26 protein-coding genes (1 of these 26 cut by a window edge) are annotated in these 57,671 nt (G+C 73.1%); 10 read left to right on the forward strand and 16 right to left on the reverse strand.

Translation table 11 applies throughout. The features are described 5' to 3' along the window. The 5 genes from EKH77_RS02260 to EKH77_RS02280 all read right to left on the reverse strand — a co-directional run. Positions 1-1,182 carry the start of an SDR family NAD(P)-dependent oxidoreductase gene (locus EKH77_RS02260; RefSeq protein WP_430981022.1) on the reverse strand. Its footprint begins 9,300 nt before the window's first position, so the window shows 1,182 of its 10,482 coding nt (coding positions 1-1,182); it begins with the start codon at positions 1,180-1,182; its stop codon lies off the left edge, out of view. Beyond that, on the reverse strand, positions 1,179-29,714 hold the full coding sequence (locus EKH77_RS02265) for a type I polyketide synthase (protein WP_126912758.1): 28,536 nt from the start codon (positions 29,712-29,714) through the stop codon (positions 1,179-1,181). The genes EKH77_RS02260 and EKH77_RS02265 overlap by 4 nt, the downstream gene beginning before the upstream one ends. Before the next feature lie 262 nt (positions 29,715-29,976). Then, positions 29,977-31,014 carry a GDP-mannose 4,6-dehydratase gene (locus EKH77_RS02270; RefSeq protein ID WP_126912759.1) on the reverse strand — a complete coding sequence of 346 codons (1,038 nt, stop codon included), beginning with the start codon at positions 31,012-31,014 and terminating at the stop codon, positions 29,977-29,979. Positions 31,015-31,190: 176 nt separating this feature from the next. Beyond that, on the reverse strand, positions 31,191-31,595 hold the full coding sequence (locus tag EKH77_RS02275; RefSeq protein WP_229820038.1) for a septal ring lytic transglycosylase RlpA family protein: 405 nt from the start codon (positions 31,593-31,595) through the stop codon (positions 31,191-31,193). 68 nt (positions 31,596-31,663) lie between these two features. Next, complete coding sequence (locus EKH77_RS02280; protein ID WP_164737699.1) at positions 31,664-32,371, reverse strand: polysaccharide deacetylase family protein; 708 nt, start codon at positions 32,369-32,371, stop codon at positions 31,664-31,666. 265 nt (positions 32,372-32,636) lie between these two features. Between EKH77_RS02280 and EKH77_RS02285 the strand changes: the two genes are divergently transcribed. Next, positions 32,637-33,362, forward strand: a complete 726-nt coding sequence (locus tag EKH77_RS02285) for a TGBp1 family protein (protein WP_240667181.1) — start codon at positions 32,637-32,639, stop codon at positions 33,360-33,362. Between the two features lie 7 nt (positions 33,363-33,369). Here EKH77_RS02285 and pqqB read toward each other — a convergent pair whose 3' ends face one another. The 7 genes from pqqB to EKH77_RS32865 all read right to left on the reverse strand — a co-directional run bounded on the left by pqqB (position 33,370) and on the right by EKH77_RS32865 (position 37,718). Further along, positions 33,370-34,269 (reverse strand): pyrroloquinoline quinone biosynthesis protein PqqB, encoded by a 900-nt coding sequence (gene pqqB / locus EKH77_RS02290; RefSeq protein WP_126912763.1) that lies wholly within the window; start codon positions 34,267-34,269, stop codon positions 33,370-33,372. After that, positions 34,266-35,333, reverse strand: a complete 1,068-nt coding sequence (gene pqqE / locus EKH77_RS02295) for a pyrroloquinoline quinone biosynthesis protein PqqE (protein ID WP_240667182.1) — start codon at positions 35,331-35,333, stop codon at positions 34,266-34,268. The genes pqqB and pqqE overlap by 4 nt, the downstream gene beginning before the upstream one ends. Further along, complete coding sequence (gene pqqD / locus EKH77_RS02300) at positions 35,330-35,590, reverse strand: pyrroloquinoline quinone biosynthesis peptide chaperone PqqD (protein ID WP_126912764.1); 261 nt, start codon at positions 35,588-35,590, stop codon at positions 35,330-35,332. The genes pqqE and pqqD overlap by 4 nt, the downstream gene beginning before the upstream one ends. After that, entirely contained in the window at positions 35,587-36,291 is a 705-nt protein-coding gene (pqqC, locus tag EKH77_RS02305) for a pyrroloquinoline-quinone synthase PqqC (RefSeq protein WP_126912765.1), read from the reverse strand. The genes pqqD and pqqC overlap by 4 nt, the downstream gene beginning before the upstream one ends. Positions 36,292-36,297: 6 nt before the next feature. Beyond that, positions 36,298-36,468: a pyrroloquinoline quinone precursor peptide PqqA gene (gene pqqA / locus EKH77_RS34250; protein ID WP_126912766.1), complete on the reverse strand. Its 171-nt coding sequence runs from the start codon at positions 36,466-36,468 to the stop codon at positions 36,298-36,300. Between the two features lie 149 nt (positions 36,469-36,617). Next, entirely contained in the window at positions 36,618-37,226 is a 609-nt protein-coding gene (locus EKH77_RS02315; RefSeq protein WP_164737700.1) for a dienelactone hydrolase family protein, read from the reverse strand. An 84-nt stretch (positions 37,227-37,310) separates the two neighbouring features. Further along, positions 37,311-37,718 (reverse strand): hypothetical protein, encoded by a 408-nt coding sequence (locus EKH77_RS32865; RefSeq protein ID WP_164737701.1) that lies wholly within the window; start codon positions 37,716-37,718, stop codon positions 37,311-37,313. 74 nt (positions 37,719-37,792) lie between these two features. Here EKH77_RS32865 and EKH77_RS33310 point away from each other — a divergent pair, with 74 nt between their 5' ends. From EKH77_RS33310 to EKH77_RS02350, 5 genes are all read left to right on the forward strand, one after another. Continuing rightward, the gene (locus EKH77_RS33310; RefSeq protein ID WP_240667183.1) at positions 37,793-38,338 is read left to right on the forward strand and encodes a TetR/AcrR family transcriptional regulator; all 546 of its coding nucleotides are present in this window, start codon (positions 37,793-37,795) and stop codon (positions 38,336-38,338) included. A gap of 450 nt (positions 38,339-38,788) precedes the next feature. Beyond that, complete coding sequence (locus EKH77_RS02335; protein WP_126917837.1) at positions 38,789-39,325, forward strand: hypothetical protein; 537 nt, start codon at positions 38,789-38,791, stop codon at positions 39,323-39,325. Between the two features lie 437 nt (positions 39,326-39,762). Next, positions 39,763-41,556 (forward strand): asparagine synthase-related protein, encoded by a 1,794-nt coding sequence (locus EKH77_RS02340; RefSeq protein WP_164737702.1) that lies wholly within the window; start codon positions 39,763-39,765, stop codon positions 41,554-41,556. After that, positions 41,553-41,819: a lasso peptide biosynthesis PqqD family chaperone gene (locus EKH77_RS02345; protein ID WP_126912771.1), complete on the forward strand. Its 267-nt coding sequence runs from the start codon at positions 41,553-41,555 to the stop codon at positions 41,817-41,819. Before EKH77_RS02340 ends, EKH77_RS02345 begins: the two co-directional genes overlap by 4 nt. Next, positions 41,816-42,232, forward strand: a complete 417-nt coding sequence (locus EKH77_RS02350; RefSeq protein WP_126912772.1) for a lasso peptide biosynthesis B2 protein — start codon at positions 41,816-41,818, stop codon at positions 42,230-42,232. Before EKH77_RS02345 ends, EKH77_RS02350 begins: the two co-directional genes overlap by 4 nt. Before the next feature lie 749 nt (positions 42,233-42,981). Here EKH77_RS02350 and EKH77_RS02355 read toward each other — a convergent pair. Together EKH77_RS02355 and EKH77_RS02360 are read right to left on the reverse strand one after the other, a co-directional pair. Further along, positions 42,982-47,484: a peptidoglycan-binding domain-containing protein gene (locus tag EKH77_RS02355; protein WP_126912773.1), complete on the reverse strand. Its 4,503-nt coding sequence runs from the start codon at positions 47,482-47,484 to the stop codon at positions 42,982-42,984. Positions 47,485-47,500: 16 nt separating this feature from the next. After that, a complete protein-coding gene (locus tag EKH77_RS02360) occupies positions 47,501-50,581 on the reverse strand; it encodes a hypothetical protein (protein WP_126912774.1) in 3,081 nt (1,026 codons plus the stop codon). 309 nt (positions 50,582-50,890) lie between these two features. On the opposite strand from EKH77_RS02360, the gene EKH77_RS02365 reads away from it, so the two are divergent. Then, positions 50,891-52,249 carry a peptidoglycan-binding domain-containing protein gene (locus EKH77_RS02365; RefSeq protein WP_126912775.1) on the forward strand — a complete coding sequence of 453 codons (1,359 nt, stop codon included), beginning with the start codon at positions 50,891-50,893 and terminating at the stop codon, positions 52,247-52,249. A gap of 432 nt (positions 52,250-52,681) precedes the next feature. Here EKH77_RS02365 and EKH77_RS02370 read toward each other — a convergent pair whose 3' ends face one another. Next, on the reverse strand, positions 52,682-53,422 hold the full coding sequence (locus EKH77_RS02370; protein ID WP_126912776.1) for an alpha/beta hydrolase: 741 nt from the start codon (positions 53,420-53,422) through the stop codon (positions 52,682-52,684). A gap of 296 nt (positions 53,423-53,718) precedes the next feature. Continuing rightward, entirely contained in the window at positions 53,719-54,384 is a 666-nt protein-coding gene (locus EKH77_RS02375) for a TetR/AcrR family transcriptional regulator (protein WP_126912777.1), read from the reverse strand. A 57-nt stretch (positions 54,385-54,441) separates the two neighbouring features. Here EKH77_RS02375 and EKH77_RS02380 point away from each other — a divergent pair, with 57 nt between their 5' ends. The 3 genes from EKH77_RS02380 (at position 54,442) to EKH77_RS02390 (ending at position 57,625) form a co-directional block, all read left to right on the forward strand. Continuing rightward, positions 54,442-55,890 carry an MFS transporter gene (locus EKH77_RS02380; RefSeq protein ID WP_126912778.1) on the forward strand — a complete coding sequence of 483 codons (1,449 nt, stop codon included), beginning with the start codon at positions 54,442-54,444 and terminating at the stop codon, positions 55,888-55,890. After that, complete coding sequence (locus tag EKH77_RS02385) at positions 55,887-56,282, forward strand: cupin domain-containing protein (protein WP_126912779.1); 396 nt, start codon at positions 55,887-55,889, stop codon at positions 56,280-56,282. The genes EKH77_RS02380 and EKH77_RS02385 overlap by 4 nt, the downstream gene beginning before the upstream one ends. Positions 56,283-56,890: 608 nt before the next feature. Continuing rightward, on the forward strand, positions 56,891-57,625 hold the full coding sequence (locus EKH77_RS02390; RefSeq protein ID WP_126912780.1) for a hypothetical protein: 735 nt from the start codon (positions 56,891-56,893) through the stop codon (positions 57,623-57,625). Positions 57,626-57,671 lie beyond the last annotated feature (46 nt).

A 57,671-nucleotide genomic window follows, 5' to 3' on the forward strand; every position in this document is an offset into this window, starting at 1 on the left:
GACGCCCGCCGCCGCCTGCGCGTGGCCGATGTTGGACTTCACCGAGCCGAGCAGCAGCGGCCGTTCGGCCGGGCGGCCCTGGCCGTAGGTGGCCAGCAGGGCCTGGGCCTCGATGGGGTCGCCGAGCGGCGTGCCCGTCCCGTGGCCCTCGACCGCGTCGACGTCCGCCGCCTTCAGCCCGGCGCCGGCCAGGGCCTGGCGGATGACGCGCTGCTGGGCGGGGCCGCTGGGGGCGGTGAAGCCGTTGGACGCGCCGTCCTGGTTGACGGCCGAACCCCGCACCACCGCCAGCACCGGGTGGCCGTTGCGGCGCGCGTCGGAGAGGCGTTCGACGAGGAGCATGCCGACGCCCTCGGACCAGCCGGTGCCGTCGGCGGTGTCGGCGTAGGCCTTGCAGCGGCCGTCGGCGGCCAGGCCGCCCTGGCGGCTGAACTCCATCAGGGAGCCCGGCGACGACATGACGTTGACGCCGCCGACGAGGGCCATGGAGCACTCGCCGGCCCGCAGGGCGTGGATGGCGGAGTGGAGGGCCACGAGGGAGGAGGAGCAGGCCGTGTCGACGGTGACCGCCGGTCCTTCGAGGCCGAGCGTGTAGGAGAGCCGGCCGGAGGTGGCGCTGGCGGCGATGCCGGTGCCGATGTCGCCGGTGGCGTCGGCGAGGGAGCGGACGAGGAGGTAGGCGTAGTCCTGGCCGTTGGTGCCGACGAACACGCCGGTGCGGCTGCCGCGCAGGGTGGCCGGGTCGATGCCGGCGCGTTCGATCGCCTCCCAGGACGTCTCCAGCAGCAGGCGCTGCTGGGGGTCCATCGTCACGGCCTCGCGCGGCGAGATGCCGAAGAAGTCGGCGTCGAAGTCGGCCGCGCAGTCGAGGAAGCCGCCTTCCTGGCTGACGCTGTTGCCGCGCTTGTCGACTCCGGCGTCGCGCAGGGCCGCGAGGTCCCAGCCCCGGTCGGTGGGGAAGCCGGAGATGGCGTCCCCACCGGTGGCGACGAGGTCCCAGAGGTCCTCCGGGGTGTGGACGCCGCCCGGGTAGCGGCAGCTCATCGCGACGATGGCGACGGGCTCGGCGGCGGCGGCCGCCAGGGCGCGGTTCTGCCGGCGCAGGTGCTCGGTCTCCTTGAGGGAGGCCCGGAGAGCTTCGACTACTTTTTCGCTGGGCGTGGTCATGTTCCGCTCTCTCAGCCTTCGTCGTCGTTGGAGCCGGTGGAGCCAGTGGTGCCGGGAGTGCCGGGGGTGCCGTCCAGCGCCGCCCGGACGAGGGCGTCGACGTCCATCTCGTCGATCGAGTCGGCGTAGCCGCCGTCAGGGTCCGCCGTCCGCCCGGTGGTGGCGTCGTCGGCCGTGGCCGTGGTGGCGGCGAGCCTCAGCAGGGGTTCCAGCACGCCGATCTCGCGCAGTTGGGCCACGGAGACGGAGGCGAGCAGGGCCCGGATGCCGGCCTGGTCGATCTCCTCACCCTCCCCAGCAGTGCCCTGTCCGGCGCCGGGCAGCAGCTCGCGCAGGACGTGGGCGGCCAGGTCGACGGGTGTGGGGTGGTCGAAGACGAGCGTGGCGGCCAGGGTCAGCCCGGTCGCGGCCGTGAGCTGGTTGCGCAGTTCGACGGCGGCGAGCGAGTCGAAGCCGAGGTCCCGGAAGGCCCGGTCGGCGCCGACGGCGTCGGCGTCGGTGTGGCCGAGGACGGCGGCGGCCCGGTTCCGTACGAGGTTCAGGACGGTCTCGGTGCGCTGTGCCGCGCTCTGGCCCGCGAGCTTCTCGCGCAGGGCCGCGCCGTCCGCTCCGGGCGCGGTGTCGCCGCCGGTCCCGGCCTGGGCCGGGTCGTCGGCGGGGGCGAGCTCCGCGAGGAGGGGGCTGGTGCGGACGGCGGTGAAGGCGCGGACGAACCGGGCGGGTTCGACCTCGGCGACGACCTCCGTCGGCCCGTTCTCCATGACGGCCCGGCGCAGCGCGGTGACCGCGAGGCGCGGGTCCAGCGGCCGGATGCCGGTGCGCTGGGCGGCGGCGGTGGCGCGGGCGTCGGCGGCCATGCCGCCGCCGGCCCAGGCGCCCCAGGAGATGGAGGTGGCGGCCAGGCCCTCGGCGCGGCGCCGCTCGGCGAGGGCGTCGAGGAGGGCGTTGGCGGCGGCGTAGTTGGCCTGCCCGGGGTTGCCGACGGTGGCGGACGCCGAGGAGAACAGGGCGAACACCGTGAGGCCGAGGTCCCGGGTCAGGTCGTGGAGGGCCAGGGCCGAGGCGGCCTTGGCGCGGTGGACGGCCGCGAACCGCTCGGGGGTCAGGCCGTCGATCACGCCGTCGTCGAGGACGCCCGCCGCGTGGACGACTCCCGTCAGGGGCGTCCCGTCGGGGATGTCCGCGAGGAGGGCCGCGAGCGCGGCGCGGTCGGCGACGTCGCAGGCGGCGAGGGTGACCTCGGCGCCCAGCGCGGCCAGTTCGGTCCGCAGGTCCTCGGCGCCGGGCGCCTCGGCGCCCCGGCGGCTGACGAGCAGCAGGTGTGCCGCGCCGGCTTCGGCGAGGCCGCGTGCCACGTGGGCGCCGAGGGCGCCGGTGCCGCCGGTGATCAGGACGGTGCCGGTGGGCCGCCACTCCCGTACGGGCCCGTCGGCCGGAACGGGCACGAGCCGGCGGCCGAAGACGGCGGAGGGCCGGACGGCGAGCTGGTCCTCGCCGCCGGAGTCGGCGAGAAGTCCGGCGAACCGGTCCGCCGACCGCTCGTCGAGGGTCTCCGGCAGATCGATCAGGCCGCCCCAGCGGCGCGGGTGCTCGAGCGCGGCGACGCGTCCCAGGCCCCAGACGCCGGCCTGGGCGAGGCCCGGTACCGGCTCGGCGGGCGAGACGGCGACCGCGCCGCGGGTGACGCACCACAGGGGCGCGTCGATCCCGGCGTCGCCGAGCGCCTGGACGAGGGCGGCGGTGCGCAGGGTGCCCTCGGGGACGCCGTCGGTGTCGCCCGGAGTGGCGAGGGCGAGCAGGGACAGGACTCCGGTGAACTCACGCCTCTCGGCGGCCTGTTCCTTCAGCAGTGCGGCCAGGGCGTCCCGGTCGGTTCCGGTGGTGACATCCAGGCGTACAGCCCCGTCGCCGAGGCGGGCGAGGACGCCGGTGGCCCAGGGGTCGTCGGCCTGTCCGGCGGGTACGACGGCGAGCCAGGTGCCGGCCGGGCGGCCGGTGGGCGCGGTGGCGGTCAGGGGCTTCCAGACGACGCGCTGGCGCCAGCCGTCCACGGTGGACCGCTCGGCGCGGCGGCGGCGCCAGTCGGCGAGCGCGGGCAGGACCTTGGCCAGCGCGTCGCCGTCGACGTCCAGCTCCGACTCCAGCGCGGTGAAGTCCTCGCCGCGCACGGCGGACCAGAACGCCTCGTCCTCGCCCCCGGTCGTGCCGGCGGCGGTGGCGGGCCGGTTCTCGGGCCAGAACCGCTGGTGCTGGAACGGGTAGGTGGGCAGGTCCACGCGCGCCGCCGGGTCGGCGGCGCCGAGGACGGACGTCCAGCGCGGGCTCAGGCCATCGGCGTGGAGCCGGGCCAGGGCGGTGAGCACGGACGTCTCCTCGTCGCGGCCCTTGCGCAGCGCCGGTACGGTCATCGCCCGGGAGGAGGCGGCGTCCAGGGTGTCCTGGGCCATGGCGGTCAGGACACCGTCGGGGCCGATCTCCAGGAAGCGGGTGACGCCGCGCCCGGTGAGGGCGGTGACGCCGTCGCCGAACCGTACGGCCTCGCGGACGTGCCGCACCCAGTACTCGGGCGAGCACAGCTCTTCCCCGGTGGCGAGGTCGCCGGTGAGGCAGGACACGAGCGGAAGCGCCGGCGCGGCGTACGTCACGCCGCGGGCGGCCCGTCGGAAGTCCTCGAGTACGGCGTCCATGTGCAGGGAGTGAAACGCATGGCTGACCAGCAAACGCCTAGTCTTGCGGCCGTCGGCGGCGAACTTCTCCGCGACGGCGAGCACGGCGGCCTCGTCGCCCGACAGGACGACCGCCCGCGGGCCGTTGACGGCGGCGACGGACACGCCGTCGACCAGCCGCCCCACGATCTCGTCCTCGGTGGCCTGGACGGCGACCATGGCGCCGCCGGAAGGCAGCGCGTTCATCAACCGGGCACGGGCCGCGACGAGGGAACACGCGTCCTGAAGGGAGAAGACGCCCGCGATGTGCGCGGCGGCGATCTCACCGATGGAGTGACCGGCCACGTAGTCCGGCCGCACTCCCCACGACTCCACCAGCCGGAACAGCGCGACCTCGAGGGCGAAGAGCGCGGGCTGGGTGAAGCCGGTGTCGTTCAGCGCGGTGCCGTCCTCGGCGAACATCACGTCGCGCAGGGACCGGTCCAGCACGCCGTCGAAGTGGGCGGTCACCGCGTCCAGCGCCTCGGCGAAGACCGGGAACCGCTCGTACAGCTCGCGGCCCATGCCCGGGCGCTGCGAGCCCTGGCCGGAGAAGAGGAAGGCGAGCTTCCCGGCGCGTCCCGCCGTGCGGCCCTGGACGACGCGCGGGTCGGCCTGGCCGTCGGCGAGGGCCGCCAGGGCCTCCAGCAGCTCGTCGCGGCTCGCGGCCAGGACGGTGGCCCGGTGTTCGAAGGACGACCGGGTCGTGGCCAGGGCCCGGGCCAGGCCGGCGACGGTCAGTTCCGGACGGCTCGTCAGATGGGCGGCCAGACGGGCGGCCTGGGCCGCCAGCGCCTCGGGGGCGGCCGCCGAGACGGGGACGGGCAGCATGCCCGGCCCGTCGTCCTCGGGCGCGCTCGCACCAGCGGGCTCCGCGACCGGCTCCGGCCTTTCGACCGGCTCCGGCTGTTCGATGATGACGTGCGAGTTGGTGCCGCTGGCGCCGAAGGCCGAGATGCCGGCCCGGCGCACGCGGCCCGTCTCCGGCCAGTCGGCGCGCTCGGTGAGCAGCTCGACCGCGCCGGCCGTCCAGTCCACATGGGTGGACGGCTCGTCGATGTGGAGGGTGCGGGGCAGGACGCCGTGGCGCATGGCCATGACCATCTTGATGACGCCCGCGACACCGGCGGCGGCCTGGGTGTGGCCGATGTTGGACTTCACCGAGCCGAGGAGCAGCGGCCGGTCCTCCGGCCGGTCCTGGCCGTAGGTGGCCAGCAGCGCCTGGGCCTCGATGGGGTCGCCGAGGGTGGTGCCCGTGCCGTGTGCCTCCACCGCGTCCACGTCGGCGGCCGTCAGCCCGGCGTTCGCGAGGGCGCGGCGGATGACGCGGCGCTGGGAGGGGCCGTTGGGGGCGGTCAGGCCGTTGGAGGCGCCGTCCTGGTTGATGGCGGAGCCGCGCAGGACGGCCAGCACCTCGTGACCGTTGCGGCGGGCGTCGGAGAGCCGCTCCAGGACGAGGACGCCCACGCCCTCGGACCAGCCGGTGCCGCCCGCCGACGCCGCGAAGGCGCGGCAGCGGCCGTCGCCCGACAGGGCGCCCATCTCGCCGAACTCGATGAAGTTCACGGGGGTGGACATGACCGTCACGCCGCCCGCGAGGGCGAGCGGGCACTCGCCGTTGCGCAGCGACTGGGCGGCCAGGTGCAGGGCGACCAGGGACGAGGAGCAGGCCGTGTCGACGCTGACCGACGGGCCCTCCAGGCCGAAGGTGTAGGACAGCCGGCCGGAGAGCAGGCTGGCCGACTGGGCGGTCTGCGCGTGGCCGAGCTGGCCCGCCTCGGGGCGGTAGTCGCCGGTGCCGCCGCCGATGAAGACGCCGGTGTCGCCGCCGCGCAGCGCGGCCGGGTCGATGCCGGTGCGCTCCAGGGCCTCCCAGGAGGCCTCCAGCACGAGGCGCTGCTGCGGGTCCATGACCATGGCCTCGCGCGGCGAGATGCCGAAGAAGCCCGGGTCGAAGTCGGCGACGTCGTAGAGGAAGCCGCCCTCGCGGGTGACGCTGCGGCCCCGGCCGTCCCGGTCGCCGTGGACCATGCGGTCGAGGTCCCAGCCACGGTCGTCGGGGAAGCCGCCGATGGCGTCGACCTCTCCGGCGACGAGCTTCCACAGGTCCTCGGGCGAGCGGACGCCGCCCGGGTAGCGGCAGCTCATGCCGACGATCACGATCGGGTCGTCGTCGGCGGCCGTCGTGGCCGGCACGGCGGCCCGGCGCTCCTCCTCGCCGTCCCCGCCGAGGAGTTCGGCGAGCAGGTGGGCGGCGAGGGTCTCGGCCGTCGGGTAGTCGAAGACCAGGGTGGCGGGCAGGGTGAGCCCGGTGGCCGTGGCGAGCTGGTTGCGGAGGTCGACGGCGGTCAGCGAGTCGAAGCCCAGGTCCCGGAAGGCCTGTGCGGCCGGCACGTCCGCCGGGTCGGCGAAGCCGAGCACCGCGGCGACCTCGGTCCGGACCAGGCTGAGCAGCGTCTCTGCCCGGTCGCCCTCGGCGAGGACGGCCAGTTCGGCGCGCAGGCCGGTCGCGGCGCCCTGCTCGTCGCCCTTGGTGGGCGTCAGGGCCGCGCGGGCCTCGGACAGTTCGGCGAAGAGGGCGGTGGGCCGGGAGCGGCCGAAGGCCGGGGCGAACCGGTCCCAGGCCACGTCGGCGACGGTCACCGCGGCGTCCTCGTCCGCCATGGAGTCGGCCGTGGAGCGGTCCATGGAGCCGCCCGTGGAGCCGGCCAGGGACAGGGCGAGCGCGGCGAGCGCGCGCCCGGGGTCCATGGCGGGCAGGCCGTTGGCGCGCAGGTGGGCGGCCAGGCCGTCGGGCGTGGTGTCGGCCCAGGCGCCCCAGGACACCGACAGGCCGTGCAGGCCGCTCGTCCGGCGGCGCCGGGCCACCGTGTCGAGGTAGGCGCTCGCGGCGGCCCCGGCGCCTTGGCCGCTGACGCCCCAGACGCCGGCGATGGAGGCGAAGAGGACGAACGCCACGTCCGCCGCGCCGTCACCGGCGGCCGCGTCGACGGCGGCTTCCAGGCCCGCGACGTCCGCGCGGAGCGCGGCGAGGTACGCGGCCGGGTCCGGGTCGGGGCCGGTGTCCCTGCCCGTGTGGACGACGGCGGTCAGCGGGTGGTCGGCGGGCGTCGCGGCGAGCGCGGCCGCCACGGCCTCGCCGTCGGCGAGGGAGCCGGTCGCGACCGTCAGCCCGGCGCCCAGCCCGGCGAGTTCGGCCTCCAGGGCCGCCACGGCGGAGGCGTCCGGTGCCGTGTCACCGACGAGCAGCACGTGCCGGGCCCCGCGTTCGGCGAGCCAGCGGGCGGTGTGGCCGCCGAAGCCGGCCGGGCCGCCGGTGACCAGCGCCGTGCCCGAGGTCCGCCACGCGTCCGGCGCGGTGTGGGCGGCGACTCGCACGAGCCGCCGGCCGAGGAGGCCGGAGGAGCGCAGCGCCAGCTGGTCCTCACCGTCGGCGCCGGACAGGGCGGCGCGGAAGCGGTCCGCGCCGCGCCGGTCGAGGACGTCGGCGACGTCGATCAGGCCGCCCCAGCGCTCGGGCCGCTCCAGGCCCATGACCCGGCCGAGGCCCCACGCGGCGGCCCCGGCGTCGTCGGCGACCGCCTCGGACCGGCCGGTGGCGACGGCGCCCCGGGTGACGCACCACAAGGGGGCGTCGACTCCGGCGTCCGCGAGGACGCGCAGGAGTTCGTCGGGCGCGGTCGTCACGGACAGGGAGACAACACCGGCGAAGTCCGTGCCCAGCGCGGCGAGGCGTTCGGTCAGCGCGGCGTGCTCGTCCGTGCCGACCTCGACGCGCACGGCGTCGTCGCCGAGCGCGCCCACCAGCGCGGAGACGTACGGGTCGTCGGCGTGGCCCGCCGGGACCAGCGCCAGCCAGGTGCCGGTCAGGGCGCTCACGCCCGGGACCGCCAGCGGGTGCCAGGTCACGCGGTACCGCAGGCCGTCGACGGCCGACCGCTCGGCGCGCTTGCGGCGCCAGGACGACAGGGCCGGTACGAGGGCCGACAGCGCGGCGTCGTCCAGCTCCAGCTCGGCCGACAGCGACGACAGGTCCTCGCGCTCCACGGCCGACCAGAAGGCGGCGTCCACCGGGTCCCGGTCGCCCGCCTCGCCGTGGCCGGCCGCCGTCGCGCGCTCCGGCCAGTACCACTGGCGCTGGAAGGCGTACGTCGGCAGCGGCGTCCGGCGGGCGTCCGTGCCCGCGAACCAGGCCGCCCAGTCCACGGTGACTCCGGTGACGTGCAGCCGGGCCAGGGCGGTGAGGAGAGCGGCCTCCTCGGGGCGGTCCTTGCGCAGGGCGGACACGGCCACAGTGCCGTCCAGGGTGTGCTGGGCGAGGGCGGTGAGGACACCGTCGGGGCCGAGCTCCAGGAAGGCGGTAGCGCCTGCCTCACCCAGCGCCCGGACGCCGTCGGCGAAACGAACGGTCTCCCGGACGTGCCGCACCCAGTAGTCGGCGCCGCACAGCAGCTCCGGCGAGGCGATCTCACCTGTCACGTTGGACACGACGGGAACGCTCGGCGCCTGGTACGACAGGCTCGCGGCGACCCGGCGGAAGTCCTCCAGCATCGGGTCCATGAGCGGCGAGTGGAACGCGTGGCTGACGGAGAGCCGCTGGGTCTTGCGGCCCTCGGCGGCCAGCTCCTCGGCGATCCGCAGAACAGCCGTTTCCTCGCCGGCGATGACGACGGCGTCGGGGCCGTTGACAGCGGCGATCGAGACACCGGCGACAAGAAGAGGCGCCACCTCGTCCTCGGACGCCTGCACCGCCACCATCGCACCACCGGAAGGCAGCGCGTTCATCAGCCGCGCACGAGCCGCGACGAGGGAACACGCATCCTCAAGCGAGAACACCCCCGCCACATACGCAGCCGCGATCTCACCGATGGAATGACCAGCGACGAAGTCCGGACGCACTCCCCACGACTCGACCAGCCGGAAAAGCGCCACCTCGATCGCGAAAAGCGCAGGCTGAGCAAAGCCCGTCCCGTTCAACGCCTCCGCGTCATCGCCGAACATCACCTCCCGCAGCGGACGCTCCAGCTCGCGGTCGAAGTACGCCGCCACCTCGTCCAGCGCCTCGGCGAAGACGGGGAACCGCTCGTACAGCTCCCGGCCCATGCCCGCGCGCTGCGAGCCCTGGCCCGAGAACAGGAACGCCTGCTTGCCCGCCGCGTCCCCGGCGATGCCGCGCGCGGCCTCCCGGGCGCTCTCGCCGTCGGCCAGCAGCACCGCGCGGTGCGCGAAGGCCGCCCGGCCCGTGGCCAGGGAGAAGCCGACGTCCGTCGCGTCCCGGCCCGTTCCGGCGAGGGCGGCGATCCGCTCGGTCTGCGCGGCCAGCGCGGCCTCGGAGCGGGCCGAGACCACCCACGGCACGAGGCCGGGCGCCCGCTCCGCCACCGGCTCCTCGGAGGGCGTCGCCTCCGGTGCCTGCTCGACGATGACGTGCGCGTTGGTGCCGCTGACGCCGAAGGCGGAGACGCCCGCCCGGCGCGGACGGCCGGTCTCGGGCCAGGCCCGGTGCTCGGTCACCAGCGCCACGGTCCCGTCCGTCCAGTCGACGTGCGAGGACGGGGTGCCGACGTGCAGCGTGCGCGGCAGTTCGCCGTGGCGCATCGCGAGGACCATCTTGATGACGCCCGCGACGCCGGCCGCCGCCTGGGTGTGGCCCAGGTTGGACTTGACGGCGCCGAGCAGCAGCGGCAGCTCCGGGTCGCGGTCCCGGCCGTAGGCGGCGATGAGGGCGTGCGCCTCGATGGGGTCGCCGAGGGTGGTGCCGGTGCCGTGGGCCTCCACGGCGTCGACGTCGGCCGGGGTGAGGCCGCCGTCGGTGAGGGCCTGGCGGATGACGCGCTGCTGGGCGCGGCCGTTGGGGGCGGTCAGGCCGTTGGAGGCGCCGTCCTGGTTGACGGCGCTGCCGCTGACGACCGCGAGGACGTCGTGGCCGTTGCGGCGGGCGTCGGAGAGCCGCTCCAGGACGAGGACGCCCACGCCCTCGGACCAGCTGGTGCCGTCGGCCGTGTCGGAGAAGGCCTTGCAGCGGCCGTCGGGGGCGAGCCCGCCCTGCGCGGTGAACTCGGCGAAGGCGTCCGGGCTGGACATGATCGACACGCCGCCGGCCAGGGCCAGCGCGCTCTCGCCCTGCCGCAGCGAGCGCGCGGCCATGTGGAGGGCGACGAGCGAGGAGGAGCAGGCGGTGTCGACGGTGACGGCCGGGCCCTCCAGGCCGAGGGCGTAGGAGAGGCGGCCGGACATGACGCTGGCGGTGTTGCCGGTGGCGACGTGGCCGCGGACGTCGGCGGTGCCGGCGCGCAGCACGTTGACGTAGTCCTGGCCGTTGGTGCCGACGAACACGCCGGTCCGGCTGCCGCGCAGGGACGTCGGGTCGATGCCGGCCCGTTCGAAGGCCTCCCAGGTGGTCTCCAGCAGCAGGCGCTGCTGGGGGTCCATGGCGAGGGCCTCGCGCGGGGAGATCCCGAAGAACGCCGCGTCGAAGAGGCCGACGCCGTCGAGGAAGCCGCCTTCGAGGGTGGCGGAGCCGCCCCGGGCGAGGTGTTCGAGATCCCAGCCTCGGTCGGCGGGGAAGCCGGAGATGGCGTCCTGTCCGTCGGACAGGAGGCGCCACAGGTCCTCGGGGGAGCCGATGCCGCCGGGGAAGCGGCAGTTCATGCCGACGATGACGATCGGGTCGTCGTCGACGGCTGCCCGGGCGGCCGGGAGCGCGCCGCCCCCGTCCCGCTCGGGCAGGGTGCCGAGGAGCTCGGTGAGGAGGAACCCGGCCAGTTCCGTCGGGGTGGGGTAGTCGTAGACGAGGGTGGCGGGCAGCTTGAGGCCGGTGGTGGCCGACAGGGCGTTGCGGAGTTCGACGATGGTGAGGGAGTCGAAGCCGAGGTCGGTGAAGGCCTGGTCGGCGGCGATGCTGTCGGCTCCGGCGTGGCCGAGGACGGCGGCGACGTGGGCGCGCAGCAGGTCCAGGACGAACCGGGGGCGCGCGGACTCGGCGAGTGCGGCGAGCTGTCGCCGCAGGTCGTCCTCGCCCGGGCCGCCGGCAAGGAGTGCGGTGCCCTGGGGGGCGGCGGTGACGACGGTGGCGGCGCGGAGCTCGGGGAGGTCGCCGACGAGGGTGCTGGTGCGGAACGCAGTGGCGTAGCGGTCCCAGTCGATGTCGGCGACGGTCACAGCGGTGTCGTCGTGTTCGACGGCGTGCCGCAGGGCGGTGAGGGCGGAGGCGGGTGCCATGGGGGTGAAGCCGCCGCGGCGGACGCGGCCGTCGGCGAGCGTTCCGTCGCCGGCCATGCCGGTTCCGGCCCAGGGGCCCCAGGCGATGGAGGTCGCGGGCAGGCCCTGGGCGCGGCGGGCGGCGGCGAAGGCGTCGAGGTAGGCGTTGGCGGCGGCGTAGTTGCCCTGTCCGGCCGCGCCGAGGGTGCCGGCGGTGGAGGAGAACAGGACGAAGGCGGCCAGGTCCGTCTCGCGGGTGAGTTCGTGGAGGTGGACGGTGGCGGTGGCCTTGGCGCTCAGGACGGCCGTGAACTTCTCGGGGGTGAGGGTGTCGACGACGCCGTCGTCGACGACTCCGGCGGTGTGGAACACCGCCGTGAGCGGTTGCTCGGCCGGGATGTCCGCGAGCAGTGCGGCGAGCGCGTCGCGGTCGGCGGTGTCGCAGGCGGCGAGGGTGACGTCGGCGCCGAGCGCGGCGAGTTCGGTCCGCAGGTCCTCGGCGCCGGGCGCGTCGGCGCCCCGGCGGCTGACCAGGAGCAGGCGCGGCGCGCCCGCTTCGGCGAGCATGCGGGCGACGTGGCCGCCCAGCGCCCCGGTGCCGCCGGTGACCAGGACGGTGCCGGTGGGGGTGTAGGGGCGGGGGGCGGGGGTGTCGCCGACGGGGTGGTGTGCCAGGCGGCGGGCGTAGGTGGCGGTGGGGCGTACGGCGAGCTGGTCCTCGTGCCCGGCGCCGGAGAGGACGCCCGCGAGGCGGCGCAGCGTGGCGTCGTCGAGGGTTTCGGGCAGGTCGACGAGGCCGCCCCAGCGCTCGGGGTGTTCGAGGGCGGCGACGCGGCCGAGGCCCCAGAGGGCGGCCTGCGCGGGGTCGTCCGCGGGTTCGGTGCGGGTGACGGCGACGGCGGCGCGGGTGACGCACCACAGGGGGGCGTCGATCCGGGCGTCGCCGAGCGCCTGGACGGCCGTCGCGGTGAGCGGCAGGGCGGCGAGACCGTCCGAGTCCGGGGTCAGGGCCAGCAGGGACAGGACGCCCGTGAACTCTGCGTCCCCGTCGGTGAGTTCACGCAGGCGCTCGGCGAGGTCGGCGCGGTCGGGCTCGGTGACGTCGAGGCGTACGGTCCCCGTGCCGAGGCCGTTCGCGATCGCGTCCACCCAGGCCCGGTCCGCCTCCGACGCTTCGGCCGTGTCGCCGGGGGTCAGCAGCAGCCAGGTGCCCGTCGGCTGGGTCGTGGGGGCCTTGGTGAGCGGCTTCCAGGTGACGCGGTAGCGCCAGCCGTCGACCGTGGTGTGCTCGCGGCGCTTGCGGCGCCAGGAGGTCAGGGCGGGCACGACGGCGGTGAGGGTGGCGTCGTCGAGTTCCAGGGAGGAGCCCAGGGCCGTCAGGTCGGCGCGCTCGACGGCCGACCAGAACTCGGCGTCGACCGCGTCGGGCGTGCCCGCCGGGGCGGGCCCGGCCGGCAGGGCGGTGGTGTCGGGCCAGTAGCGCTGCCGCTGGAAGGCGTAGGTGGGCAGGTCGACGCGCCGGGCGGGGGCGTCGAGGACGGCCGCCCAGTCGGGCCGCACGCCGTGGACGTGGAGCCGGGCGAGGGCCGTGGTCAGGGCGTGGGTCTCGGCGTGGTCGCGGCGCAGCGCGGGGACGGCGAGGGCGGGCGACGCGGCGTCGAGGGTCTCGCGGGCGGCGCCGGAGAGGACGGCGTCGGGGCCGAGTTCGAGGTGGGCGGTCACTCCGGCGGCGTCGAGGCGGCGTACGGCGTCGGCGAAGCGCACGGTGCGGCGGACCTGTCCGGCCCAGTAGGCGGGCGAGACGGCCTCGTCGGCGGTGAGGAGTTCGCCGGTGACGGTGGAGACGAGGGGAATGGCGGGCGGCTGGAAGTCGAGTCCGGCCGCGACGCGGGTGAGGTCGTCCAGCATGGCGTCCATGCGGGGCGAGTGGAAGGCGTGGCTGACGCGCAGGCGCTTGGTCCGGCGGCCGAGGGCCGCGAAGTGCTCCTCGATGGCCTGGACCGCGTCGTCGTCGCCGGCGACGACGACGGAGGCGGGGGTGTTGACGGCGGCGAGGGAGACGCGGTCGTCGTTCCCGTCGAGCAGCGGCAGCACCTCCTCCTCGCTCGCCTGGAGGGAGCACATGGCGCCGCCCGTGGGCAGGGCGGCCATCAGCCGGCCGCGTGCCGCGACGAGCGTGCAGGCGTCGTCCAGGGAGAGCACGCCCGCGATGTGGGCGGCGGCCAGTTCGCCGATGGAGTGCCCGGCGACGTAGTCGGGGCGCAGGCCCCAGGACTCCATCAGCCGGAAGAGGGCGACCTCGAGGGCGAAGAGGGCGGGCTGGGTGTAGGCGGTGTCGTCGAGGAGGGCGGCCTCTTCGGTGCCCGGTTCGGCGAGGAGGATCTCGCGCAGGGGGCGGTCGAGTTCGAGGTCGAAGCGGGCGAGGACGGCGTCGAGTGCCTCGGCGAAGGCGGGGTGGCGGTCGTGGAGTTCGCGTCCGGTGCCGGGGCGCTGGCTGCCCTGGCCGGTGAAGAGGAACGCGAGGCGGCCGCGTCCGGCCCGGCCGGTGAGCAGGGCGCCGTCGGGGGTGCCGTCCCGGAGGGCGGCCAGCGCCCGGCGGAGGGTGTCGTGGTCGTCGGCGACGACGGCCGCGCGGTGGTCGAGGGCGGCCCGTGAGGTGGCGAGCGCGTGGGCGAGGTCGGTGAGCGGGAGGGCGGGGTGCTCGTCCAGGAGGGACAGCAGGCGCCCGGCCTGGGCGCGCAGGCCCTCGTCGGTGCGGCCGGAGAGGACCAGCGGCACGGTGGTGGGCGATGCCTCGGGGGCCTCGGCCGGCTGCTGCGGCTCGTCCTCGACGGGGAGTTCGAGGACGGTGTGGACGTTGGTGCCGCTGAGGCCGAAGGAGGAGACGCCGGCGCGGCGCGGACGGCCGGTCGTGGGCCATTCCCGGTCGTCGGTGAGCAGCTGGATGGCGCCGGAGGTCCAGTCGACGTGGGTAGAGGGCCGGTCGATGTGGAGGGTGCGGGGGACGGTGCCGTGGCGCATGGCCATGACCATCTTGATGACGCTGGCGACGCCGGACGCCATCTGGGTGTGGCCGATGTTGGACTTCACGGAGCCGAGCAGCAGCGGCCGGTCGGCGGGGCGGTCCTGGCCGTAGGTGGCCAGGAGGGCCTGGGCCTCGATGGGGTCGCCGAGCTTGGTGCCGGTGCCGTGGCCGTCGACGACGTCGACGTCCGCGGCGGTCACGCCCGCGTTGGCGAGGGCCTGGGCGATGACACGCTGCTGGGACGGGCCGTTGGGGGCGGTCAGGCCGTTGGAGGCGCCGTCCTGGTTGACGGCGGAGCCGCGGATGACGGCGAGGACCTGGTGGCCGTTCTTCCGGGCGTCGGAGAGCCGCTCGACGAGGACGAGGCCGACGCCTTCGGCGAGGCTCATGCCGTCGGCGGCCTCGGCGTAGGCCTTGCAGCGGCCGTCGGCGGCCATGGCGCGCTGGCGGCTGAAGCCGACGAAGGCGCTGGGGGTGGCCATGACGCTGACGCCGCCGGCGAGGGCGAGGGTGCTCTCGCCGTTGCGCAGCGACTGGCAGGCGAGATGCAGGGCCACGAGGGAGGAGGAGCAGGCGGTGTCGAGGGTGACGGCCGGGCCCTCGAAGCCGAAGGTGTAGGACAGGCGGCCGGACAGGACGCTGGAGATGGTGCCGGTGATCAGGTGGCCCTCGTTGCCCTCGGGCGTGGCGGGGCCGGTGCTGTAGTCCTGGTAGCTGGCGCCGATGAAGGTGCCGGTGCTGCTGCCGCGCAGGGTGGCGGGGTCGATGCCGGAGCGCTCCAGGGCCTCCCAGGCGGTCTCCAGCAGCAGTCGCTGCTGGGGGTCCATGGAGAGGGCTTCGCGCGGGGAGATGCCGAAGAAGCCGGCGTCGAAGTCGGCGACGTCGTGGAGGAAGCCGCCGCGTGTGGAGTAGGTGCGGCCGGGCCGGTCGGGGTCGGGGTCGTAGAGGCCCTCGGCGTCCCAGCCCCGGTCGACGGGGAAGTCGGTGATGGCGTCGCCGCCGGCGGCGACGAGGTCCCACAGCTGTTCGGGGGTGCCGACGCCGCCGGGGTAGCGGCAGCTCATGCCGACGATGGCGATGGGCTCGTCGTCGGCGGCCGCCCGGACGACGGCGGCCGTCTCGGTGCGGGCGCCCGCGACGCGGGTGCGGAGGAACTCGACGAGCGCGAGCGGCGTCGGGTAGTCGAAGACCATGGTGCTGGGCAGGGTGAGCCCGGTGACGTTCGACAGCCGGTTGCGCAGGTCGACGGCGGTCAGCGAGTCGAAGCCGACCTCGCGGAAGGCGCGCTGCTCGGAGAGGACGTCGGGTGAGGCGTGGCCGAGGACGGTGGCGGCCTCGCCGCGCACCAGGTCCAGCAGCACCCGGTCCTGCTCGACGGCGGGCAGGGTGAGCAGCCGGGTGGTGAACTCGCTGTCCCCGGTGGCGGACGCCGTGCTGTCCTCGGTCAGCTTCTGGACCTCGGGCACGTCCTCGAAGAGGGCGGTGGGCCGGCCGGAGGTGAAGACGGGGTGGTAGCGCTCCCAGTCGACGTCGGCGACGCACAGGACGGTCTCGTCGTCGTCGAGGGCCCGGCGCAGGCCGGTGAGGGCCGCGCGCGGGTCCATGAACTCCAGGCCGCTGCGGCGGATGGCGCCGGGGTCGACGCGGCCGAGCTTGAGGTCGTCGGCCCAGATGCCCCAGGAGACGGCGGTGGCGGTGGCGCCCCGGGCGCGGCGGTGCTCGGCGAGCGCGTTGAGGTAGGCGTTGCCCGCGACGTAGGCGGCGTGCCGTCCGCTGCCCCACATGCCGGCGGTGGAGGAGTAGAGGACGAACGCGTCGAGCTCGTCGTCGTCGAGGAGTTCGTCGAGGTGGCGGGCGCCGGACACCTTGGCGTCGACGACCTTGGCGAAGGCGTCCAGGCTCGTCTCCTCGAGGGAGGCGAGCTCGATGGTGACGGCGGTGTGGACGACGGTGCGCACGGTGTGCCCGTCGGCCTTGAGGCCGTCGAGCATCGCGGCGACGGCGTCGCGGTCCGTCAGGTCGCAGGCGACGACAGAGGCGTCGCAGCCCGCGTCGGTGAGCTCCTGGACGAGTTCGGCGGCGCCGGGCGCGTCGGCGCCCCGGCGGCTGGTGAGGACGACGCGTTCGGCGCCCTGCTCTGCCAGCCAGCGGGCCAGGTGGGGGGCGAGGGTGCCCGTGCCGCCGGTGACGAGGGTGGTGCCGCGCGGCGTCCAGGCGCGGGCGGGGGCCGACCCCGCGGCGGCGCGGGCGACGCGGCGGACGAGGACGCCGGAGGCGCGGACGGCCAGCTGGTCCTCGCCGGTGCCGCCGGTGAGGACGGCGGCGAGCCGTTCCCCGGCGCGCCGGTCGAGGGTCTCGGGCAGGTCGACGAGACCGCCCCAGCGCTGGGGGTGTTCGAGGGCGGCGGTCCAGCCGAGGCCCAGGATCTGGGCCTGGACGGGCCGGGTGAGCCGGTCGGAGCGGCCGGTGGCGACCGCGCCCCGGGTCAGGCACCACAGGGGCGCGTCGATCGCGGCGTCGCCGAGGGCCTGGACGAGGGTGACGGTCAGGGCGAGGCCGGTCGCGAGCGCCGGGTGCCCGGGGGCGGGCTCCTCGGCGGCGGCGAGCAGGGACACCACGCCCGTCAGGCCGGTGGCATCCGGCAGGCCGGCGAGGCGGTCGGTGAGGGTGGCGCGGTCGAGGCAGGCGTCGTCGAGGACGAGCGTGCGGACGTCGGCGCCGTGCGCGGCGAGCGCGTCGGTGACGTCGTCGCCGGGCAGGCCCTGCGCGGTGACGAGGAGCCAGGTGCCGGTGAGGGCGGCCGGGGGCAGGCCGGTGAGCGGCTTCCAGGTGGCGCGGTAGCGCCAGGAGTCGACGGTGGTCTCCTCGCGGCGGCGCTTCCGCCAGGTCGCGAGGGCGGGCAGCACGGGGGCCAGGGCGGCCCCGTCCAGGCGGAGTCCGGCGGCGAGGGCGTCGACGTCCTCGTCCTCGACGGCCGCCCAGAAGGCGCTGTCCGCCGGGTCCGTGTCGGCGCCCGTCCGCTGCTGCTCGCGGATCGCCCACAGGTGTTCGCGCTGGAAGGCGTAGGTGGGCAGCTCGACGCGGCGGGCACCGCCGGCGAGGACGGGCGCCCAGTCGGCGCGGACGCCCCGGACGTACGCCTCGGCCAGCGAGGTCAGGAACCGGTCGGCGCCGCCCTGGTCACGGCGGAGGGTGCCGAGGACGGTGGCGCGGGCGCCGGTGTCCTCGGCGGTCTCCTGGACGGCCATGGCCAGCACCGGGTGGGAGCTGACCTCGACGAACACCCCGTGCCCGGCCTCCAGGAGGCTGCGGACGGCGGGGTCGAAGCGCACGGTCCGGCGCAGGTTGCGGTACCAGTAGGCGGCGTCGAGGGGCGTGTCCTCGGTCAGCCATTCGCCGGTGACGGTGGAGAGGAACGGCACCCGGGGGGCGGCCGGACGGACGGGGGCGAGCGCGGTGAGGAGCTCGTCCTCCAGCAGCTCCACCTGGGCGGAGTGCGAGCCGTAGTCGACGGCGATGCGCTTGGCGCGGACGTCCTCGGCCGTGAGCCGGTCCATGAGGGCGTCGAGCGGCGCGGCGGGCCCGGCGACGACGACGGAGTTCGGGCCGTTGACGGCGGCCACGGCCAGCTCGCCGCCGAGGGCGGCCAGGCGTTCCTCGACGTCGGCGGCGGGCAGCGGCACGGAGACCATGCCGCCGGTGCCCGCGAGGATCCGGCCGATGGCCTGGCTGCGCAGGGCCACGACGCGGGCGGCGTCGCGCAGGGAGAGCGCGCCGGAGACGGCGGCCGCGGCGATCTCGCCCTGCGAGTGGCCGATGACGGCGTCGGGGACGACGCCGTGGGCGCGCCACAGCTCGGCGAGGGAGACCATCACCGCCCAGGAGGCGGGCTGGACGACGTCGACGCGCTCCAGCGAGGGGGCGCCCTCGGTCTGCCGGAGGACGTCGAGCAGCGACCAGTCGGTGAACTCGGAGAGGGCGGCGGCGCATTCGGCGAGGCGCTCGGCGAAGACCGGGGACTCCTCCAGGAGCCTGGCGGCCATGCCGGCCCACTGGGAGCCCTGGCCGGGGAAGACGAACACGGTCCTGCCGTCGGCGTCGGCGACGCCCAAGGCGGCGCCGGGCGCGGACCGGCCCTCGGCGAGGGCGCGCAGCGCGGCCGCCGGGTCCTGGCCGGGGCCTGCGAGGACGACGGCGCGGTGGTCGAACAGGGCGCGGGAGGTGAGGAGGCTGTGGGCGACGTCGGCGGGACGGGCCTGGACGAGGTCCGGGCTCTCGAAGAGCCGGGCGGCCTGGCCGCGCAGCGCGCCCGGGGTGCGGGCGGAGAGCACCCACGGCACGACGGCCGGTGCCTCGGGGGCTTCGGGGGCCTCCTCCGGCACCTCGGTGCGGGGGGCCTCTTCGAGGATCGTGTGGGCGTTGGTGCCGCTGATGCCGAAGGAGGACACGGCGCAGCGGCGGACGCGCTCGCCGCGCGCCCAGTCGGCGCCGGCGCCGAGGAGGGAGACCGTGCCGGGGCTCCAGTCGACGTGGGTGGTGGGCTCGTCGGCGTGGAGGGTGCGGGGCAGGACGCCGTTGCGCAGCGCCATGACCATCTTGATGACGCCGGCGACGCCGGCGGCCGACTGGGTGTGGCCGATGTTGGACTTCACCGAGCCGAGCAGCAGCGGTCGTTCGGGGGCGCGGTCCTTGCCGTAGGTGGCGTGGAGGGCCTGGGCCTCGATGGGGTCGCCGAGGGCGGTGCCGGTGCCGTGGGCCTCGACGGCGTCGACGTCGGCGGCCGTCAGGCCCGCGTTGGCCAGCGCCTGGCGGATGACGCGCTGCTGGGAGGGGCCGTTGGGGGCGGTGAGGCCGTTGGAGGCGCCGTCCTGGTTGATGGCGGAGCCGCGGATGACGGCGAGGATCTCGTGGCCGTTCTTCCGGGCGTCGGAGAGGCGTTCGAGGACGAGGACGCCGACGCCCTCGGCGAGGGTCATGCCGTCGGCGGCCTCCGAGAATGCCTTGCAGCGGCCGTCGCCCGCGAGGGCGCGCTGCTTGCTGAAGGCGATGAAGGGGGCCGGGGTGGTCATGACGGTCGCGCCGCCGGCGAGGGCGAGGCTGCTCTCGCCGTTGCGGAGCGACTGGCAGGCCAGGTGGAGGGCCACCAGCGAGGAGGAGCAGGCGGTGTCGACGGTGACGGCGGGGCCTTCGAGGCCGAAGAGGTAGGCGAGGCGGCCGGAGAGGACGCTGGGGCTGGTGCCGGTGACGGCGTGTCCGGCGGCGGCGCCGTCGTCGAGGCCGAGGCCGTACTCCTGGTAGGTGGAGCCGATGAACGTGCCGGTGGCGCTGCCGTGGACGGTGGCGGGGTCGATGCCGGCCTGTTCGAACGCCTCCCAGGTGGTCTCCAGCAGCAGCCGCTGCTGCGGGTCCATGGAGATGGCCTCGCGCGGGGAGATGCCGAAGAAGCCGGCGTCGAACTCGCCCGCGTCGTGGAGGAAGCCGCCCTGAGTGGAGTAGGTGGTGCCGGGGTGGTCGGGGTCGGGGTGGTGGAGGCCCGTGTCCCAGCCGCGGTTGACGGGGAAGTCGGAGATCGCGTCGACGCCGCCCTCGATCAGCTCCCAGAACTGCTGGGCGGAGCGGACGCCGCCGGGGAAGCGGCAGCTCATGCCGACGATGGCGACGGGCTCGTCGAAGCCCCCGGCGGGCGCGGCGGCCGGGGCGGCCGCGGCCTGCCCGGCGCCCAGGAGTTCGCCGCGCAGGAAGCGGGCGAGGGCCAGGGGCGTCGGGTAGTCGAAGGCCATGGTGGCGGGCAGGGCCAGGCCGGTGACGCCGGCCAGGCGTTTGCGCAGCTCGACGGCGGTCAGCGAGTCGAAGCCGGCGTCGCGGAAGGCGCGGCGCCCGTCGACGGCCTCGGCGGAGGCGTGGCCGAGGACGACGGCGGCCTCGGCGCGCACCAGGTCGGTCAGCAGCCGTTCCTGCGCGGCCTCGTCCAGGCCGGCGAGCCGCCCGGCGAACTCGGGCGCGGCGCCTTCGCCGGCGGTGCCGGCCGGTGTGGACAGGGCGCGGACGTCGGGGAGTTCGTCGAAGAGGACGCTGGGGCGGACGGAGGTGAAGACGGGGTGGTAGCGCTCCCAGTCGATGTCGGCGACGGTCACCGTGACGTCCTGCTGGACGACGGCGCGGCGCAGCTCGGCGAGGGCGGCGGCGGGGGCCAGGAAGCGCAGGCCGCTCTGCCGGAGGCGGTCGGCGACGGCCTCGTGGGTGGCCATGCCCGCCTCGGCCCAGGGGCCCCAGGCGAGGGAGGTGGCGGGCAGGCCGCGGGCCCACCGGTTCTCGGCGAGGGCGTCGAGGTAGGCGTTGGCGGCGCCGTAGGCGCTCTGCCCGGCGCTGCCCCACACTCCGGCGACGGAGGAGAAGAGGACGAAGAAGTCCAGGTCCTCGTCGGCGAGCAGGGCGTCCAAGTGGGCGGCGCCCAGGAGCTTCGCGGCCATGAGGGCGGTGGCGTCGGCCAGGGAGGTGTCGGTCAGGGGCGCGGCCTGGCCGACGCCGGCGGCGTGCACGACGCCGGTCAGCGGGTACTCGTCCGGGACGCGTCCGAGCAGCTCGGCGAGCGCGTCGCGGTCGGCGATGTCGCAGGCGGCGAGGGTGACGCGGGCGCCCAGTTCCTCCAGTTCGGCGCGCAGGGCGTCGGCGCCGGGGGCGTCGGGGCCGCGGCGGCTGGTGAGGAGGAGGTGTTCGGCGCCGCTGCGGGCGAGCCAGCGGGCGACGTCGGCGCCGAGCGCGCCGGTGCCGCCGGTGACGAGGACGGTGCCCTCGGCGGCGAAGGCGTCGGCGGGCGGCAGGTCGGCCGCCGGGCGGCGGACGAGCCGCCGGCCGAGCGTGCCCGTGGCGCGCAGGGCGAGCTGGTCCTCGCCGCCGCGCGCGGCGAGCGCGCTGACGAGCTGCTGGACCACGGGCGCGTCCAGGACGGGCGGCAGGTCGATCGTGCCGGTCCAGCGGCGCGGGTCCTCCAGGGCGGCCACCCGGCCCAGGCCCCAGGAGGCGGCCTGGAGGGGTGCGGCGAGCGGGTCGTCGGGGCCGGTGGTGACGGCGCCCCGGGTGAGGGTCCACACGGGCGCGGTCAGGCCCGCGTCGCCCAGCGCCTGGGTGAGGACGACGCCCAGGGCGAGGCCCGTGGGCAGCCGCTCGCCCAGGGGGCGGCCGGGCCGGTCGGCCAGCGGCAGGAGGGAGAGCACGCCGGAGATGTCGCCGGACTCCCGCAGGCGGTCGGCGAGGGCTTCGCGCTCCTCCCCCGCCGGGTCGAGGCCGAGGCGCTCGAACTGGGCGCCGTGGCCGCGCAGCGCGTCCACGATCTCGTCGGCGTCCACGCCGTCGGTGGTGACGACCAGCCAGGTGCCGTCCAGGACGGGGGCGGCGGCAGCGTGGACGGGCCGCCACTCGACGCGGTAGCGGGTGGCGTCGAGCAGCGCCTTCTCCTGGCGCTGCTGGCGCCAGGACGACAGGGCGGGCAGCAGGGAGTAGAGGGAGGCGTGCTGTTCGTCGCGCAGGCCGAGGAGCCCGGCGATCCCGGCGGCGTCGCCGCGTTCGACGGCGCCCCACAGCTCGGCGTCGGCCGGGTCCGCGAGCGCGACGGCCGGGAGGGCCTCGGGGGCGGCCTCCGGCCAGTAGCGCTCGCGCTGGAAGGCGTACGTGGGCAGGTCCACGGCCGGGGCGGCGGGGGCGGTGGTGCCGGCGAGGACGGCGGTCCAGTCCACGGCGACGCCCCGGACGTGGAGGCGGGCCAGGGCGGTCGTGGCGGCCCGCTCCTCGTCCCGGCCGGCGCGCAGCAGCGGGACGACGTCGGCGCCGGTGTCGGTCTCGTCGCCCAGGACGTCCTGGGCGAGGGCGGCCAGCACCCCGTCGGGGCCGACCTCCAGGAAGGTGGCCGCGCCCAGGGCGCGGGCGGCGCGGACGCCGTCGGCGAAGCGGACGGTCTCGCGGACGTGACGGACCCAGTGGTCCGGGGAGCACAGCTCCTCGGCGGTCGCGGCACGGCCCGTCAGGTTGGAGACGACGGTGACGGCCGGCGCGCTGTAGGCGATCTCCTCGGCGACGCGGCGGAAGTCCGCCAGCATCGGCTCCATGAGCGGCGAGTGGAAGGCATGGCTCACCCGCAGCCGCCGGGTCTTGCGCCCCAGCGCGGCGAAGTGCCGCTCGACCGAGTGGACCGCGTCGGTGTCACCGGCGATCACGACGGCGTCGGGGCCGTTGACGGCGGCGAGGGACAGCTCGTGCTCGCGCCCGGCGAGCAGCGCGGCGACCTCGTCCTCGCCCGCGCGCAGGGAGACCATCGCGCCGCCCTCGGGCAGGGCCTCCATCAGGCGGGCGCGGGCGGCGACGAGCTTGCAGGCGTCCGCCAGGGAGAACACCCCGGCGGCGTGCGCCGCCGCGATCTCGCCGACGGAGTGGCCGAGCAGGACCTGCGGGCGGACGCCCCAGGAACGCAGCAGCCGGTGGAGGGCGACCTCCAGGGCGAACAGGGCGGGCTGGGTCCAGCCGGTGCGCTCCAGCAGCTCCGCCTCGGGGCTGCCGTCGGCGGCGAAGAGGACGTCCCGCAGCGGGCGGTCCAGGTGCGGGTCCAGGGCGGCGGTGACCTCGTCCAGGGCCTCCGCGAACACGGGGAAGCGGGCGTACAGCTCGCGGCCGGCGCCGGGGCGCTGGCTGCCCTGCCCGGAGAACAGCAGGGCGAGTTCGCCGGCGGAGCCGGTCTCGCCCTCGACGAGGGCCGGGTCGGGCCGGTCGGCGGCGAGCGCGGCGAGCGCGCGCGTCAGCTCGTCCCGGTCGCCGACGACGACGGCGCGCCGGTCGAAGGCGGAGCGGGTCGTGGCGAGCGCGAGGGCGGTCGCGGCCGGGTCCAGGGCGGGCTCGGCCTCGACGAGGGCGTACAGGCGCGCGGCCTGTTCGCGCAGCGCGGCACGGCTCTTGGCGGAGAGCGCCCACGGCACGACGGCCGGGGCGACGGCGGGGTTCTGAACTTCGGCGGCCCTGGGGGCCTCTTCGAGGATGACGTGGGCATTGGTGCCGCTGATGCCGAAGGACGACACGCCGGCGCGGCGGGCCCGGCCCGCCTCGGGCCAGGGCGTCTCCTCCGCGAGCAGCCGGACGGCGCCGGCCTCCCAGTCGACGTGCGAGGACGGCGCGTCGGCGTACAGGGTGCGCGGCAGGACGCCGTGGCGCATGGCCATGACCATCTTGATGATGCCGGCCACGCCGGCGGCGGCCTGGGTGTGGCCGATGTTGGACTTCACCGAGCCGAGCAGCAGCGGCCGCTCCTCCGGCCGGTCCTGACCGTACGTCGCGAGCAGCGCCTGGGCCTCGATGGGGTCGCCGAGGGTGGTGCCGGTGCCGTGGCCCTCGACGGCGTCGACGTCGGCGGTGGTCAGGCCGGCGCCGGCCAGGGCCTGGTGGATGACGCGCTGCTGGGACGGCCCGTTGGGGGCGGTCAGCCCGTTGGACGCGCCGTCCTGGTTGACGGCGCTGCCCCGGACCACGGCGAGGACGCGGTGGCCGTTGCGGCGGGCGTCCGAGAGCCGCTCGAGGACGAGCATGCCGACGCCCTCGGACCAGCCGACGCCGTCGGCCGCGTCCGAGTAGGCCTTGGAGCGGCCGTCCGGGGACAGGCCGCGCTGGCGGGAGAACTCGATGAGGGACGTCGGCGTGGACATCACCGTCACACCACCGGCGAGCGCCAGCGAGCACTCCCCCGCCCGCAGCGCCTGCATGGCCCAGTGCATGGCCACCAGCGACGACGAGCAGGCGGTGTCGACGGTGACGGCCGGGCCCTCCAGGCCCAGGACGTAGGAGACGCGCCCGGAGGCGATGCTGGGCGAGGTGCCGCTGCCCTGGAAGCCCTCGAACCGCTCGTCGGCGAGGTGGGCCGCGTAGTCGTTGTACATGACGCCCGCGAACACGCCGGTGCGGCTGCCGCGCAGCGACACCGGGTCGATGCCGGAGCGCTCGATCGCCTCCCAGGACGCCTCCAGCAGCAGCCGCTGCTGGGAGTCGGTCGCCAGGGCCTCGCGGGGGCTCATCCCGAAGAACGCGGGGTCGAAGTCGGCGGCGTCGTGGAGGAAGCCGCCGAAGCGGGTGTAGGTGGTGCCGAGGTGGTCGGGGTCGGGGTGGTAGAGGGCGTCGAGGTCCCAGCCGCGGTCGGTGGGCAGGCCCGAGATCGCGTCGGTGCCCTCGCTCACCAGCCGCCACAGGTCCTCGGGCGAGGCGACGCCGCCGGGGTAGCGGCAGCTCATGCCCACGATGACGATGGGGTCGTGGTCGGCGGCGGCCTTGGGGGCCGCCTCGGGGGCGGCGGTGTCGGCGCCCATGAGCTCGGCGAGGACGTGCCCGGCCAGCGCGGTGACGGTCGGGTAGTCGAAGACGACGGTGGCGGCGGTGCGCAGCCCGGTGACGGCGCCGAGGCGGTTGCGCATCTCGACGGCCGTGAGCGAGTCGAAGCCCAGCTCCTGGAACGGGCGGTCCACGTCGACGTCCTGGGCGCCGTCGTGCCCGAGCACGGCGGCGACCTGCGTGCGGACGAGGTCGCGCACCAGCGCGGCGCGGCCCTCGTCGTCGAGGACGGACAGCCGCTGGACGAGGCCGACGGCGGTCTCCGCGCCGGAGACCGCGGAGCGGCGCACGGGGGTGCGGATCAGGCCGCGCAGCAGCGGCGGAACGTCGCCCTGGAGGCGCAGCACGGACAGGTCGAGGCGCACGGGCAGGAGGACGGGCACGCGGGAGGAGAGCGCGGCGTCGAAGAGCGCGACGCCCTGCTCCTCGGTGAGCGCGGGCGTGCCCCGGCGGGCCATCCGCTCCAGCTCGGCGCCGGACAGGCCGCCGGTCATGCCGGCGGCGGGCGCCCACGGGCCCCAGGCCAGGGACAGGGCGGGCAGGCCCTGGGCGTGGCGGAGCCGGGCGACGGCGTCGAGGAAGGCGTTGGCGGCGGCGTAGTTGCCCTGGCCGGGCGCGCCGACGGTGCCGGAGAGGGAGGAGAAGACGACGAAGGCGGTGAGGTCGAGGGTCTTGGTCGCCCGGTGGAGGTGCCAGACGGCGTCGGCCTTGGGCCGCAGGACCGTGGCGAGGCGCTCGGGGGTCAGCGACTCGATGACGCCGTCGTCGAGGGCGCCGGCGCTGTGGAGGACGGCGGTGAGGGGGTGCTCGGCGGGCACGGCGGCCAGCAGCCGCTCGACGGCGGCGGCGTCGGCGAGGTCGCACGCTTCGAGGGTGACGTGGGCGCCGAGTCCGGTCAGTTCGGCGCGGAGCTCCTCGGCGCCGGGGGCGTCGGCGCCCCGGCGGCTGACGAGCAGCAGCCGGGTGACGCCGCGTTCGGCGACCAGGTGCCGGGCGAGAACGCGGCCCAGGCCGCCGGTGGCGCCGGTGAGGAGGACGGTGCCGTCGGGGTTCCAGGCGCTCTCCCGCGTACGGGGAGCCTGGGCGCGGGCGAGCCGGGCGCCGAGGACCGTGCCGGCGCGGACGGCGGCCTGCGGCTCGGTGACGGAGAGGGCGCCTTCGGGGAGGAGGGCGGGGGCCTCGGAAGGCGTACCGGCCTCCGCCGGGTCCAGGTCGAGGAGCCCGAAGCGGCCCGGGTGCTCGGTCTGCGCGGAACGGACCAGGCCCCAGACGGCGGCGGCCGCCGGGTCGACGGCCTCCTGCCCGTCCGTGGCGACCGCGCCCCGGGTGACGAACACCAGCCGGGACTGCTCGTACCGCTCGTCGGCGAGCCAGGTCTGGAGCAGCTTCAGCGCGGTCGCGGTGAGGGTGTGCGCGGCGGCGGCCGCGTCGTCCGGGTCGCCCGCCACGGGCACGAGGACGAGCGCGGGGACGCCGTCGGCGGCGTCCAGCGACGCGAGCGCGGTGGCTCCCGCCGCCGCGGCGAGGCCGAACGCGTCCGGTCCGAGGACGGCGACGGACGCGGGCGCGGCGCCGGCCTGGTCCCGCAGCGGGGACCAGCGCAGCTCGAACAGCGCGTCGCGGACGATGGGCGCGGCGGCGGCCGACTGCTCGTCGGGCAGGGCGCGCAGGACGAGCGAGCCGACGGAGGCGACGGGGGCGCCCGTGGTGTCGGTGACGGCGAGGGAGAGGGCGTCGTCCCCGGCCCGGGACAGCCGGACGCGGACCGTGGTCGCGCCGGAGGCGTGGAGGGACACGTCCTGCCAGGAGAAGGGCAGGCCGCCGCGCCCGCCCTCGCCGAGGCCGAGGAAGGCCGAGGCGTGGAGGGCTGCGTCGAGCAGCGCGGGGTGGATGCCGAAGGAGCCCGCGTCGACGGTGGAGTCCTCGGGCAGGGCCACCTCGGCGCAGACGTCGTCGCCCGCGCGCCACACGGCCCGCAGGCCCTGGAACAGCGGGCCGTAGCCGAAGCCGGTGGCCGCGAGTTCGTCGTAGAAGCCGTCGAGGTCCAGCGGCTGGGCGCCGGCGGGCGGCCAGGCGGCGGCGTCGGGGCCGGCGGCCCGGTGCTCGTCGGGCGCGAGGACGCCCGTGGCGTGCTGGGTCCAGGGCAGTTCCTCGGCGCCGTCGGGGCGCGAGTGGAGGCTCAGTTCGCGGCGGCCGGTGGCGTCGGGGCTGCCGACCCACACCTGGACCTGGACGCCGCCCTGCTCGGGCAGGACGAGGGGCGCGGCGAGGGTGAGTTCCTCGACGCGCGCGCAGCCGACCTCGTCGCCGGCGCGGACGGCCAGCTCCAGGAAGGCGGTGCCGGGCAGCAGGACGGTGCCGCGCACGGCGTGCTCGGCCAGCCAGGGGTGGGACTGGAGGGAGAGCCGGCCGGTGAGCAGCAGTCCGTCGGAGTTGGCGATGGTGACGGCCGCGGCGAGCAGCGGGTGGTGGGCGGCGCCGAGTCCGGCGGCGCGGACGTCCCCGCCGTGGGTGACGCCCTTGGGCCAGTAGCGGCGGCGCTGGAAGGCGTAGGTGGGCAGGTCGACGCGGCGGGCGCCGGTGCCGGTGAAGTAGTCGTCCCAGCGCAGGGCCACGCCCCGGACGTGGAGTTCGGCGGCGGCCGCGGTCACGGCCCGGGTCTCGGGGCGGCCGGCGCGCAGCAGCGCGACGGTGGCGGGGGCGGTGCCCTCGGCCCGCTCGTCGGCGTCCAGGCAGTCGCGGGCCATGGCGGACAGGACGCCGTCGGGGCCGAGTTCGAGGTAGGTGCCGGTGCCGTGGGCGTCGAGCCAGGCGATCGTGTCGGCGAAGCGGACGGTGTCGCGGGCGTGGCCGGCCCAGTAGTCGGGCGAGGTGAGCTGCTCGACGGTGGCGAGCGCGCCGGTGACGGAGGAGACGACGGGGACGACCGGCGCCTGCGGGTCGAGGCCGGCGACGACGGTGCGGAACTCGTCCAGCATCGGCCGCATCAGCGGCGAGTGGAAGGCGTGCGAGACACGCAGTTCCTTGGTCTTGCGGCCCAGGTCGGTGAAGTGCCGCTCGATCGCGTGGACGGCGTCGGCCTCGCCGGCGACGACGACGGCGCGGGGGCCGTTGACGGCGGCGAGGGAGACGCTCTCGGCGCGGCCGGCCAGCAGCGGCAGGACCTCGTCCTCGCTCGCCTGGAGGGAGACCATCGCGCCGCCGGCGGGCAGGGCCTGCATCAGCCGGCCGCGCGCGAGGACCAGCGTCGCGGCGTCGGCCAGCGAGAACACTCCGGCCACGTGGGCGGCGGCGATCTCGCCGACGGAGTGCCCGGCGAGGAAGTCGGGCTTGACGCCCCAGGATTCGGCCAGCCGGAACAGCGCGACCTCAAGGGCGAAGAGGGCGGGCTGGGCGTAGCCGGTCCGGTGGAGGAGCTCGGCCTCGGGGGTGCCGTCGGCGGCGAAGAGGAGCTCGCGCAGGGGCCGGTCCAGGCCGGGGTCGAGGTGGGTGAGGACCTCGTCGAGGGCCTGGGCGAAGGCGGGGAAGCGGGTGTAGAGCTCGCGGCCCATGCCGGGGCGCTGGGCGCCCTGGCCGGTGAAGAGGAAGGCGAGCTTGCCGCGGCCGCCCTGGGTGGCGCCCTGAGTGAGGGTGGCGGCGGCCGGTTCGTCTGCGGCCAGCGCGGTGAGCGCGGCGAGCGCTTCGTCGCGGTTGGCGGCGGTCACGACGGCGCGGTGCTCGAAGCCGGAGCGGGAGGTGGCGAGGGAGTAGGCGATGTCGGCGGGGTCGAGGCCGGAGGCCGGGGCGGTGGTGAGGAAGGCGAGGAGCCGGCCGGCCTGGGCGCGCAGGGCCTCGCGGGTCCGTCCGGAGACGAGCCAGGGCAGGACGTCGACGTCGAGGCGGCTCTCGGGAGCGGTCTCCTCGGCGTACTCGGGGGCCTCTTCGAGGATCGTGTGGGCGTTGGTGCCGCTGAGGCCGAAGGAGGAGACGCCGGCGCGGCGCGGCTGGTCGCCCTTGGGCCAGGGGGTGGCCTCGGTGAGGAGCCGTACGGCGCCTTCCGTCCAGTCGACGTGGGAGGACGGGGCGTCGACGTGGAGGGTCTTGGGCAGCAGGCCGTGGCGCATGGCCATGACCATCTTGATGACGCCGGCCATGCCGGCGGCGGCCTGGGTGTGGCTGATGTTGGACTTGACCGAGCCGAGGAGCAGCGGGCGGTCCTCGGGGCGGCCCTGGCCGTAGGTGGCGAGGAGGGCCTGGGCCTCGACGGGGTCGCCGAGGGTGGTGCCGGTGCCGTGGGCCTCGACGACGTCGATCTCGTCGGCGGAGAGGCGGGCGCTGGTCAGGGCCTGCTCGATGACGCGCTGCTGGGAGGGCCCGTTGGGGGCGGTGAGGCCGTTGGAGGCGCCGTCCTGGTTGACGGCGGAGCCCCGGATGACGGCGAGGACCTGGTGCCCGTTGCGGCGGGCCTCGGAGAGCCGTTCCAGGACGAGGACGCCGACGCCCTCGGACCAGCCGGTGCCGGCTGCGGAGTCGGCGAAGGAGCGGCAGCGGCCGTCGGCGGCGAGTCCGCCCTGGCGGCTGAACTCGACGAAGGTGGTGGGGCTGGACATGACCGTGACGCCCGCGGCCAGTGCGAGGGAGCACTCGCCCTGGCGCAGGGAGTGGGCGGCCAGGTGCAGGGCGACCAGGGACGACGAGCAGGCGGTGTCCACGGTCACCGCGGGCCCGACGGCCCCGAAGAAGTAGGACAGCCGGCCGGAGAGGATGCTGGTGGCGTTGCCGGTGAGGGTGAAGCCCTGGACGTCGTCGTCGGGGCCGACGCGGTAGTCCTGGGGCATGGCCCCGACGAACACGCCGGTCCGGGTGCCCCGGACCGACGCGGGGTCGATGCCCGCCCGTTCGAAGGCCTCCCAGGAGGATTCCAGCAGTACCCGCTGCTGGGGGTCCATGGAGAGGGCCTCGCGCGGGGAGATGCCGAAGAAGCCGGCGTCGAAGCGGGCGGCGTCGTGGAGGAAGCCGCCGAAGAACTCCTCGGTGCCGTCGGTCATCAGCTCCCAGCCGCGGTCGCCGGGGAAGCCGGTGATGCCGTCCTCGCCGGCGACGAGCATGGACCAGAGCTCCTCGGGGCTGCTCACGCCCCCGGGGAAGCGGCAGCTCATGCCCACGATCGCGATGGGCTCGCGGGCGGCCGCCTCCAGTTCGCCCACCCGCTGCCGCGTGCGCTTGAGGTCCGCGCTCGCCCGCTTGAGGTAGTCCCGGAGCTTCTGTTCCTTGTCCATTGTCAACTCAACCCATCTCAAGACCGGCGGACAGCAGAGGAATTCGCTGTGGGCATCCGGCACTCGGGATGGCTGATCCACAGTCGACGTGAGTCATCTGGGCGCCCCGCACCGACGGGGCGCCTGCTCGACTTCCCGCACGCCACGCGCTCAGTGTCGGCGGGCGTGGCCATGGAATTCCCTAGAGTCGGCCGGTTTTCGCTCGGTTCGGTCCGCTCTCGGGGCGTGCGACGGGTGTGAGCAGAGGTGGCGGGGGGCGGGCCTACCAGCTCGCGGCGGAGAGCAGCTCGCCGTATTCGCGCTCGCGGCCGGCCTGGCGGAGGTCGGACTCGACCATCATCCGCATCAGTTCGGGGAACTCCACCGAGGGCTCCCAGCCCAGCCGTTCGCTGGCGTTGCCGTGGTCGGCGCAGAGCGTCTCGACCTCGGCGGGCCGCACGAGGGCGGGGTCGACGACGACGTGCTCCTCCCAGTCCAGGCCCACGCACTCGAAGGCGATCCGCGCGGCCTCCCGCACGGAGTGCATCTGCCCGGTGCCGATGACGTAGTCGCCGGGTTCGTCCTGCTGGAGCATGAGGTGCATGGCGCGCACGTAGTCGCCGGCGAAGCCCCAGTCGCGTACGGCGTCGAGGTTGCCGAGCATGAGTTTGTCCTGGAGGCCGAGCTTGATCTGGGCGACGGCCAGCGAGATCTTCCGGGTGACGAACTCGGCGCCGCGGCGAGGCGACTCGTGGTTGAAGAGGATGCCGGAGACGCCGTACATCCCGAAGGACTCGCGGTAGTTCTGGGTGATGTAGTGCCCGTAGGTCTTGGCGACGCCGTAGGGGCTGCGGGGGTGGAAGGAGGTCCGCTCGTTCTGGGGGCTCTCGACGACCTTGCCGAACATCTCCGAGGAGGACGCCTGGTAGAACCGGATCTGCCCGGGCCGGTCCGCCCGCGCGGACGATCCGCTGAGTCCGCTGACCATCCTGATGGCCTCGAGCATCCGCAGCACGCCGGTGCCGTTGACCTCGGTGACGAGCTCGGCCTGCTGCCAGGACATGGGCACGAAGGAGATCGCGCCGAGGTTGTAGACCTCGTCGGGCTGGACGAGGTCCACGGCGGCCACCAGGCTGGCCTGGTCCATCAGGTCCCCGTGGACGAACTGGAGGTCCGGGATGAGCCTGCTCACCCTGTCCTTCCGGGGATTGGCCTGCCCCCGGTTCAGCCCCCAGACCTGGTACCCCTGGGAGAGCAGGTGCTCGGCCAGGTACGAACCGTCCTGCCCGGTGATTCCGGTTATCAGCGCGCGCTTGGACATACAGTCCCCTTTCGCAGTGCTCGGCACGCTCACGCAATCACGCATCGGGCTAAGGAATTTCCGAGACTTCGGGAAGGAGGCTTCGGAACGGGACGTCGAGACGGACCGGGGGCGGACGGCCACCGGATGTGATGGTGGCCGCCCGCCCCGGGCGAAGCGATCGGGATGGTGTGGCGTCAGTCGCCGAGGATCTCCAGCGTGACCTCGGTGAGGCCCCGGTCCGTATCGGCGATCCGGGCGAAGGCCCCTCGCGTCAGGTCGATACAGCGGCTGGTGTCCGTGGGGCCGCGGTCGTTGATTCTCACGGTGACGGACTCACCGTTCTCGGCGTTGGTGACGCGGACCTCGGTGCCGAACGGCAGGTCGCGGCTCGCGGCGGCCATCGCCTCGGAGTCGAAGGGCTCACCGCTGGCGGTGGGCCAGCCCGGCGGGATCTCGCCGGGCGCCCCGTACCAGGAGGCGGTGCAGGCCTGCGGCCCGCTGTCGGCGTGCGCCGGCACGGAGACGACGGTGGTGAGACCGGCGGCCAGCGCGGCGACGGCGAGCGTACGGCCGAACAGGGAGCGTACGGAAGCGGACATCGGAGTGTTCATCCCATCTGAGTGGTGGTTGTGACGGCGGCGGGGAACGGATCGGCCGGGGCCGTTCGTCAGCCCAGGACGGCCGGACGGTCGTCGTAGTAGCCGTTGTTGGAGAGGTCCTCGAGGATCCGGCCCATGGCCTCGACGCTCTGGCTGCGGTCGTTCTCCTGCGAGCCGTCGTGCATGAGGATCACTCCGCCGCCCTGGAACGCCCGCTTGTAGTTCTCGAAGATCGCGTCGGCGCCGGGCCGCCGCCAGTCCTCGGTGTCGACCGACCAGCCGATCGGCTGCATGCCCTGGCTCGCGGCGTACTGCTTGGCGTCGTCCGTCCAGCCGCCCTCCGGCGCCCGGTAGAAGTCGATCGACGCACCGGGCGCGGCGGCGCGAATGGCGTCCGAGGCCTCCTGGATGTCGGACCGCTGCTGGTCCGGGCTCTGCGTCGTGGGGTTCACATGGTGCATGGAGTGGTTGCACAGGCTGTGCCCCTCGTCCACGATCCGCCGGATCAGGTCCGGGTACTGGCGCGCGTGGTCCCCGATGACGCAGAAGGTGGCCTTCACCTCGCGATCCTTGAGCAGGTCCAGGACCTGGTTGGTCCAGGTGGGGCTGGGGCCGTCGTCGATGGTCAGGGCGAACGCGCGGCTGCCCGCCCCGGACGCGGCGGCGGTGACCACGTCGGTGTTCGCGGCCGACGCCGTGCCGGCCGCCGTCACGACCGCGGCGGCCATGGCGGTGGCGACCCAGGCGCCCTTGAGCACGGTGCGCATCGTTTTCATGGTTCTGCTCCCTTTCGCTGTCGGCCGGGTTGGCCGGCGGAACGAGCGAGAGCTTGGAAGCCTGCGATCACCACACGCTAAACGCCCGATCAATCCTGAATAAAAAGCCTCATGGGCATCGGTGCACCCATAGGTCGCACACATCACACGCATCACACACACGCGCCGCCGCGGGCAACCGGCTGGATCGCGACGGCGTCTCCACCACTACCCCCGGACCGTGCGAGGCTGAGGGGCTTCGGCATTCGAACGGCAGGGGATGGACGTGGACGACATACGCGGGTCGGCCGGGGTGACGGAGGCGGCACCGCACCGACCGCCCCGGCCGACGGCAACCCCGCGAGGACTGATGGACCTACGGGGGCAGGACGGCACCCCGGTCACCCTGTCCTACCCGGCAGGCGTCGCACTGGTCGTCTCCGGTCTGCCCGGCAGCGGCAAGAGCACCTTGTTGCGGCGCCTGTCCGAGGCCGCCCCGGCCGTGGACCCGCGCATGGTCCATGAGGCGTGCGAGGCCGTGATGCCCGCCTGGCTGCCGTACGCCGTCTACCGGCCCTGGGCTCGTGTGGAGTACTTCCGGTGGCTGCGCGCGGAGGTGCGCGGGGGCCGGCCGTTCCTGGTGCACGACTGCGGCAGCCGGGCGTGGATGCGCCGATGGCTGGCGCGGGAGGCGGCACGGCAGGGGAACGAGCTGCATCTGATCCTGCTGGATGTGACCGCGACGGAGGCCCTGGCCGGGCAGGACGCCCGTGGCCGGTGGGCGCCCCGGCGCGTCTTCGACAAGCACCGCAGGGGACTGGACCGTCTGCTGGGCGAGCTGTCCGGGGGCTCGCTTCCGGAGGCGGCGTCGGTGGTGCTGCTGGACCGGGTGTCACGGGAGCGGGTGGCGGCGGTGGAGTTCGCGCCGGGCGGCGGCCCGGGGCCGACGGCGCGGGAATTGCCCGCAGTGCTCCGCCGAATACACCGGCGCACCGCGGACGCGGCCGCTTAGCCGCCGCTCACCACTCGATCTCGGTCCCGTCGGAGGGGACCTCCACCGGCGTCCCGGCCAGGGCGCCGCGCTCGGGGGACGCCCGATCGGCGAGTGGGTTGGTGTTGTTGAGGTGCGTGTAGAAACAACGGATGCCATCACGGCCGAGAAGCCGTACGAGCGTGCCGTCGGGCCCGTCGACGGGCAGGTGGCCCATCGCGCGGGCACCGCTCCCCCGGCCGCCGGTCGCCCGGGCCATCTCGTCCTCGCTCCAGAACGTACCGTCGAGGATCAGACAGCCCACCCCGGCGAGGGCGTCGTCGAGGGCGTCCGGCCAGCGGGCGAGGGAGGGCGCGTAGACGGCGGCGGTGCCGGTGGCGGTGTCGTCGAAGCGGTAGGCGACGACCCAGGGGCCGGGGGCGCCGGATCCAGAGGCGTACCGGGGCCGTTTGTCGCTGATGGGGACGGCGGTCACCCGTAGCCGCCCGCCGTCGAGGAGCAGGGGGCCGGAGCCCACCGCGTGCCAGCGGGCGGAGCCGTAGGGGGCGAGCAGGGTACGGAGCGGGAACGGCCCGTCCAGCGCGGCCAGGACGGCGGGCGGGGCGTACAGATCGAGGGCGGCGCCCTCGCGCAGGGCCAGCAGGCCGGCGGTGTGGTCGAGTTCGCCGTCGGTGAGGAGGACGCCGCGCAGCGGGGTGTGCCGGGTGCCGTCGGGCGGGGCGAGGCCGGGGGCGGCGAGGATCTGGGCGCGGATGTCGGGTGAGGCGTTGACGAGGTACCAGGCGTCCGGGGACACGGAGACGGCCAGGCATTCCTGGGTGCGCCAGGCGCGGGGTCCGGCGGCGCGGGCCCGGGAGCAGCCGGGGCAGGCGCAGTTCCACTGCGGCAGCCCGCCGCCTGCGGCTGTGCCCAGAATCCGTAGCTTCATGCCCGGTACGGAATCGTGTCGGGGGCACTTTCGGCGTCCTGCACGAGGGTGCGTACGAGGGCGTGGTGCGGGGAGAGCCCGCAGGCCGGGTCGGTGGCGGCGGGGTCACCGGTCAGCTGGAATGCCTGGCAGCGGCAGCCTCCGTGGTCGTCCTCCTTGAGCGGGCAGCTCCGGCACGGCTCGGGCATCCATGCGGTCCCCCGGAAGCGGTTGAACGCGGCCGAGTGGAACCAGATGTCGGCGAGAGAGGCCTGCCGGACGTTGGGCACGTCCAGGCCGGGGATGCGGGCGGCGGCCGGGCAGGGCAGGACGTCGCCGCTGGGCGTGACGGTGAGCTGCCGGCTGCCCCAGCCGTGCATACAGGGCTTGGGGACGCCGTCGTGGAGGTCGGACCGCACGTAGACGATCTCCAGGCGGTGGGCGAGGGAGTTGCGGGCTTCCTGCACGAGGGTCTCTGCGGCGTCGAGCTGGGCCCGGCTGGGGAGCAGGGCAGGGAGGTTGAGGAGGGCGGACCCGTAGTACTGGGCGTTGGCGAGTTCAAGCCGGTCGGCGCGCAGTCGGAGGGCGAGGTCGATGAGATCGCCGGTGTGGTCGATGTTGGCGCGGTGCAGCACGACGTTGAGGGTGAGCGGAAGCCCGGCTTCCTTGATCAGCCGTGCGGCGGTGAGCTTGCGCTGATGTACAGCAGCGCGCCCGGCGATGGCGTCGGCGATCGCGGCATCGGCGTCCTGAAGGCTGATCTGGACGTGATCAAGTCCGGAGGCGACAAGGCCGGCGAGCCGTTCGGCGCTCAGCCCCTGCCCGCCGGTGATAAGGCTGGCATAGAGCCCGAGGCGGTGCGCATGGGCGATGAGTCCGGGGAGATCGCGGCGCAGCAGAGGCTCTCCCCCGGAGAAATGAACCTGAAGAACTCCGAGCGCACGGGCCTCCTCGAATACCCGGCACCATTGTTGGGCGGTGAGTTCGCTGGAACGTGAATGGCGGCCGATGGGGTTGGAGCAGTAGCCGCAGCGGAGGGGGCAGCGGTAGGTGAGCTCGGCGAGCATGCCGAGCGGCCTGTTCACGGGTGTGCCCTTTCGATCAGCCGCCGCCGGGCGAGTGCGTCGAGAAAATCCCGGAGGTCGTGCAGGGGAACGGCGTCGTACGCCCGGGACAAGGCGTCGGCGATCGCGACGAGGTCTGTGTTCCCGTCACAGAGGGCGAGAACGCGGGCACCGGTCTCGTTGAGGATCAACACCCCGTCGGGGTGCAGCAGAACACCGGCGTCCCGGACGGAATCGTGGATCAGCCGCACTCCCGGCCGCAGCCGCCAGCAGGTCACCGCCCGCGACCCGTGTGTTCGTGCTCAAGAGCATCAAGGATGCTCCACAACACCTCGCACTTGAAGCCGAGCGCGGCGAGGGCGGCATCCTGCTCGGCACGGGTGACGCAATGGGTGGTGACGAGGGTGAGGGCGTGCCCGGCGTCGTGGGTGGCGGTGTCGGGGCGGGCTTCGTGGTAGCGGTGGCCGGAGGGGGCGATCCAGGGGTAGTGGGTGCGCAGGGCGGTGAGGCGGGTGCGCATGAGGGCGGGTGAGAAGAGCTCGGTGAGGGATGCGGCGACGGCTTCGATCCAGGGCCGGGTGCGGGCGAAGGCGACGTAGGCGTCGGTGGCGAAACGCACGCCGGGCAGGACGTGGCGTTCGTCGACGACCTCGGTTCGGGAGAGCCCGGCGGCTTCGGCGAGGTCGAGCCACTGTGCGTGCCCGCCGGGGCGGCCCTCGCTGCCGTCCTGGTCGGCGAGGCGCCGCACCCAACGCCGCCGCACGTCGGCGAGGGGGCAGTTGGCGATGATGGCGGCGTCTTTCTGGGGCAGCCATTTCTGGTAGTACCAGCGGTTGGCGATCCACTGCCGCAGCTCGTCGGGCGCGAGACGCCCTTCGTGCAGCCGGAGGTGCAGGGGGTGCTTGTGCCAGTACCGGTCCTCGTGCGCGCGGAGGGCGGCGGTGAACTCGGCCGTACTGCGGGCCTCCGGGTCGGTCATGGGGGTCTACCAGTGCCCGGCGTAGGCGGTGACCTCGGCGGCGAGCTCGACATCGGTGAAAGCGGGCGGCGTCCAGGGCCGCGCTCCCACGGCAGGGCCACCCACGTCCTGATGCGGGTCACCGCGCACACCCGTAACGGGCTCGGCGACGATCGACGGCACGACGGTCTCCGGCATGGCATCTCCCCCTGATCCGGGCCGGGACGGACGAGCCCCGGCCGGTATTCCAGGGTCGGTCAACGACCGCACGCCCCGCAATCGCCGGAACGAGTGACGGGCCGGCGGGGAGGAGCGGCCGGACAGCGCCTCACGGAGGGGGCCTCTCGTCAGCGGGGCAGCCCCAGGAACCGGGTGGCCGAGGTCCACGCCTTGCGGCTGTGCCTGGCGCAGTAGTGAGGGCTGCCGGGGTCGCAGAACCCGTGCCGGCAGGGGTGCACCTCCGTCACGACGCCCTTTCGGCCCGCCAGGCGTTCGGTGACTGCCGACACCGAGAAGCTGGGCTCCTGCTCGGCGAAGATGACGAGGCACGGGGCAGCCGGTTGGATGTCCAGGTGGTCGCGGATCCGGGATCCGTAGAAGCACACGGCGCCGTCCACAGCGCCGGTTCCCGACGCGAGCCAGGTGCTGGTGGCTCCGACGCTGAAGCCGATGCAGAGCACCCTGCGATAGCGTTCACGAAGGCCGTCGGTGTACTGCGCGAGTGCGTTGCCCATGCCCGCCACGCCCGGGGTCCGCGTGAATTCCCGGTATGCCCTGGGCTCGTCTTCGCGGGCGTACACGACGCCCGACGGAAGGAAGCTGGGTGTGAAGACATCGCAGCGGTACGGGCTGAGCATCTCGGCGACGCCGTTGATGTGCTCGTTGACTCCGTAGATCTCGTGGGCGACGACCACGGCCGTGTCATGGCCGTTGCCGTCCAAGGGGTGACTTGCCATGCAGGGACTGTAACCAGCGTCGCAAGACCGGTGATCAGCTGGTGGCCGATGAGTCATGGACAGCGGCGGCTCCGGTCCACGGGTTCATTCGGGCGGCGCCGCAGCCGTGTCCACCCTGAAGGAGCGGTCGCCCGCGAGTGCGCCCAGCAGGAATCCGGCGTACCCGGCCAGTAGAAACAGCAGAACACGCCCGCTACCGCCCTCGTCGGTCCGTGGATAGAGCCCGTCGAAGGCCAGGACGAGGACAACGTCCAGGAGTTGACCGACGATCACGACAGCGACACCGAGACGAACTCCGTATCCGGCCGGGAGTATTCGGCCGACCAGGGCACCCATGCCCGTGAAGGCGGCCACGACCGCCGCCGCGGCCGGTGCGGCCGGGGCACCCGCGAGCGTGGGCGCCAGGGCCGTGACTCCCGCCGAGGCGGCTACCCAGATCACAAAGGCCCCCACTGTCTCGGGCCACACGTGCGCCAGCCGTCGCTTCTCCATCGAGCCGCACCCCGCAGTTCACGTAGTATGTAGCGATCGCTACATACGCTACATGCCGCAGAAGGAGAAATCGCGTGTCCCGTCGCGAGGAGCTGCTGAGCGCGGCCATGCACTACGTCGGGGACCACGGTCTTGCGACGCTCACCCTGCGGCCCCTCGCTGCCGCGTTGGGCACCAGCGACCGGATGCTCGTGTACCACTTCGGCAGTCGCGAGGGGCTGGTGGTGGCCCTGCTGGACCGGGCATTCGCCGACCTTGCCACCGTGTGGCAGGGGCGGCAGGCCGCCAGGCCGTCCGATCTGGTGCGTGTGCTGTGGCAGACGTTCGCAGAACCCGGGGTTCGCGTGGCTCTGCGGTTGTATCTGGAAGCGGCCTCGCTGGCAGGCACGGACGAGCTGTGGCGCGAGCAGCTGGCGCCGGCCGCGTCGTCCTACCTTCACACCGCGGAGCAGTGGCTCGTCGAAGCAGGCATGTCTCCCGCCATCGCGCCGAGCGCCGCCCGCCTCGCTTCCGCCGCCTTGGACGGTGCGCTGCTGCAACTGGGCATCGACGGGGATCAGGGCGCGGCGACGGAAACCGTGGAGTTGCTGGCCCGACAACTGGACAGCCTGATCGACTGAGTTGACCCGCCCCCTCGCGGACCAGCTTCAACGCAAGTCGTCGCGCCGCTACCTGCCCGTGCGGTTCACCGGGAGAGCCGATAGTGGCGAGGGCGGTCACCACGGGCCAGACTCCGTTGCCCAGTGTCCATGCTGTGGCTCATGCACCACCGAGCCCCCCGGATCATGCCGGATAAGGACGGTCGGTATGGGAACGTGCCGGTCGCCGGTTGGCCATCGCCACGAGTGACTCAGCGGTGGGATGCGCATGACCTCAGCACCATGGGACGGCGCATCGGTCAAGGCTACGACCGCCCCATCGGCCCGCGATTCCCTGCGCCCAGCCAGACACAGGCCGCACCCGGCAGCCTGAAGACCTTTCACCGGGATTCGCCGGCCCCCTGGCGCATCGGCGGTCTACCGTACGGACATGCCCGCGCCTCCTACTGCGGTCATCAAAGGAGGAACCCCGTGCCATCGTCCTGCGATCCCCAGCATGCTCCCGCCGGTGATGTGGGCGCTGCGCTCATGTTGATCGACTCTCGACTCAAAGGCATCCACGGCGGCAAGACCGCCACCGACCCCGGACAACAGGCGCTGACGGATCAGGTCACCGCGTCCCTGGGGCCCAAGGAAGCCGATGACGTGCTGGACGGCACGTGCACACTCATCTTCATGTTCATGCAGTGGCTGCGAACGGTCTGCGAGGAGCACGACGAGGACGTCATCGCGTATGTGGTGCCCAACCTCGTGGCGACGATGCGCATGATGCCCAAGAGCATCCGCCCCGAGGCCATCCCCACCATGGCCGGCCTGGTCATAGCAGCGGGCACGGACCTGAGTCCCAGCCTGTGGCGCAAGCAGTACGGATTCTGGACCGAGGAGGAGATGAACCCCCTCGAAGCCACCGCCTTCCTGCTCGCGGAGCAGATCAACCGGCTCACAAACGACCCCGACTTCGCCACCCGCTTGATCACTGAAGCACTGTCCGATTCAGGCTGGTACTGACGTGCCGCACCGCGTCGGACGTCCCATCGCCTTGGCAACGTGTCATCAGGGTGGCCAAGCTTGAGTGCGCCGATGAGGGCGAGGGCGGCGACCGTGTCGGACGGGCCGATGTCGGTGCGGGTCGTCCCGGCGGCCGCGCATGTGTCCATCGGACTGGCCGAGGGGCCGCGGCAGGTCCGGCCCCGACCTGCGCGTCACCCTGGTCTCACCCGGGTACACCGGAACCACTTATTCCGGCGCCTCACGTCCCCGTTCGGGTGAATGACGTACCCCTCACGCATAACAGAGCAAAAGCGGAGCACCTCCTCTCATGGAGCAGCAGGAGACTTACGAGCCGCCCGTCGTGGATGACCGGCGGGCCATGGTTCGCGGTCTTCCCCGATTCCGAAGCGGCTGCCGGCGTCGCGCGAAAGGTCTGCCCCCGGCCAGTCGACGTGGTGAGGTACCCCTCCGGCCGTCCGTGGCTGCTGGGTGAATGGCCGGTCGGCGATGTGGTCGTCGCGGAGGCGGGGAGTTCGCTACTGGCGTTGATCGGACGCTGTCCGGTCAACGCCGAGGAACTCGCCCTCCGGCTGCGGGGGATGCGGGAACTCGGCGATACCGAACAGACCGAACAGGTGGTCGCGGGGTTGCCGGGGAGCTTCCACGTAGTGGTCTCCGCCGGCGGCCGGCTCCGGGTACGCGGCACCGCTTCCGCCGTACGGCGGGTTTTCCACGCCGAGTCGGACGGCGTAACGGTGGCGGCGAGCCGCGCCGACGCATTGGCGCACGCCGTCGGTGCCGTGATGGACGAGGAGCAGTTGGCGCTCCACTTGCTGTCCTCACCTCCCTCGTACCCGTTCGGCGAACACCGCTCGTTGTGGCGCGGCGTCCAGGCCGTCCGGCCCGGACACGCCCTGCTGATCGGCCCGGACGGCAGGGCAACCGTCCGGCCCTGGTGGGAACCCCCTGAGCCGGACCTGTCCCTTGCCGAAGGAGCGGAAAACGTGCGGCGGGCGCTGTCACTGGCCGTGTCCTCATGCACAGCCAACCGCACAGGCAACCACACAGCCAACCGCACAGTCATCAGCGCGGACCTCTCCGGTGGTCTGGACTCCACCACTCTGTGTTTCCTCGCCGCTCGTGGCCCGGCCCGGCTGATCACCTTCCACTGGGCGAGCCTGGACCCCGGGAACGACGACACCGCCTGGGCCCGGAAAGCGGCCGCCCTGCTGCCCGACGCCGAGCATGTGGCACCCGAACCGTCCGACGCGACACTGTGGTTCAGCGGCTTGGGCGATGTACCGACGGCGACCGACGAGCCGGGCCTGTGGGCCCGCGACAGCGCACGGCTGCTCCTTCTCGCTCGCCTCATGACCCGGCACGGCTCACGATTGCATCTGACAGGCGGTGGCGGAGACGAGCTGTTCGGGTTCCTGCCCCCGTACCTCCACGCTCACGTCCGCAGCCGATCGCTTTCGGCCCTGCGACAGGTGAACAGGACACGGGTCATGCAACGCTGGCCGCTGCGGCCGCTGCTGGCCGAGTTGTCGGACCGCACCACATTCGCCGACTGGCTGGCCACCACGGCACGCCGCATCACCGACCCCGCGCTCCCGGCGCGCCCCAGAACCGGCCGGGTGCCGTCCACGGCATGGGAGGTGATGCCCCAGGTACCCCCATGGGCCCGCGCGGAAGCCGTGGACGCCGCGCGAACCCTCTTGCGGGAAGCGTCCTCCGGCACGCACGAGCCGCTCGCCGCCCAGCGCGGCCAGCACGCCGCGCTGTCCGCGGCCCGCACCTGCGGCCGCGCCTTCCGCGTGACGGAGCAGGTGACCGCCGCTCTGGGACTCCCCTCGGCCGCCCCCTACCTCGATGACAACGTACTCGAAGCGGCACTTTCGGTGCGCATCACCGAGCGCGGCGCACTCGACCGCTGCAAACCCCTCCTCACCACGGCGGTGCACCCCGACGTGCCCGGTGAGCTCCTCGCCCGGTCCACGAAAGGCGAGTACACAGCCGATTTCCATCAGGCGCTCCACCGCAACAAGGCCGCCCTCAACCGCCTCGTCGACGACTCCCACCTCGCCCGGGCGGGACTCGTGGACACCGCCGTCCTGCGGGCCCATCTCGCAAAGCCCGGACTCCCTCCCGAGGCGATGCGCGCCCTGGACAACACCGTGGCTTGCGAGATGTGGTTGCGCGGCTGTTCCGCCGCGAAAGGCCGTTCTGCCGCGAAAGGAGCCCCGTGACCTTCACCCTTCGACCCGAGGTCTCCACAGCCCGGACCGAGAACGGGACCGTCCTGCTCGATGAGACCACTGGACGCTACTGGCAGCTGAACGACACAGCGGCCTTCATTCTCAGCGCCCTCATGGATGGCGCCACCACCCAGGAGGCCGCCCACCGGCTCCACGAACGCCATCCCGTCCTACCCGCCGAGCAGGCGGCCGACGATGTGGCGTCCGTCATCCGTGCGCTCTCGACCGCTCGCCTCGTGGCAGCGATCGCGTGAACCATCGCCACGTCCCACCCGACCGGCGAACCACCCCCCTCGTCCGGCGCCCAGCCGTCCTGTTGGCCATCACCGCCGCCCGCCTGATCGCCCTGCTCCCGCCGCGCCGTATCCGCCGAGTGCTCTCACTGGCCCGCCGGGGCGCCGCCCCCGCCACCGGTGAGCAGGCTCTCACGGCCCGCCGAGCGGTCGTCGCCATGAGCGCGAGGTGTGCCGGAGAAGCATGCCTGCAGCGGTCGGTGGCGACCGCCCTGCTCTGCAGGGTGCGCGGCACCTGGCCCGACTGGTGCACCGGTGTTCGTACCGCGCCGTTCCGCGCCCATGCGTGGGTCGAAGCGGAAGGCCGCCCGATCGGAGAACCTTTCCCGGCCGACTACTACCGCACCCTCATCAAAATCGCGGCCGAGTCATAGCGCCCGCGCGCTACGTGTCAAGGCACTCGAGGTGTTCGGGGCGTTGGAGGAAGGCCGGCGATTCCTCCCGGGTACCGAGGTGGACGGGCAGGGCGGACAGCAAGGCGTGCGCCGCGCGAAGCCGCTGCGGGGACGCGGGACGGGTGTGCCAGTTGACGATCGAGGCAAGCGCCCTCCCCCTCGTGTGCGCCGAGGGCCTCGGCTGGTCCGGAGGCTGTGTCAGCACCCCGGAGACGGGCACATGCCGCGAGAGGCCGATCGCCGACGGACGGACGAGAACGGGCGCGCCGACCGGGTTCCCCTCCAGGAGGACGAACGGGTCGGGAGACGGCCGCCAGCCGGACCGCGCCAACAAGGAGGACCGTTCGACGAAGTACGTGAGCCAGCTCCGGGGGAAGAGCACAGCAGTCCCCCGGGCATGGACGAGCGCCCCGCACAGGAGCCGCGTCTGACGGGCATCCGGCGGGCCGAACCCGGCGACGACCCGTTCCAGCAGCCAGTTCGCTGGGCGTCGAAGGGCAGGACATGGAGTCGGAGACCGACACGATTACCATCGACGGCGCGGACCGAAGCCGACACGCCGGTCCTGAACGTCATCACCCGGAGGCCGTGCTCCTGGGATCGCGTCCGGTGGGCGAGCCTCCGGTGAACATGACCGTCACCGCCCTGGTGGGCGCGGCTCTGACGGGAGTCGGCGGTGCGAGGGTCGTCACCCCCGAGGTGGACAAGCGGTACCTGACCCCATCGCCTCACCCGTGATGGTCATCGTGGCCGCCCGGCCCATGGTGGCCGTCATGGTCATCATGCCCGTCGTGGCCGTCATCGCCATCGTGCCCGTCATGCCCGTCATGCCCGTCATGCCCGTCGTGGGGGCCCTCCCCCGAGCCGCCGTGCAGTGCCGGTAGGTCAACGGCGTCGCAGTAGACCACCGGCCCTGGGGTCGTAGGCGCGGTGAGGCCATCGGCCGGGACGCCCTCGGTCTCGACGACCAACAAGCGCAAGCGCGCCCCGCGCAGCCCGGGCGGTACCGGGACCTGGCCTGTGTAGAAGGGCCTGTGGGAGGACTCGGCGTCGACCGACTTGAGCACGACGGCCGTGTCCTCGAGCGTGACCCAGCCGAGGTCCTTGTCCGTGACGACGTCGTGCCGACGCTGGAGCGTGGCGGTGATGTGCGGCGGAGACGATCCGGTGGGGTCCCAGGAAGGGCCGGTGACGCTGACCGACAGCACCTCGCCGGGCCTGACCGTCAGCTCACGGTCGGGCAGGGTGCGCACCAGGTCCGCCAGAACGACCTGTGAGATCTCGGCGCCGGGGATCGAGTCCGGCTGGAAGCGGACCAGGGCGAGCCGGACGAACGGGAGGCAGGCGTCCCCCGTGTTCAGGTCCAGGTCGCAGAACCAGCGGCCGCCCTTCTCGTTCTCGTCGTCCCTTTCGAACTGCGGGGTGAAGCCCGCGACGGTGACGGCGAGCGGACCGGAGCGCGTGGGCAGAGTGAGCTTCCCGGATCGCCGCACCGCGTTGGTGAACACGTCCGGGGTCGGGGCGACGACGGGCGCGGAACGGTGGATGGGGTCTCGGCCCATCAAAGTGACCCAGGCGTCCCGGTTGGAGTCCGGGTCGCCGCCCGGTGGCTCTCCGAGGACCACGCCGAGCAGTTCGCCGTCTCCGGAGGAGTACCAGGGACGGTCCAGGTACACCCGGACACCGCTGCCACGTCGACGTTGGACGATGGTTCCGGGCGGTCCGTCGAGGCTCTCCAGGGCCAGGGTGGGGACGCAGTACAACAGACGTGGCGCCGTGGGCGACGCGCTGCTCGGCACCGAGTGCTCCTTGGCCTCACCCTGAACGGTGAGCGCGTTCTGGCCGGGCTCCGCGAACCGCGGAGGGAAATAGTCGCTGAACTTGCTGCCGGCCACCGGCCGGTAGCTCACCATGCGGTGTTTGGTGTCGCCGAACTCATGCTTCTCCGGTACGGGCGGGGTCATTACGGGCGGGGTCTTGGCCTGGTCCGCTTTCGACTTGTCCTCGGCCGCCTTGGTGCTGAAGGTCAGGGTGCCGTTCTGGAGGACGGCGGGTTCGGCACCGGGGACTCCTTCCCGGTCCACTCTCGCCGTCAGCAGGTGGAACACCGGGACGTTCATCTTCTGGGTGTCGCGGCCCGTGGGGCCGGCGTCCGTCACCTCGGTCCACTCCGCGACCAGGTCGATCCGGTCCGTACTCGCCTCGTCCAGCGCGATCCCACCGGCGAGGTGCTCGGCCGTCTCGTTGGGGCCGCGTGGGGTTCCCAGGGCCGACAGGTCCAGCACCGGTGTCCTCAGCGGCCGTTGCACCGCGTGGACGAGCGTCAGTTCCTGCCAGGGGGTGAACATCCAGTGCCGGCCGGCGGCGGCCAGTTCCAGCGCCTGGTCGGTACGTCGCAGCTCTTCCGTCCTCCTCGCCGCCGCGTCCGCCTCCGTCTCCGTCGCGAGCTGGGGTGCCGACTCCACCGCATCCCGGCACCACGAGGCCATACCCATGATCTTCTCGTCGAAGTCGATGCCGGAGCACAGCCGCACAGTCGCCACGGCGCCCTTCGGCAGCGATACCGTCAGCACCCGGGACGCCTCGTCGAAGCGGGGCGGCGCGGTTCCTTCGGCCAGTCTCAGTCTGAAGGACCTGGGGCGGTGCCAGGCCTCGCCGCCCCAGGGGACGGTGAAGGGCTGCCCGGCGGGCATTCCCGGCAGGTCCAGGAGAACGGCTGCCGTGGCGAGGGGATCGGGAAGGTAGGGCAGTTCGATCGTCTCGCCCGTGTGCAGGGCGGTCACCGCCGGGTTCTTGGGATCCGTCGCCGGTGAGTCGACCGGCTCCAGTCGCACATCCGGCTGGGACGGGTTGTTCAGCGAGCCGCTCTCCCGTCCGGCCAGTTTGTAGACCCTGTCCTGGACCTGCTCGTCGGTGGAGCCGATTGCTTCGTCCAGCAGTCCGTGCCACTCCACGCACCGTAGCGATGCCTTCGGCGCCACCACATGACGCTCGTCCACCCCTTGGTACGGGACGTGTCCTTCCGTGGTCACCAGCGAGGAGCGGTTGAAGTCCGCCGCGTACTGCTCGGCCGTCACGCCCGGTACGGGGCTGTCGCCGCTCCCACAGTCGACGGTGAAGCCGCTCTCGCTGCCCAGCTTGGTCAGGGACGTACAGCCGGGGTTGCCGTCCGCGTCATCTCCTGAAAAGCCCTGGGCGCGTTGTTCTTCGGCGTAGGCGGCCTTGGTCAGCGGGCCGAAGACGCCGTCCGCGCCACCCACGAGCTGGTGGCCGCGGGCGATGAGAGCTTGCTGGACGACGCGGATGTCCTCGTTGGTCTTGCCGAACTGGACGTTCACCAGGGCGACCCTCACCACGTTCCCCGCAGGGCCCGCCGCGGGCGGCCGGTCCCCCGGGCTGCTCCGGATCACCAGCCGGAAGGCCGAGGCGCCTTCCCCGAAGGGCAGTCTGGGCGCCACGGCGGGTGCCAGGACGGGCTCGAACCTCTGAAAGGTCAGCAATCCCTCGCCGGGGAGCGCCAGGGCCTTGTCGTCCATCAGGGCATCGGCCTCGGCCGGTCCGAGACCGTTGCCCGCGAGGTCGACGGTACGCAGCCGCACCCTGTACTCGTGACCGAACCGCAGCCTGGGCAACGAACCGGGCCGTACCTTGGCCGTGATCTCCAGCGGAAGTGCCGTCTTCGCCCTGTTGCTCACCTCCACCGGCATGTTGGGGGGCTTGTCATCCTCGTCCGATCTCTCATTGATGCCCAGCACCAGGCCGAGGTGCGGCGCGGACAGCGACCACCCCTCCCATGTGACCAGTTGCTCGGGTACATGGAGGTGGGTGTCCAGGGCCTCGGGCGGCGGGGAGGCCAGGTTGGCCTGGAAGAAGCCCTCGTCGGAAACCGACAGCAGGACGGGACCGTTATCGGGCTGCCGATACACCACATCACGCTCGTGCAGTGAGAACCACCGCTTTCGTTCCTCGTCCCAGATGTCCATCCGGTGGCCGCGTACCAGGTCCTCGGCTACCAGCTCGGGGACGCTCGGGGCGCCCTGGACATCCGGCGTGGCGGCTGCCGGGGACGGCGGGTCCGGCACCTGGACCGCGGCTCCGTCCCGGGCGAGGGCCCGGGTGAAGGCACCCTCGTGCCGGGCCGCCCGGCCGAAGTCCTCCTTGAGGCTGCCCAGACGGTCATCCCTGACAAGCGAAATCCCATAGGTCCGTACCGGGGACAGTCCCTTGGCGTCCGCCGTCACCGACGTCAGCTTGAGCGCGGCACCGTCGATGTCGGCCTGCTCGATGCGGAAGTTGCTCTGGAGCGCGACCAGGCCACGGGATGGCGGTGCCAGCGGGTCGGCGGCCGTGAGGGACTGGGCGCCGGGCACGAAGGCCCGCCGGTCGGGGAGGAAGACGTACCGCGTGCGTGGGGACACGTCATGCGAGTCGTCCCCCAGCGCGGGCTTCCAGTGGGGGGTGACCGTCAGGAACCGCTCACCCGAGGAGACGGGGAGCCGGTCGGCCGGCAGGAGGACGTCCAGGACCAGCCCGAGGCGTCGGAGCAGCTGGGGATGGTCGCCCAGCGAGGTGAGAATCTGGTGGAAGTCGGGACGCGGCAAAACGGGCGGTGGCTGCGGCTGAGGCTTGACGCCGGCGACCGTGGGAGCGCTCCTCACCGCGTGGAAGTCGTCCAGCGCGGCCAGCTTCGGGGGCATCCCACCGTCCGTCGCCGCGGCCACGTTTTCGGTGCTTGCTCCGGCGGCGGTTGCCGCGCGCAGCATGTCCCTTGTGACAGGCGGGCTCTCGGGTGACGTCTTGGCCGCCTTGGCATAGGTGTCCCTGGTGAAGTCGTGGACTTCCTTGGCCGAATAGGTGCGGAATTCCCGCTGTCCGGCGTCCAGGAAGACGTAGGGCTCCAGGGGGATGTCCTTGTGGAAGAGGTTCGTCCACAAGTTCGTGTCCGGTGCCGGGCCCTGCGGTTCTAGCGGGCCGGTGAAGGATACGGACGCCGTGGAGGAACCGTCCGTGGTACCGAACACGAAGGTGGCCGCCTTGACCTTTTCCGGCCAGGCGATGAAGTCGGGGAAGTTTTCCAGCGTGACGTGGCCGTTCCCGGCGAGCGTGCCGGGGCCGTTCCCGGCGGGCGCTTGCAGGCGCGGGGCGATGAACACCGATACCCGGGCCTGGGTGCCGTCGGCCGAGAGCCCGGCGGGAAGAACGGTCCAGTTGATGTGCTGTTCGAACGTCATCTCGCCTCCCACGGGCTCACGCGGCGAACGCCCGGCAGTACTCGTGCCAGTGGCCTGGCAGAACACATTGGGTGAAGGACGGATCACCGGGCGCCCCGGAGAAGCTCCGCTCGAGGGTGAGCGAGACGGACTTGCTGAAGAAGGCGATCCGCACGCCGACGGTGAGGGTGCCCCTGCCCCGCACCACCGACTCATGACCGTGCTTCTCGTAGGTGAGCTCCAGATAGAACTCGGCGGTCACCGTGATGATGCCCAGCACCGTCAGATTGCCGTTGCACCGTAGATATCCGCCCAGCGTGACATTGTCGGGGTTGCGGGAGAAGAGGAAGCGGACACCCGCCATGACCGACACCCCGCCGCTGGCCACTCCGAGATTCAGTGCCGTGGCGCCGCCGAACTCTATGGCGCCCTCGACCTGCTGCACCCCTTTCGCATCGATCAGCATGGAGAAGTATCCGCCGCCTCCGAACAGGGAGACGGTGACATTGAAGGGGTGTACCCGCTCGGAAACCGAGAAACGGAACGAGACCGGCTTGTCCTCGAAGGGCACATCCAGCTCCGCGCCCAGCGAGAGGTTCGACAGGGTGAAGGCGCCGAGCCCTATGGCAGGAAGCGCGAGCTTGAAGCCCGCACGGATGCCGGTCGGCTGGACGTCCAGGTACGAGCCGGGGCCGAACGCGTCGGCGGGCAGGGCGCTGCGGAGGGAGTTGATGAACTCCAGATCCTTGCTGAACTTCAGTTCCAGACCGCTGGCCGAGACATCGGGCTTCCTCCCCGGGCTCGCCTTGAATTTCAGCTCGGCGAAATCGAGTCGGGCAATGCCTTCGAAGTCCAGCGCGAAGTGGCTCAGGCGGCCCTCCACAGTGGACTGGTCGACGGCGTCCTTCGAGCGGACGGTCCGGGCGTCCAGGATCAAGGAGGCTTTGGACACATCGAGAACGTGCGCCGGTCCGGACGCCGGCCGCTCCAAGGAGGGCTTCCAGACATAGCGCAGTTCCTTTCCCTGCCCGTCCACCAGGTCGCGGATCCGCAGCACGGGCGCCGGCAAGAGGCCGTTGGCATCCCGCAGGATCGCCTCGATCTCGGCGTCGCCCAGTTTCCGCAGAGCGCCGAGGGTGTCCTTGGTGACGCTCTTCAGGATGTCGCCGAGGCTGATGAAGCCGAGCATCTTCGCCCCGTCGAAGGCCTTCCTGATGTCGCCGATGTCAAGCGCGTCGACGGCTTGCCCGGCGCTGTCTTTCTTGAACATCTCGGGGATGACACCCGCCTGGGTCGTGATGACCTTGACCGCGGCGTTGGGGCTGGCGACTCCCCCGGCCTTCTCCGCCCCGAAGGTGAGGCTGACCGCCTTCTCCAGATCCAGGTACGCGCCGGCGGGATGCGCCGCCATGGTCTGCTGAAGGTAGGTCTCGTTGAACGCAACGGGGAGATCGCCGCCGTTCGGGGTGAACTGTTCGACGGCGGGAACCCGCACCGCCGCGCCGGACACGAAGGGCAGACCGATCACAGGCAGGTCTCGGTCCTTCCCGTTCCCGTTGCGGATCCCGAGCCCGAACGTCAAGGTGCCGACCGCGTGGCTGGTGCTGCCGGGAGCGCCGGGGGGCGGTTGCGCCATGGCCATCACCTGGCCGCCCATCGACCGGTTCAGGCGATCGCCCAGCCGTGGCTGCTGCGCCGGGTCGTACAGGTTGTTCACCCGCTCTTGAGGCACTCCGTCGGCCACGAACGCCAGAGGCATGGTGAAGCTGACCTTCCGGCCTTCGCAATCCGTGCCGATCAAGGTGAACTCGTGGTCCTTCCCGGAATCCTGGAGAATCACCCAGAACGCATCGGGGTCGGGTCCGGGTTGCTGAATCAGCGGCGTGACACGGTCCGTGATGCGCAATGTGCTGAAGGGCATTTCACGCCCTTCGTGCCTGTAACCGGACGGTCCGTACTGGACCTCCGGCTGCTTGATGACGATGCGGTCCTGCCGCTGCAGGTAGGCGACGATCCCGTCATTCGGGCGCGCGACGAACACCCGCCTGAATTCCTTGAAGTGCACGGCCTCGTGGCCGGTGCTCATGCGTCCGTGTGTGGCGGTGCGTACGAACTGGTCACGGCCCAGGCCCGTGATGTGGTCGTACAGCACCAGGTTCGGCGGGCGTCTCCCCACCTGCGTGAACCGGTCCTGGGCCGGTTGCGACAACGGCTGCCAGGCACCGTGCAGATGGGCCGAGGACCCCAGGGGCGTCACGATGAACTGCTCGGCGTGCAGCGGCGCGCTGTGGATCTCGAGGGGCGGGCCGCCACCCGGGCCGGGTAGCTCGACCCGGCTCGTGAGGGTGACGATGTCCTCCAGATTCTCGGCGGAGAGCGGGGTGGGCACGGGCAGGACGCCCCGGCCCCCCACTGTCGCGAAGGCCCGCAGCAACACCTCGTCGTCCTGCGTACCGCGCAACCGGGCGTGCCACAGCGCGGTCGGGCCATCCGCCTCGGGGGGCTCCGACGGCACCGCCCAGCCCACCGGCTCGTCGTAGGTGACCAGCAGTCGGGTGGGGAACTCGAGGACGCTTCTGGGGATGCCCTGGAAGACCGCCGATCCCGGCGCGTCCGGGCCCTGCGGACCCACCGGCACCGTGATCGGCACCAGGCGTGCCCAGTCGAGCAACGACGCCAGCGACAGGTCCAGGCCGTCCATGGTGGCCGGCACCGAGAAGGACAGATGACTCGAGCCGGCGGTGAACGCCCTCATGGGGCCGAGCGGCGTCGCACCCAGCGGCGCCGGGACCTCCTCCATCACATGCTGTGGCGGCAGCCCGACGAGCACGAACGCCGGCTCACCCGGGTCCTTCCGCACGAGGCGATGACCGTCGAACCGCAGGTTGACCAGGTTGATGTCGACGACGAGCATGTCCGCCGGCCGCACCACCCGGAACGGCCCCTCCGCGACGTCCGCGTCGTGGGGACCGGGTTCCGGGGGCCCGTCGGGGTGAGGGTGGGGACCGTGCCCTCCGCCGAAGCCGTCATGGTGGTCGCCATCGTGATCGTCATCGGGGTGGTTCCGGGTCTCCATCCAGAGTCTCAGGGCGACGGGACGGGCAGTGTTGAACGGCATGACGAATCCCCATCCGAGTCAAGAAAGGTGTGGGGTACGCGGCGGCTGCGCTCACCGATTTCCATGCTCACTCCGATGGCGGATCCCCGCCACTGGGCATCGGCACGGCGGCCGCGGGCGCCGAGCCGCAGGTAGGCCTGTGTCACGACGTGCACCCTTGCCCCACCCGAAGGATGATGGGTTCGCGGGGAGGAGCCCCCCTACATCCCGATGGCCGGCAAACGGAGTGCGGCGGGTGCGGGGGTTCGCGGGCGGACGATCCGGGACTTCGAGGGGCCGCTACTGCGGCTGCGCACAGACGATGTCGCCGTGGAACTGACCCAAGGCAGCACCCACCCGGAGGCCCATCGGCGACGGTCCCCGTCCTCGGCATCCTGCCCCGGACGCCATTACGCACAAGGGTTCATCACCATGGTTCTGAGATGTCCACGATTCGCCGGTGATCCTGTGCTGGAGGCTTGCCTGGCCGGTACGCACCGGATGTTCCGGCCCGAACAGGGACTGGCGGTCAAGCGCGTCCAAGCCGCGCTGATCGCGCTCGGCAGGCCGGTGGGCCCGGCAGGGGACGACGGGTTCTTCGGCCCCGACACGGGCGCGGCCGTCTCGGCGTACAAGGACGCCAAGGGGCTTTCACCGGACGACCCGGTCGTCGGCAAGGGGACGATGGGCGCCCTCGATGACGACCTGTTCGTCGACCCGCCGACGCTGGATCCGGCGTTCAAGGAATTCAGCCCCTTCGTGGTCGACCGGCGGCTCGAGCCGTTCGCCGGGCTGGAACTGGCCGTGCTCATCGATACACCTCTGAACTCGTGGCGCCATATGCTCGGCCGCTTCACGCTCGATGCGCTCAACTCGAGTACCTTGCTCGGCATCGTGGCCATGAGCAGAAGTCTGGACCTCCGTGACCGCTTCCTCGCCGCCGCGGCACCGACGCAGCCCAATGGGACTTCTGCCGCGGACTTCTTCGACGACGCTCTGATCACCGACGACGCCGTGGGCCGCACCGTCACCTTCCAGGCCCGGGACGGCACGCGGCAGGCCTTCGTGCTGATCAAGGACGACGTCATCCTGGGCCGTCAGTTCATCGTGCGCACCACCACCGGCGGCCGGGCACGGGTGAGCCTGCAGGGCGTCCTCGTCCACGAACTCACCCATGTCCGGAACCGTTCGGCCGAGGTGCGGCTGCTTCGGACCCCGGACACCGATGGCGGCACCTACGTCGACACCGCGCTCGCCCAGGCGCGATCGGCGACGGGCCGGCCGACCGCGCAGGTGCTCGACTCCTTCGTGGGGGAGATCTGTGCCCGCCATGTGCACTGGATCGTGGTGCAGGAAGCGGCAGGCAACCCCTTCGCCCCGCGGTTCCTGCCGCCCGGGAAGCTTGCGGAAGCTGTGAGGTTCTACGCTCAGGAAGTCACCGGCCTCTTCGACTCCAACGGATATCTGACCGGCATCGTCAACCAGGGGCGGGCAACGCTTCTTCAGCAACTGAGCCTCTGGCTGCAGCGATGCCGGGAGTTCTCCCTGACCGACAACCCGGACGAGAGCGCGCGCACCGACACCCTGTTCGCCGATACGGCCGACGCATGCGCTCGTGGCACTGTCGATACCCAGGCTGACGGGCTCTTCCCTCTCCCGGCCGACTTCACTGAGCCGCCGCCAACTTGAAGTAGCTGGTCAAAGGGTCTGGTGTGAGGGGCTCTTGACCTCCTGGTCAGCCCGCCGCGTCTCCACGACGAACCGGGACCTGCTACCGGGCGCTCCGGTGTCTACCCGGACGGGACTCCCACCCGCAAGCCTGGACCAGCTTTCAGGACGCGCCATGTACCGGATCGTAGAAGCCCGTTGATGGGGTTTCCGGAAAAGGGTGTGCTCGAGTGGCTTTGTTCACGAGCCGACAGCGCCTGTACACGAGTTTGGGCGGCACTCGAAGCTCTGCGGACTTCGAGCAGTTCATGGCTTCGGGCAGCGCGGGCCCCTGCCGATGGTCTGGCAGGGGCCCGTGGTGTAGAGAGCCGAGGAGGGCCGGGACTTGTCCCTGGATGGGCGGCATCACGGCCGGCACGGCTTAGCGTCTGCTGGTGGCCTGACGGCCCGGCATCACTTCAGGTGCCGGGTGAAGAACTGGGCCGCGGCGTCCCCCGCGAACTGCGGGACGCCGGTGTGCCCTCCCATGTTGGCGTGCAGGGTCTTCTCCTTGGAGCCGAAGGCGTCGAACAGGTCCAGGGCCGTCTGCCGGTCGTTCCCTTCGTCGTCCCACTGCAGCAGGACGTGCAGCGGAATGGTGACCCGGCGGGCCTCCTCGATGATGGCCCGGGGGACGAAGCTCCCGGCGAACAGAACGGCGGCCGAGATGCGCGGCTCGACCACCGCCAGCCGGGTGCCGATGGAGATCACTCCCCCCGAGTACCCGACCGGGCCGCCGATCTCAGGCAGCGACAGGAGGGCGTCAAGGGCGGCCTGCCATTCCGGGACCGACTTGTCGACCAGCGGGAGGATGAGGGCGTCGACGATCCCGTCGCCGACCGGCTCGCCGGCCGCCACGGCCCGGCGCAGATCGGCGCGGGCCTGCTCGGCGGCGGGCAGGCGGGGCCGGTCGCCGCTCCCGGGGAGCTCGATGGTGGCCGTGGCGAAGCCGTCCGCCGCGGCGTGCCGGGCCCGGGCCACCAGCCGGGGGTACGCCTTGCGCAGCCCGAGCGGAGGGGGGCCGAGCAGGATCAGCGGAGCCGGTGCGGACGAGGATGCGGATCCAGGTGTCCACAGGATGCCGGGAATCTCACCGAGGGTGAATTCGCGCTCGAGGACGGCGTCGTCGAGACGGTGCTCAGAAGTGAAGTGCATGGTCGTGCCTTTCGGGAGTGCACGTGAACGGCGCTCCCGGACGACCTGTCTATCGTCCGACCGTGACCCCGGAGGGGAGCACCCATGTCGATACTGCGTTCACGGGTACCACCTCCTCGTTCTCTCGCACGGCCTGGCGGAAACATAGCAGTGGCCGCCGTGGTTCCGCCAACGGGTTTTCGCGGAGGCTCCGCGGCCGGACACCACGGCGCCGGTTTCGTCGGACGCCTCCCTCCGTGTGGTGCTCACAGGAGTGCGTGGTCGCTGGTGGGCGACGTGGTGGCGGTGGTGTGTCGTTACCGGGTGGCGAGGCCGTCCACCAGTGCTCGGAGCCCGTCGGAATAGGTGTCCTGGGCGGTCAACGCCTCCCATCGGTCGGCGACTTGCGCCAACCGGGGAACCTCGTCGGGGTCGAGGTCGGCGAAGACGCTCTCTCGGTGGATGGGACGGTCGTCTTCCGCGCGTCGCCGGGTCGCTGCCGTCCGGACCATGATCTCTCCGGCTGTGTAGTACCAGATCGCGCGGTAACCGTGCACGGCCTGGTCGAGGGTCAGCCCGCAGTCGACGAACCCGTCCACGATTTGCTCGACGAACCACAGCGCGGTCTTGGACAGCAGGTCGTCAGCGGTCAGCACCGTCACGATCCAGGGGCAGGCTGCCAGTACCTCGTGGATCGCCTCCGCGGCGACGATGACCCGCTCGCGGGGCTGGGCGGGCAGTTCGGGCCGGCGCAGTGTCCGTGTCGCGTAGTCGTCCAGCAGCAGCACGAGCAGCTCGTCCTTGTTGCGGACGTGATGGTAGAGCGCCATGGGCGTACTGCCGATCTCCGCGGCCAATCGACGCATCGTCAACCGGTCCACGCCTCCCTCGTCCAGGATCCGGAGGGCCGTCCCGATGATCTCGTCGCGGGAGATCCGGGGAGGCCGGCCGGGAGTCTTGCGCGGTGCGGGCGTCTGCGGCATGCCCTCATCATCCCCTGGGTGTCGACACCGAGGCGCACCAGGGGCTAGTTTTCTTACATGTACAGAAACTTACGGGGGCGTCCCGGAGCCGTGCTGGCGGCGGCTGCCGTCGCGCAGTTCGTCGTCGCCCTGGACATGTCGGTGGTCAACGTCGCGCTGCCCGCGATCCGCCTCGCACTGGGATTCACCCCGCTCGGCCTCTCCTGGGTCGTGCACATCTACGCGCTCACACTCGGCGGACTTCTGCTGCTGGGTGGCCGGGCCGGCGACCTCTACGGTCGGCGTCGGCTCTTCACACTGGGCCTGGCGGTCTTCGGGCTGTGCTCACTGGCGGGCGGGCTGGCTCAGGCGCCCTGGCAACTGGTCGCCGCCCGAGCCGGCCAGGGCCTGGGTGCCGCCGCAGCCGCCCCGGCCGCGCTGGCCATGCTGACCGCCACGTTCCCCGAGGGGCCGCGGCGCACCCGGGCGCTCGGGGTGTGGAGCGCGGTGAACGCGGCGGGCGGCGCACTGGGGGTGCTCGCGGGCGGGCTGCTGACGCAGTACGCGGGCTGGCGGTGGGTCATGCTGATCAACCTGCCCATCGTCGCGGCGGCTCTCGCACTGGTCCTCGCGGGCGTGCCCGCCGACGCACCTCCCACCCGGCGCGAATCTCCGGACATGCTCGGCGCCGTCCTGGCGACCGGCGGAATCGGGCTGCTGGTGTTCGGCGTTGTCCGCACCGACACGGCCGGGTGGGGCTCCCCGGCCACGCTGGTGGCCCTCGCCGCCTCGGCCGTACTACTGGCCGCCTTCGTCGTCACCGAATCCCGGACCCCGGCACCGCTGTTGCGCCTCGGGCTGCTGCGCAGCCGCTGGGTCGCCGGCGCCAACGTCCTGGTGTTCCTCGCGGCGGCCGGGCAGTTCACCGCCTTCTACTTCGTGTCCCTGTATCTGCAACAGGTCCTTGGCATGGGCGCCGCTGCCACCGGTGCCGCGTTCCTGCCCTTCTCCGTCGGCCTGGTCGCGGGCACCGTCGCCGCGACCCGCATCACCTCCTCCCGCTCCCCGCGCGCGGCTCTGGTGTCCGGCGCGCTGCTGGCCGCCGCAGGGCTGGCCTGGTTCTCCACCATCACACCGGACGGTGGCTTCCTCGCCGACGTACTCGGCCCCTCCATCCTCACCAGCATCGGCACCGGACTGGTCCTGGCTCCGGTCGCCGCCGCCGCGACCACAGGCATCACCCCCCGCGAGGCCGGCATGGCATCAGGCGTCTTCAACAGCTCCCGTCAACTCGGCGGCTGCATCGGCCTGGCCGTCCTCGCAACCGTCGCGGCGCACCGCACCGGCACGGCCACCAACCCCGCCGCACTGAACGACGGCTACGCCCTGGGCCTGGCGGTCACCGCCGCGCTCTTCCTGCTCGCCGCGGCCGTTGCGATCGCCATACTGCCCCGCCGCCGCGCTGAGCCAACCACCCCGCAAGCCGCCACCTCCACAGAGAATCAACTGGAAGGAACACCGTCATGACGACGACACCCATCGACCTGTTCGCCTCGGCACTGCTGTTCCACCCCGACGGCGACGTCCGAGCCGCCGAACGCCGCATGACGAGCAGCGACTCAGGCGCATGGCAGATCGCGACCTTCCACGTGGAGACCGACGCCGACGTCCACGCCGACCACTGGGAAATGCACCCGGAGGCAGACGAGGCGGTGTGCTGCCTGGCAGGCGGCGCCCGGATCCACTTCCGCCCCACCGGGCCCGGCGAAGCCGGCGAGGCAGTGCAGTTGCCGGCGGGCGCCGCCGTGATCGTTCCCCGGGGCCGCTGGCACCGCCTGGAACTGGACTCTCCGAGCGACCTCATGTCGATCACCCTCCGCCACGGCACCCGCCTCGAAAGGCGCACCGACACCCACTGACCGAAGTGTGGCCCGGCAGACCCTGCTGCCGGGCCACCACCCGCCGCGCTTGGGTGCGGAGGTGCAGATCAAGGTGGTTGAACGAGGCAACGGAACGCCTGGGCGAGCTCACACAGGTCGTGGACTTCGCGCTGGTGGACGTGGTGCCGGCGGAGGCGCGGGCGGTGCGGCGCCGGATGCGCCGGGTACCCACTGGTGCGGGATGCGCACTGCGTTCAGCCCCGAAGCCGACGGCGAACTCTCCTGCGCCACCACCCTGCTGGGGCATCTGACGGCCGGGGTTGGTGGTGCCGGCCGACGCCGGCTTCGACGCCTGGGAGTTCCTGCGCGACATGCAGGCCGCCGCGGGGTGGGCGGAGCCTCCAGTGGCGATCTGCGAGCCGGGCGGCCCGCACAGGGCCAACGCGGCTGGCATGCTGGGCAGTTCGGACTTGGGTCCACTGTGGCATTTCTGTGACATGGAGCGAACCGGTCCGCCACGCAAGTCCACATAGATTCACTCATGCACCACTAAGCCACCCCGGATCACGCCGGACGAGGGCGATCGGTGCCGAAACCCTCTTTCTCCGCTCGTTTCTCTGCTCGCACTTTCACACGCAGGAGTTGCCATGCGTCGTCGCGCCCTCCGTACCGGCTTAGCCGTAGCCGTCCTCGCCGGTTCCGCCCTCGCCCCGACCACCGCGTTCGCGGCCGGTTCCCACAGTGCCCGCACCGCGTCGTCGGCCGATCCTTCGACCGCCCGGTGCACGGTGGTCAAGGAGGACAGCGTCGGCGCGGGCACCGGCATCCGGATGACGATGAGCCCCCAGGGCCCGTCGGTCACCTTCTTCGACGAGGGCGACCGCAGCCCGATCACCAGATTGGGCACGCTCGACCGCAGCCGTCCCGCGCTGCCGCAGAGCGCGGGCATCGAGGAGGAGATCCTCAGCCCGTACGGCTCGGCTCCCCAACTGCTCACCAAGACCCAGGGCGGCGCTGCCCAGTACGACCTCGTCGCCTTTCCCCGGATGCCCAAGGGCTGTTCGGTGGACAAGGCATTGGTCATCGAGCAGTGCACCGTGGTCAAGCGCCAGGACATCGGCGCGGGCACCGAAGCCCGGATGACGACGAGCCCGAACGGCCCGTCCGTGGAGTTCTACGACTGGGCCGACAGCAGCCGGATCACCCGCCTGGGCACGCTCGACCGCGCTCACCCCAAGCTTCCCGACTCCGCCGGAATCTACGAGGAGATCGAGGGGCCGGAAAGCTGGACCCCACGACTGAAGTCGAAGACGGAGGGCGGTTCCATCGGGTACGTGTTCTTCGACTTCGCCAAGATGCCCAAGGGCTGCCCGCTGCACTGACCCACCCCGCACCACGTCAGCCATCCCCGTTCCCGGCCGGGAGCCA

It is taken from the genome of Streptomyces luteoverticillatus (assembly GCF_003970715.1).
In the GTDB taxonomy this organism is placed as follows: Bacteria; Actinomycetota; Actinomycetes; order Streptomycetales; family Streptomycetaceae; genus Streptomyces; species Streptomyces abikoensis.

Bases quoted from the DNA above. Each gene is read 5' to 3' on its own strand.
- EKH77_RS02265 (WP_126912758.1), bottom strand. From the start codon at position 29,714: ATGGACAAGGAACAGAAGCTCCGGGACTACCTCAAGCGGGCGAGCGCG.
- EKH77_RS02270 (WP_126912759.1), bottom strand. From the start codon at position 31,014: ATGTCCAAGCGCGCGCTGATAACCGGAATCACCGGGCAGGACGGTTCG.
- EKH77_RS02275 (WP_229820038.1), bottom strand. From the start codon at position 31,595: ATGTCCGCTTCCGTACGCTCCCTGTTCGGCCGTACGCTCGCCGTCGCC.
- EKH77_RS02280 (WP_164737699.1), bottom strand. From the start codon at position 32,371: ATGAAAACGATGCGCACCGTGCTCAAGGGCGCCTGGGTCGCCACCGCC.
- pqqB (WP_126912763.1), bottom strand. From the start codon at position 34,269: ATGAAGCTACGGATTCTGGGCACAGCCGCAGGCGGCGGGCTGCCGCAG.
- pqqC (WP_126912765.1), bottom strand. From the start codon at position 36,291: ATGACCGACCCGGAGGCCCGCAGTACGGCCGAGTTCACCGCCGCCCTC.
- pqqA (WP_126912766.1), bottom strand. From the start codon at position 36,468: ATGCCGGAGACCGTCGTGCCGTCGATCGTCGCCGAGCCCGTTACGGGT.
- EKH77_RS02315 (WP_164737700.1), bottom strand. From the start codon at position 37,226: ATGGCAAGTCACCCCTTGGACGGCAACGGCCATGACACGGCCGTGGTC.
- EKH77_RS32865 (WP_164737701.1), bottom strand. From the start codon at position 37,718: ATGGAGAAGCGACGGCTGGCGCACGTGTGGCCCGAGACAGTGGGGGCC.
- EKH77_RS02355 (WP_126912773.1), bottom strand. From the start codon at position 47,484: ATGACGTTCGAACAGCACATCAACTGGACCGTTCTTCCCGCCGGGCTC.
- EKH77_RS02360 (WP_126912774.1), bottom strand. From the start codon at position 50,581: ATGCCGTTCAACACTGCCCGTCCCGTCGCCCTGAGACTCTGGATGGAG.
- EKH77_RS02370 (WP_126912776.1), bottom strand. From the start codon at position 53,422: ATGCACTTCACTTCTGAGCACCGTCTCGACGACGCCGTCCTCGAGCGC.
- EKH77_RS02375 (WP_126912777.1), bottom strand. From the start codon at position 54,384: ATGCCGCAGACGCCCGCACCGCGCAAGACTCCCGGCCGGCCTCCCCGG.
- EKH77_RS02380 (WP_126912778.1), top strand. From the start codon at position 54,442: ATGTACAGAAACTTACGGGGGCGTCCCGGAGCCGTGCTGGCGGCGGCT.
- EKH77_RS02385 (WP_126912779.1), top strand. From the start codon at position 55,887: ATGACGACGACACCCATCGACCTGTTCGCCTCGGCACTGCTGTTCCAC.
- EKH77_RS02390 (WP_126912780.1), top strand. From the start codon at position 56,891: ATGCGTCGTCGCGCCCTCCGTACCGGCTTAGCCGTAGCCGTCCTCGCC.